Here is a 54,415-nt window from a genome sequence, read left to right on the forward strand (position 1 = left end):
CAGTTGGCGATATGCGGCATCGGCAAGTTCCTTGCGGCCGTAGCCGACGTTCACGCACCAGAGGCCGGCCATCCCGTCGATGACCTTGTTGCCGTCCGAGTCCCACAGATAGACGCCGTCGGCCTTCACGATCACGCGGCTGCCCGCGCGATTGAGCGCACCCATGTCCGAGAAGGGATGGATGTGGTGCGCGGCGTCGAGCGCGCGGTATTCGGCGGTCGAGCGTGCCTGCGTCGTGCGCGGTGCGGTGGCCGGCGCGGCCGGCTGGATCCAGGCAGATTCGTTGCGGTACGTCATGTTTCCTCCGTGATTCCGTATTCGGTCGTGTGCACGCTCAGACGTGCAGCAGCAGATGGCGGCGTTCCCACGAACTGATCACGCGGAAGAACGCTTCGTATTCGGTTTCCTTCAGCGCGAAATACGCCTTCAGGAACTTGTGGCCGAGAATCTCGCCGAGCGGCTCGCACGCGGCCATCAGCGTGAGCCCTTCCTCGAGGTTGCGCGGCAGCTGGTACGGCAGCTCGTAGCCGTCGCTGACGAGTGGTTCGGTCGGCTCGAGACGCTGCGTCATGCCGAGATAGCCGGCCGCGAGCGTCGCCGCGAGCGCGAGGTACGGGTTGCAGTCGACGCCCGGAATCCGGTTCTCGATGCGGCGCGCGGCCGGGCCCGAGTGCGGGATGCGGAAGCCGACCGTGCGGTTGTCGTAGCCCCACTGCACGTTGATCGGCGCGGCCATGAAGCGCGACAGCCGGCGATACGAGTTGATGTACGGCGCGAAGATCGGCATCAGGGCGGGCGTGTACTTCTGCAGCCCCGCGAGGTAGTTGTAGAACAGCGAGGTCGCGCCGCCCGTTTCCGGCGACGTGAACAGGTTGCGGCCCGTTTCCTCGTCGACGATGCTCTGGTGCACGTGCATCGCCGAGCCCGGCTCGTTTTCCATCGGCTTGGCCATGAAGGTCGAGTACATGTTGTGGCGCAACGCGGCCTCGCGCACCGTGCGCTTGAACAGGAACACCTGGTCGGCCAGCGACAGCGCGTCGCCGTGCATGAAGTTGATCTCCATCTGCGCGGCGCCGACTTCGTGGATCAGCGTGTCGATGTCGAGGTTCTGCGCTTCGCAGTACTCGTAGATGTCCTCGAACAGCGGGTCGAACTCGTTGACCGCCTCGATCGAATACGACTGGCGGCCCGTCTCGGGGCGGCCCGTGCGGCCGACCGGCGGACGCAGCGGCAGGTCCGGGTCCTTGTTCATGTCGACCAGGTAGAACTCGAGCTCCGGTGCGACGACCGGCTTCCAGCCCTTCGCCTTGTAGAGATCGAGCACGCGGCGCAGCACGTAGCGCGGCGAGATCTCGACCGGCGAGCCGTCGAAGTGCACGCAGTCGTGGATCACCTGCGCGGTCGGATCGACGGCCCACGGGATCAGGCGAATGGTCGACGTGTCGGGCACGCACACCATGTCGGGATCGGTCACGCCGGTCAGCGAGCCGTCTTCCGGATAGTCGCCGGTGACGGTCTGCACCATCACGGCCTGCGGCAGCCGCATCGATTCGCCGGACGTGAACTTGTTGCGCGGCGTGATCTTGCCGCGCGCGATGCCGGCCATGTCGGGAATGATCGCTTCGATCTCGGTGATCCGGTGCTGCTTCAGAAAGTCTTCGATGTCTTGCATGTCTGTTCTCGTTATGTGGGTCGGCGCGCTCAGGCGAGCGCGGCGGCGGCCGTGGCACGTGTGCGGGCGTCGCGGCGCGCGCGGCAGGCGTCGCCGAAGGCGCGAAAGATCGCGCTCGACAGCGGGTCATGCGCATGCCGCCATTCCGGGTGCCACTGCACGGCGAGGGCGAAGGCCGGGGCATCGACGACGCTGACGGCCTCGACCAGGCCGTCCGGCGCGACGGCTTCGACGGCGAGGCCGGAACCGAGCTGCGCGATGCCCTGCTTGTGCAGCGAGTTCACGTGCACGTCGTCGCGGCCGCCGGCGAGCGTGTGCAGCACGCCGCCGGGCGTCAGGCGCACGGCGTGCGCGGGGCCGTATTGCGTGTCCATCGGCGCGTCGTCGTCCTCGCGGTGATCGGCGAGGCCCGGCACGTCGTGCACGCGCTGATGCAGCGTGCCGCCGCAAACGACGTTCAGCTCCTGGAAGCCGCGGCACACGGCCAGCACGGGCACGCCCGCGACGATCGCCGCGCGCAGCAGCGGCAGCGTCGTCGCGTCGCGTGCGGGATCGTGCTTCGTGCCGGGCGCGCTCGGTTCGCCGCCATACAGGTGCGGCTCGACGTTCGAATAGCTGCCGGTAAACAACAGGCCGTCGACCGTGGCGAGCACGTCGTCGACCGACTGGCGATCGCCGAGCGCGGGCAGCACCATCGCGAGCGCGTGTGCGCCGTCGACGATCGCAGCGACGTACTTGTCGCCGACCGTGTGCGACGCATGTGCGCCGATCTGCGTGAAGTCGGCGGTGATGCCGACGAGGGGTTTCCTTTCCATGACGTCAATCAGTTGTCCGTAGGGCCGAGGCGTGCACGACGCGGGAAAACCGCAAAATGCAGGCGCGACACGACCCCGCAGCCTCGCGAAACGCGCAAGGCCGCTGGTGAATGGGCGCAACGGGTTCGCATGGCGATCCGCGCTGCGCGCGACGGTCAGGCCATCGTTCGTTTCGTTGTGCCGTGCGACGCGGCAATGAATGCGCGAACGCGTTCCGTCACCGCGCAGACGACGCGGCTGACGAACAGGCAGTTGAAACGAACGACGAGAAAAGGAGGAGAGGCGCTATGGCAGCAGCGACGCGACTTCGTCGGTATCGACGGCCACGAACGCGCGTGCGGAAACGGCGTTGTGACGGCGAACGGAACGACGGGACAGGATGGTGTAGATCGACAGATGCAGCAGGCGAGGACTATGCCAGCCGCAACTGCCATCGGAAGCGGGAGCAGCGCTGCGCAAACTTCGCACATCGCCTCGATCCCACCTCACCAGAGGGCCACGGACTCTCACGATTACACTCGACTGGTTTGTTGAAAGTATTGAACACCTGATCGTTTCGGCGCGCGAGGCGTTTAAAATAATCAAGGTGCCCGGCCGGCGTCATTTACATTGATGGGCATCAATTTTTACGTCGCAATAACGTTTTTCGGTGCCGATGAATGGCCAATGACGCTGACCTGAGAGCCAGCATATACGAGCCAAAAACGGCGTCAAATGTTTTTTGACGGTCTCGTGTCAGGGCTTTCCCGAGGCACTGCGAACAAAATATTCGTAAATGGAATGACGCGCGAGGTGTTCATTATTTCGAACGCCTTTCAGGGTTTTCCCCGCTGATGTGCGGCATAAAGTGATTAGAATATTCAACGGCTGCTCAATGCTGTCCAACGCGTCGTTTCACTTTTTCACCGCACTTCTATCGTGTCCGAAACCGAATCGATGTCCACCGAAGTCGCCGAGCGCCTGCGTTTCGTGCGCAACAAGCATGGCCTGTCGCAGCGCGAACTCGCGAAGCGGGCCGGCGTGACCAACGGCACGATCTCGCTGATCGAACAGGGGCGCGTGAGCCCGTCGGTCGGCTCGCTGAAGAAACTGCTCGAATGCATCCCGATGAGTCTCGCGGAGTTCTTCACGTTCGAGTTGGTCGAATCGCGCTCGGTCGTGTCGCGACGTGACGAGATGCCGAACCTCGGCAACGACGCGCTCGCGTTTCACCTCGTCGGCGCGGGCGTGAAGGACCGCAACATGTGCATCATGCGCGAGGTCTACCAGCCGCTCGCCGATACGGGGCCCGAGATGCTCGTGCACGCGGGGCACGAGGGTGGCGTGGTCGTGTCGGGCCGGCTCGAGCTCACCGTCGACGGCGCGACCTGGCTGCTCGACCCCGGAGACGGCTACTACTTCGAAAGCCGTTTGCCGCACCGTTTTCGCAATCCCAGCGCGGAACAGCTCTGCGAGGTCGTGTCGGCCAATTCGCCGGCCACCTTCTGACCGCGCATCACCGCATTCGCCACCGCCGGCAGCGTTGCCGTTGCACGGCGCGCCGCAGCGCGAATGCCACAACCGTTGAGGCATCCTGAATGAACAAGTTGACTTTGGCTGACTGGCAGGACAAGGCGGCGTCGCTCGAGATCGAGGGGCGCGCATTCATCGACGGCGCGTCGCGCGACGCGCACGGCGGCAAGACGTTCGACTGCGTGAGCCCGATCGACGGCCGCGTGCTCGCGAAGGTGGCCGATTGCGGCGAGGCCGACGTGAACGCCGCCGTCGCGGCCGCCCGCCGCGCGTTCGACGCCGGCGTGTGGGCCGGACTGAACCCGCGCGCGCGCAAGGCCGTGCTGCTGCGCTGGGCCGCACTGATGCGCGAGCATCTCGACGAGCTTTCGCTGCTCGAGACGCTCGACGCCGGCAAGCCGATCGGCGACACGACGACGGTCGACGTGCCGGGCGCCGCGTATTGCGTCGAGTGGTTCGCCGAAGCGATCGACAAGGTCGGCGGCGAAGTCGCGCCGGCCGACCATCATCTCGTCGGTCTCGTCACGCGCGAGCCGGTCGGCGTGGTCGCGGCCGTCGTGCCGTGGAACTTCCCGATCCTGATGGCTGCATGGAAGTTCGGCCCGGCGCTCGCGGCCGGCAACAGCGTCGTGCTGAAACCGTCGGAGAAATCGCCGCTGACCGCGATCCGCGTCGCGCAGCTCGCGTACGAGGCCGGCATCCCGGCCGGCGTGTTCAACGTCGTGCCGGGCGCGGGCGAACCGGGCAAGCTGCTCGCGCTGCATCGCGACGTCGACTGCATCGCGTTCACCGGCTCCACGGCAGTCGGCAAGCTGATCATGCAGTACGCCGCGCAGTCGAACCTGAAGCGCGCATGGCTCGAACTCGGCGGCAAGTCGCCGAACATCGTGCTGCCCGATTGCCCGGATCTCGACCGCGCCGCGCAGGCCGCGGCCGGCGCGATCTTCTACAACATGGGCGAGATGTGCACGGCCGGCTCGCGCCTGCTCGTGCATCGCGACATCAAGGACGCGTTCATCGAGAAGCTGGTCGCGGCCGCGCGTGCGTACGTGCCGGGCAACCCGCTCGATCCGTCGGTATCGATGGGCGCGATCGTCGACGGCATCCAGCTCGAGCGCGTGCTCGGCTACATCGACGCCGGGCGCAAGGAAGGCACGCTCGTCACGGGCGGTGCGCGCGTGAAGGCGGAGACGGGCGGCTTCTACGTCGAGCCGACGGTGTTCGAGGTGAAGCCCGATGCGAAGATCGCGCGCGAGGAGATCTTCGGTCCCGTGCTGTCGGTGATCGTGTTCGACGATGTCGACGAGGCGGTGCGGATCGCGAACGATACCGAGTACGGGCTGGCGGCGGCGGTGTGGACGTCGGACCTGACGACCGCGCACGACGTGTCGCGCCGGCTGCGGGCGGGCACCGTGTGGGTGAACTGCTACGACGAAGGCGGCGACATGAACTTCCCGTTCGGCGGCTACAAGCAGTCGGGCAACGGCCGCGACAAGTCGCTGCATGCGCTCGAGAAGTACACCGAACTGAAGTCGACGCTGATCCGGCTGCGCTGACGCGGCCGGTGTGCGGGCGCGGTGCCGACGGGCGCCGCGCCCGTGCTGCGCATGCGCGCGTCAAGCCGTGCGCAGCGCCGGGTGAAAGCCCGCGGCTTCGATGATCGACTGCACGCGTTCGGCGCCTTGCGCCGATTCGACCTTGACCGTCTTCGCGGCCACGTCGATGTCGAGCTTCGCAGCGGGGTCGACTGCCGTCACGGCACGCGTGATGGCGTTGGCGCAGCCGCCGCAGGTCATGTCCTGGACTTCGAATTCCATCGTGTTCTCCTGGGTTGGGTGGCGATTCACAAACGTCGCCAGCATGAAGCTTGCCATGGTGGGAAGGTCAAGCGATTCGTCGCGTTCGGCATCGTGGAAGCTGTTTGTAAAGCTGAAGTCAGACGAATCGTGATGCGCCGATGTACGTCAGTCGGAATTTTTCCCGATTGACGGTCGCGCATTGTCGGCGAAATCTGGCGGAGCCTTGCACGACAAGGTGCGTGTCGCGTCGACGACGCCCGATGCCCATGCCGTCAGTAAGGGTACTTCGAGAGGGAAATGCGAATCGATCTTACTATCGGTTCCCCCTCGATATTTCATTTCGTTACCCATATGAATCGCTTCGCTTTCGGTTTCGCACTGGCCCTGCTGGGCGCATCGTCATCGTCCGCCTTCGCTGCCGACGACGTCGTCAACCTGACCCTGAAGGACCACAAGTTCTCGCCCGACGGCGTGACGATTCCGGCCGGCAAGAAGGTGAAGTTCGTCGTGAAGAATCTCGACGCGACGCCTGCGGAATTCGAAAGCGACGATTTCAAGGCAGAGAAGGTCGTGCCGGCCGGCAAGTCGGTCGAGATCCTCGTCGGGCCGCTGAAGGCCGGCACCTACGAGTTCCACGACGAGTATCACGAAGCGCAGTCGAAGACGCACCTGACCGTCAAGTAAGCGGATATCGCCATGCTGTCTACTGCCCTGATCGTCTTTCGTGAAGTGCTCGAGGCCGCGCTGGTGGTCTCGATCGTGATGGCCGCCACGAAGGGCGTGCCGCGGCGCGGCTGGTGGGTCGGCGGCGGGCTCGTCGGCGGCGTGATCGGCGCCGGCCTGATCGCCGCGTTCGCCGACGTGATCTCGCAGTGGGCATCCGGCATGGGGCAGGAAGTCTTCAACGCGGGCGTGATGTTCGTCGCGACGCTGATGCTCGCGTGGCATTGCATCTGGATGAGCCGCCACGGCCGCGAGATGGCGCTGCACATGGGCGAGGTCGGGCGGGCCGTCGCGGCCGGCAGCCGGCCGCTCACGGGGCTCGCGATCGTGGTCGGCGTCGCGGTATTGCGCGAAGGCTCCGAGGCCGTGCTGTTCCTGTACGGCATAGCAGCGGGCGATCCGGGACAGACGCCGCAGATGATCGTCGGCGGGCTGCTCGGCGTGCTGGGCGGCGCCGGGCTCGGCTATGCGATGTATGCGGGCCTGCTGCAGATTCCGCTCAAGCGTCTGTTTTCCGTCACCAATGCGCTGATCGTGCTGCTCGCGGCGGGGATGGCGAGCCAGTGCGTCGGCTTCCTGCTTGCCGCGGGCCTCGTGCCGTCGTGGGGCGACGCGGTCTGGGATACCTCGTGGCTGCTCAAGGAAACGAGCATCGTCGGCAAGGCGCTGCATACGTTGATCGGCTATACCGCGCGTCCGGCGGGGATCCAGATCGCCGCGTACGTGGCCACGCTGGTTGCGATCGTCGTGCTTGCGCGGCTCGTCGGCCGGCCCCGGACGGTCGTGCCGCCGCCGCGGCCCGTCGCCTGAGCGGGCTGGGCCGAATGCAAAAAGGGGCGTCGTGGACGCCCCTTGTTACTTGCGTTGACGGTTCGCGCGCCGCCGCGCGGGCCCTTCAGCGATGGCTGTCGATCCACGCGCGGGCCCATTCGAGCCCCGCTTCGCGCGCTTCGTCCTCGGTATCGAACACGCCGAGCACGCCCGACGCTTCGACGAGCCGGTTGTTCTGCGTGATCGTGCCGCTCGCCGCGAAGCGCTCGGGCTGCAGGATTTCGTCCTGCTGCAGGATCGAATGGCCCCAGATCTGGTAGCCGTGATAGGTCTGCGCTTCCATTATCGCGTCACCTCCGCGGAACGGCGGCTCGCGCCGACGCGCAGCACGTTGCCGTCCGGCGTGTATTGCCGCGGGATATCGGAGTAGCCGAGTGCGTGCGGCGTGTCGGGCACGGTCGGCTGCATCACGGTGAGCCGGCCCGGCGCGGGCTGCGCGACGGGGCGCGGCGCGGCGGGCGCATCGACCGTCGCGGCGGTCGGTCGATGCGGCGCGGTTTTCACGGCTTGTGCGACGCGGCGCTTGTGCGGCTTGACGGCGACCTTCGGCTGCACGCTCGCGTGCTTTTCCGCGGTCTTGTTGCCGGCATGCGCGTCGGCGGCCGCGCGCGGGGTCGGCGTACGTGCCGCCGGCACGCGCGCCTCGGGCGGGTTCCAGACTTCGACGTAGTGCTCGGTCGCCCAGCCCGTCGACGCGAAGCTCAGCGCCAGCAATCCGCATCCAAACAGTCTTACCATGGTCTCTCCGTCATCTTGCTTGCGGCTTGCGTCGTGTTGCGGTGCCCGGGGCGGCGGCCGCTCATCGGCGTTCGGGGAACGCGGTTCAGGAAAATACCTCGAGCCCGTGCTTCTCGACGATCTGCAGCATGCGCGCGGCGATGCCGCTCGGCCGCTTGTCGCCCTGTTCCCATTGGCGGATCGTCGACGTCGTCGTGTTCAGGTAGAGCGCGAACACGCTCTGGCTGACGTTGACCGACTTGCGGATGCGGGCAATTTCTTCCGGATCGAACTTCGGCGCCGCTTCGATGCATAGTGCGTCGTATTCGCGCATCGTCTTCTTGTCGATCAGCCGTGCGCGATAGAGGCCCGACGCGGCGCTGTGGACCGCCTCCGTCGCGTCGCTCTTGAATCGGCTCTTAGCCATTGCAAATCTCCACCCACTCGTTCAGTGCGACCAGTGTCGCGATGTCGACGTCGGTGCGCCGACCGACGTCCGCAGCGAGCTTTTTGAAGGCGCGCAGTTCGCGAGCATCGATGTCGTCACGGTCGCGCTTCGCGAACAGGAACACGAACACCCACGTATGCCCGAGCTTGCCCAGCACGATGCCGCGCTGCCGATTTTCGTCCAGGCGCTTTTTCCAGACGTTGCCGCCGAGATCGACGCCCTGGCCCCGCGCCAGCTCGCGCACCGCGCGGCACAGTTCGCCATCGGCGATTCCCGCTTTTCCTGCTGCCTTGTGAAACCACTTCGTCTTGAATACGCGTCGTACGGAAGCAGACATGTCGAGCCAGTCGAGTTAGCACAGGATTATATACCACTACGTGGTACATATTTCGACCTGGCCGAATGGCCTGCTTCCCGCCGATACGCAGCCCGGACGGGCCGGCGTTACTCCACCGTCACCGACTTCGCGAGGTTGCGCGGCTTGTCGACGTCGGTGCCGCGCGCGCACGCGGTGTGATACGCGAGCAGCTGCAGCGGCACGACGTGCAGGATCGGCGACAGCTGGCCGTAGTGTTCCGGCATCCGGATCACGTGCAGGCCGTCGTCATTGACGATCTGCGTGTCGGCATCCGCGAACACGTACAGCTCGCCGCCGCGCGCGCGCACTTCCTGCATGTTCGACTTCAGCTTCTCGAGCAGCGTGTCGTTCGGCGCGACCGTGACGACCGGCATCGCTTCCGTGACGAGCGCGAGCGGGCCGTGCTTCAGTTCGCCGGCCGGATAGGCCTCCGCGTGGATGTACGAGATTTCCTTCAGCTTCAGCGCGCCTTCGAGCGCGATCGGGTAGTGCAGCCCGCGGCCGAGGAACAGCGCGTTTTCCTTGCGCGCGAATTCCTCCGACCACGCGATGATCTGCGGCTCGAGCGCGAGCACGCTGTTCAGCGCGGCCGGCAGGTGGCGCAGCTCCTTCAGGAATTGCGCTTCCTGCGCGGCGTCGACGTGCCCGCGCAGCTTGCCGAGCGTCGCGGCCAGCACGAACAGCGCGACGAGCTGGGTCGTGAACGCCTTGGTCGACGCGACGCCGATCTCGGTGCCCGCGTGCGTCAGGAACTGCATCTCGGTGAGGCGCACCATCGCGCTCGTCGCGACGTTGCACACGGCGAGCGTGTGCGTGTGGCCGAGCGACTGCGCGTGCTTGAGCGCGGCGAGCGTGTCGGCCGTCTCGCCCGACTGCGAGATCACCAGCACCAGCTGGCGCGGGTTCGGCACCGACTCGCGGTAGCGGTATTCGCTCGCGATCTCGACCTGGGTCGGAATCTTCGCGATCGATTCGAGCCAGTACTTCGCGGTGAGGCCCGAGTAGTAGCTCGTGCCGCACGCGAGGATCAGCAGGCTGTCGATGTCCGCGAACGCGGCGGGGGCCGCGTCGCCGAACAGCGTTGCGTCGAACGCTTCGGTTTGCGGCACCGTGTCGCTGATCGCGCGCGGCTGCTCGAAGATTTCCTTCTGCATGAAGTGGCGATACGGGCCCAGCTCGACCGCGCCGCCGTATGCGCTGACCACGCGGATCTCGCGCTGCGCGAGCGCGCCGTGGCGGTCGACGATCTTCACGCCGTCTAGCGACAGCTCGCACACGTCGCCTTCCTCGAGGAACGTGAAATGGTCGGTGCTGCCGGCCAGCGCCAGTGCGTCGGAGGCGAGAAAGTTCTCGCCGTCGCCGTGGCCGACGACGAGCGGCGAACCCTGGCGCGCGCCGACGACGATGTGCGGCTGGTCCTTGTGGGTCACCGCGATCGCATACGCGCCATGCAGCTGCTGCACGGCTTCGCGCACGGCCTCGAACAGGTCGCCGCGATACAGGCTGTGCACGAGGTGCGCGATCACTTCGGTGTCGGTCTGCGACACGAATTCGTAGCCCTTCGCGCGCAGCGCGTCGCGCAGCGTCTCGAAGTTCTCGATGATGCCGTTGTGCACCAGCGCGAGCGCGTTCGACGAGAAGATCGGGTGTGCGTTGTGCGTGACGGGCGCGCCGTGCGTCGCCCAGCGCGTGTGCGCGACGCCGGTCGTGCCTGCGAGGTGCGATTCCTGCACCTGCGCGTCGAGATCGGCGACGCGCGCGACGCTGCGTGCGCGCTTCGGCGCGTCCGGCTCGAGCACGGCGACGCCGCACGAGTCGTAGCCACGGTATTCGAGGCGCCGCAATCCTTCGATCAGCACCGGAACGATATTACGCTGCGCAACTGCGCCGACAATGCCGCACATGAAAATCTACCCTCTCAATGTGGATACGGGCGCCGCGCGGCGCCCGCATGATGTTAATTTTTCTTCTTGACCGGTCGGACGTAGCCGCTTTTCGCGGTCTGCGTCTTCTCGTTCAATGCGAGGACGCCCTCGGCGACGTCCTTCCAGATCGTCGTGCCGGCCGCGATCGTCACGCCGCGGCCGACCCGCACCGGCGCGACGAGCTGCGTGTCCGAGCCGACGAACACGTCGTCCTCGATCACGGTGCGGAACTTGTTCGCGCCGTCGTAGTTGCAGGTGATCGTGCCGGCGCCGATGTTCACGCGCGCGCCGATGTCGGCGTCGCCGATGTAGGTCAGGTGGTTCGCCTTCGAACCGTGGCCGATCACCGCGTTCTTCACCTCGACGAAGTTGCCGACGTGCGCTTCGTCCGCGAGCTGCGCGCCCGGGCGCAGCCGCGCGTACGGGCCGATCACGGTGTGCGCGCCGAGTTCGGCGCCGTCGATGTGCGTGAACGCGTCGATGCGCGTGCCCGTGCCGATCGACGCGTTGCGGATCACGCAGTTCGCGCCGATCGTCACGTTGTCGGCGAGCGTCACGTTGCCTTCGAACACGCAGTTCACGTCGATCGACACGTCGCGGCCGCACCGGAGCGTGCCGCGCACGTCGAGGCGCGCCGGATCGGCGAGCGTGACGCCGTCGACGAGCAGCGCATCGGCGACGTTGCGCTGATGGATGCGCTCGAGTTCCGCGAGCTGCGCCTTGCTGTTCACGCCGAGCGTTTCCCAGTCCTCGTCGGGCTGCGCCGTGACGATCTCGAAGCCGGCCTCGATCGCGAGTTCGACGACGTCGGTTAGGTAGTACTCGCCCTGCGCGTTCTCGTTCTTCAGCGCGCCGAGCCACATCGACAGCTGGGCCGTCGGCGTGACGATGATGCCGGTGTTGATCTCGGCGATCTTCAGTTGCTCGGGCGACGCATCCTTCTGCTCGACGATGCGCGTGACGAAGCCGGACGCGTCGCGCACGATGCGGCCGTAGCCGGTCGGATCGTCGAGCGTGACCGTCAGAATCCCGTAGCGGCCCTCGCGCGCGGCGTCGACCAGACGCCGCAGCGTCGACGCGCGGGTGAGCGGCACGTCGCCGTACAGCACCAGCGTCGGTTGCGCGGGATCGAGCAGCGGCAGCGCCTGGCGCACCGCGTGGCCGGTGCCGAGCTGCTCGGCCTGTACCGCGAACTGGACGTCGGGCGCGGCGACGGCGGCCTGGACCTGCTCGGCGCCATGACCGACGACGACGACGAGCCGCGACGGCTGCAGCGTGCGCGCGGTGGCGATGACGTGGGAGAGGAGCGGCCTGCCGGCCAGGGGATGGAGCACTTTCGGCAGCGCGGAACGCATGCGCTTGCCGGTGCCTGCCGCCAAAATCACGATATTCATGGCGCCAGCTTGTCAGAGGAGTTCGAAGCCGTCCATTTTAGCATGCGGCCCCTGGCGTTCCGGGCCTGTCGCGACGGGGCGACAGTGCCGGAACGGGGGCTTGCGCCCCCGCGCCGGCGTATGTTCGGACCCTGCTTACAGGTCGTCGAACTGGACGATCGAGATCGGTTTCGCGGCACCCGGCACGGCGGTGTCTTCTCCGGACGCGCACGGCTCCTCGTCGAACGCGATGTCGCCCTGCGGATCGGCTTCTCCGGTCGCGCGCAGCGATGCGAACGGGAACTGGGTCGTATCCATCAGGTGCGACGGCACGACGTTCGCGAGCGCGCTGAACATGTTGTCGACGCGGCCCGGGAAGCGCTTGTCCCATTCGCGGATCAGCGCCTTCATTTCCGCGCGCTTCAGGTTCGGCTGGCTGCCGCACAGGTTGCACGGGATGATCGGGAATTCGCGCAGCTCCGCGTATTTCTCGAGATCGGTTTCCTTCACGTACGCGAGCGGGCGGATCACGACGTTCCGGCCGTCGTCCGACTGCAGCTTCGGCGGCATCCCCTTCAGCTTGCCGCCGTAGAACATGTTGAGCAGCAAGGTTTGCAGGATGTCGTCACGGTGGTGGCCGAGCGCGATCTTGGTCGCGCCGAGCTCGCCCGCCACGCGGTACAGGATCCCGCGGCGCAGCCGCGAGCACAGCGAGCAGGTCGTCTTGCCTTCGGGCACGAGCCGCTTGACGATGCTGTAGGTGTCCTGGTTCTCGATGTGGAACGGCACGCCGACCTGCGTCAGGTACTCGGGCAGCACGTGCTCGGGGAAGCCCGGCTGCTTCTGGTCGAGGTTGACCGCGACGATGTCGAAGTCGATCGGCGCGCGTTCGCGCAGGCGCAGCAGCACGTCGAGCATCGCGTAGCTGTCCTTGCCGCCCGACAGGCACACCATCACCTTGTCGCCCTGCTCGATCATGTTGTAGTCGCCGATCGCCTGGCCGACCTGGCGCACGATCCGCTTGAACAGCTTGTTGTTCTCGTACGCTTCCTTCTGCTCGCGGCGCGTCAGCGCGCGGCGGCCGGTGTCGGCGGCGGTGGCTTCGATGGCGGCGCCATCGGCCGCCGTGTCATTCATGTGGGGGGCGTTCATGCGCGCTCCTCGTCCTTGATGCGAAAGACTTCGACGCCGACGGCGTCGCAGTCCGGATAGGCGTCCGGTTTCTCGGTACAGACGCGTACCGCGCGCACGCTGTCGTGCGCCAGCAGGTTCGCGGCGATCGCGTCGCACAGCGTTTCCTGCAGGTGGATGTGGCCGCGCGCCAGGCACTGCGCGACGCTCTGCTTCATCAGGTCGTAGTCGACGACTTCATGCAGCCGGTCGTCGACGGGGGTGGACAGCGCGAGCGGCACGAACAGGTCGATGTTGATGACGACGCGCTGCTCGCCGCGCTTCTCGTGTTCGAAGGCCCCGATGTTGATATGCACCTCGTAGTCGCGCAGGTAGAGCCTGCGGCAGTCCGCGAGGCGGGGGTGCAGGAGAGCGGAAAACATGGTCGTCCCAGTCAAATTGGCGTGCACGCACGCAAAGCGGCGCGGGCGGCGGCGTTCAGGCCGCGCGCTCCGCGCAGTTCAGTCATTCGGGCCGGCGGCGGGCGGCACCAGGTGCTCGCCGCCGTCGACGGTCAGCGTCGCGCCCGTGACGCCGGGCGCGCTCGCGAGATAGCAGGCCGCCGCCGCGATGTCGTTCGCGTGCGGCGCGTGGCCGCGCACGAGCGCCGCGACGCGCACCTTCGGCGCGAGCGCCAGCGCGAGCGCCGAGGTCGCGCGGTTCAGCGCGGCCTGCATCAGCGCGTGCGACAGCTGCGCCGGCGCCGGGTGAAACAGGGCCTGATCCAGCACGTGGATCGCGCAGGCGCGCAGCGATTCGTCGTCGCGCGCGGCATCGGGCGTCGCGTCGGCGAGCGCGCGGGCCAGCGCGAGCGGCGCCGTCACGTTGCGCGCGAGCGCGCCGGCGAGCGACGCGCCGTCCACGGTATGCGCGTCGTCGGTGCCGGCGCAAGCGCTCACGAACACCGCACAGGCGGGCCGGCCGAGCGCCGCGCCGCATGCGGCGACGAGCGCGGCCGCATCGGCTTCCAGGGCCAGATCGGCGTCGAGCACGGCCGCGCGGCGGCCCAGTGCGGCGACTTCGGCGACCAGCGCGTCGCCAGCCGCGCGCGGCGCGCCGGGGCTGCGCTGCAGCGCGACGTCCCAGCCGCGCCGCGCGAATCCGGTCGCGAGCGCACGGCCGAGCGAGGCGGCGTCGGCCGCGCTGCCCAGCGCGCCCGCGACGAGCGCGATGCGCGGGGGCGACGTATCGGCTGAAACGGTCATTTACAATGCCGGGATGAACCCGAAAGCTCACGAACCCGCTAGTTTACCTGCTCCCGGCCCTGACGCGCTCGCGCAGTCCGAAACCCTCGCCGCGCAACTGCGCGACGAGATCGCGGCGGCCGGCGGCTGGCTGCCGTTCGACCGCTTCATGGAGCGCGCGCTGTACGCGCCCGGCCTCGGCTATTACAGCGGCGGCGCGCGCAAGTTCGGGCGCCGCGCCGACGACGGTAGCGACTTCGTCACGGCCCCCGAGCTGTCGCCGCTGTTCGCGCAGACGCTCGCGAATCCCGTCGCCGACGCGCTCGCGGCGAGCGGCACGCGCCGCGTGATGGAATTCGGCGCGGGCACCGGCAAGCTCGCGGCCGGGCTGCTCGCGGCGCTCGATGCGCTCGGCGTCGAGCTCGACGAATACCTGATCGTCGACCTGTCCGGCGAACTGCGCGAACGGCAGCGCGACACGATCGCGGCGGCTGCGCCGGCGCTTGCGGGGACAGTACGCTGGCTCGACGCGCTGCCCGAGCGCTTCGACGGCGTCGTGGTCGGCAACGAGGTGCTCGACGCGATGCCGGTGCGCCTGTTCGCGAAGGCGGGCGGCGCGTGGCGCGAGCGCGGCGTCGCGCTCGACGCGCGGCACGCGTTCGTGTTCGACGACCGGCCCGTGGGCGCGGCCGGCCTGCCGCCGGTGCTCGCGACGCTCGACGTCGACGACGGCTACGTGACCGAAACACATGAAGCCGCGCTGGCGTTCACGCGCACCGTGTGCACGATGCTCGGGCGCGGCGCGGTGCTGCTGGTCGACTACGGCTTCCCCGCGCACGAGTACTACCACCCGCAGCGCGACCGCGGCACGCTGATGTGCCACTACCGCCACCACGCGCACGACGACGCATTCCTTTACCCGGGCCTGCAGGACATCACCGCGCACGTCGAATTCACCGGCATCTACGACGCGGGCGTCGCGACCGGCGCGGACCTGCTCGGCTACACGTCGCAGGCGCGTTTTCTGTTGAACGCGGGCATCACCGACGCGCTCGCCGCGATCGATCCGTCCGACATCCACCAGTTCCTGCCGGCCGCGAACGCGGTGCAGAAGCTGATCTCGGAAGCCGAGATGGGCGAGCTGTTCAAGGTGATCGCGTTCTCGCGCGGCATCGACGGCACGCTCGACGCGTTCGCGCGCGGCGACCGCTCGCACGCGCTCTGAAGGGAGCACGGGATGCTGCGCTGGCTGATGGCGTCGTTCGTCGCGGTGATGATCCTGACGCGCTGCTGGCCGTGGCTCGGCAAGTTCGGCATCGGGCGGATGCCGGGCGACGTCACGCTGACGCTCGGCGGGAGGCGTTATCCGTTCCCGTTCATGTCGACGCTGGTGCTGACGATGCTGGTGTCGGTGGTGGCGCGGCTGCTCTGAGTCGCGCCGGATGCGGCGGCGCGTCGCGGTCCGGCCGCGGCGCGCGCGTGAAGGTTCGGCGCGCGACGGATCGCGCATGACGATTCGCGCGTCAAAGCTCGATTTCGCCGAGGATCCGGTGCGCGAGCGCCTTCGCCTCGTCGAACGCCTCTTCCTCGCTCGGACTCGTCGTGTGGACGTCGTAGCGCACGTTCTCCGTCTCGTCGCCGTCGTCCCGGGCGAGGATCACGTAGCCCTGGAACTGTCCGTTGGCGGCGTGCTGCGTATGCGCCTTGGCCGTGTAGATGCCCTTCGTGAACGTGTTCGTGTCCATCGTGCCTCTCCCGCAATAGGACACTTCATCGTAGCACTGCGGCGCAGCATGTACAGCGCCGCATATCGGCGACCGATCAGCGCGCCGTCATCATCCCGTCACCCTTCGAGCAGCGCGACGACCTCGTCGAGCGTCGGCGCGTGCGCGCCCGTGTGCCGGCATGCGGCGGCGCCCGCCGCGAGCGCGAACGCGAGATGCTCGCGCCACGACCGCTGCGGGGCGGCCATCAGGCTGAACAGCATGCCGCCGATCGACGCGTCGCCGGCGCCGACGGTGTCGACCACCTCGACGCGCGGCGGGCTGGCCTCGAGCACGTCGCCGTCCGCGTACAGCGTCGCCGCCTGCGCGCCGCGCGTGACGAGCACGGCCGCGCGCGGATTCAGCGCGCGCACCGCCGCGACCGCGTCGGGGCCGTCGCCGCCGAACAGATGGCGCAGGTCCTCGTCGGAGACCTTGATCAGGTCGGCGAGCGCGGCCATCTTCTCCAGCGTCGGCCGGTACGCGGCCGTCATCAGGTTGCGGTAGTTCGGATCGAAGCTGATCTTCACGCCGCGCGCGTGCAGGTCGGCCGCGAGTGCGACGAGCGTGCCCGCGAGCGGCTCGCGCACCAGGCTGATGCAGCCGAAGTGCGCCCATTTCACGTGGCCGGCCCAGCCGGCCGGCAGCCGCGCCGGGTCGAACGCGAGGTCCGCGCTCGCTTCGCCGATGAAGAAGTACGCGGGCGGCCGCGTCTCGTGGACGATCGCCAGCAGCGGCGCACGCGGGACCCGCTGCAGGAAGCGCAGGTCGAGCCCGGCGGCCTCGCTGGTGCGCCACAGCACGTCGGAGAAGCAGTCCTCGCCGATCGCGCCCGCGAGCGCGCTCGGCAGGCCGAGCCGCGCGACCGCGCGCGCGACGTTCCAGCCGGCGCCGCCCGGCACCGAGGTCCACTGCGCGTCGCCTGCGCGCACCATGTCGGTCAGGATGTCGCCCGCCGACACGAAGGCCGGAAAGGTGCCGCCGCTCATTGCGTCGGCTCGCTGCGCGCCGCGCGCGCGAGGGTCGCGAGCACGTCGTAGCACGCGCCCATCGTGTGATAGTCGGTCTTGCCGGCCGGGCTTTTCTCGTCGCTGTACTTGCGGTTGTCGCAGGTGAGGATCCGGTACCACGCGCCGTAGCGGTGATCGACGAAATGCGCCCAGCTGTAGCGCCAGATCTCGTCGTACCAATCCCAGAAACGCTCGCTGCCGGTGCGCGCGCCGAGCATCGCGGCCGCCGCGAAGGTCTCCGCCTGCACCCAGAAATACTTGTTGTGGTCGCAGATCGTGAAGTCGGGCCCGAAGCCGTAGCAGAGGCCGCCGTGATCGGCGTCCCACGCGTGCGTGAGCGCCGCGTCGAACAGCTCGGCCGCGCGCGGCACGAGCCAGTCGAGCGGGCGGTGCCGCTCCAGGATCAGCAGCAGCTTCGCCCATTCGGTCTGGTGCCCGGGCTGGAAGCCCCACGGACGGAAGATGTTCGAGCTGTCTTCCTTGTTGTAGTCCCAGTCGACCGACCAGTCCGCGTGGTAGTGCTCCCACACGAGGCCGCCCGACAGCGCGGCCTGGCGCTGCGTGATGTGGGTCGCGAGCTTTTCCGCGCGGTCGAGATAGGTGAGGTGGCCGGTCGCCTCGTATGCCGCGAGCAACGCTTCCGTCATGTGCATGTTCGCGTTCTGGCCGCGGTACGACGACACGATCCAGTTCGGCGTCGCGTCGTCCGCGTAGAGGCCGGCGGCCGCATCCCAGAAGCGGTGTTCGGCGAGCTCGTAGGTCGACGCGATCAGCGCGCGCGCTTCGTCGATGCCGGCCATCGTCGCGTGCGCGGCGGCCAGCAGCACGAACGCGAGCCCGTAGCAATGGCGCGTGCCGTCGAGCGTCGCGTGCTTCGTGCCGTCGCGCCAGTCGAGCTCCCAGTCGTAGCCTTGCAGCGCCTCGTCCCAGTGCGCGTCGCGCAGGAAGCGCAGCCCGTGGCGCGCGTAGTCGAGATGGCGCGGATCGCCGAAATGCCGGTACGCCATCGCGTAGTTGAAGACGAACCGGCAGCTGCTGACCAGATGCCGCGACGTGCGGTTGTAGACGCTGCCGTCGTCGCGGAAATAGTGGTGGAAGCCGCCCGTCGGGTCGAACGCGTTCGTCGCGTAGAACCGCAGCGTGTCCTCGATGTGCGACAGCAGGAACGACGGATCGCGGAAGCTCGCGACGAACGGTGCCGCTTGCGCGTGGTTGGCCGGCGTGGCCGTGCGGGATTGGGCCGGGGGCATGTTCATGATTCGGTGACCGTGGCGGTATCGAGCGCCGGTGAGCCGGCGGGCTGGCTGCTGGCCCGTACGATCAGCTCGACGGGCAGGGAGATCTCGGTGCGCTCGGGGGCTTCCGCGAGCAGCAGTTCGACGCCGCGGCGGCCGAGCGCTTCCTTGTCGACGGCGAGCGTCGTAAGCGGCGGGTTCGCGTGCGCGGCGGCCGGGATGTCGTCGAAGCCGACGATCGCGATGTCTTCCGGAATCCGCACGCCGCGCGCGAGGCACACGCGCTGCGCGGCCAGCGCGGCGGCGTCGTTGTACGCGAACACGGCGTCCGGGCGCGGGCCCGGCGCGTCGAGCAGCTGCTGCATCGCCCGCGCGGCGCCGGTGTCGGGGTCGAGCCCGGCGTCGATCGTCACTTCGTACGCGGGATCGAACAGCCGCCCGGCCTCGAAGAACGCGCGCCGGTAGCCGATCGCGCGCTGCGCGATGCTGTAGTGCGCGGCCGAGCCGCCGATGAACGCGATCCGCGAGCGGCCGATCGCGAGCAGGTGACGCATCGCGAGCGCCGCGCCCGTCGCGTTGTCGATGTTCACCGAGCGCAGGCCGGGCGCCCACAGGTCGATCAGCACGAGCGGCCGGCCGGTCGCGGCGAGCGCCTCGATCGTCTCGGGCTCGATGAAGCCGGCCACCGCGATCGCGTCGGGCGCGTGCGGGCGCATCTGGCGCAGCACGTCGTCGTTCGGGCCGACCGTGAGCAGCGTCGGCACAATGCCGCGCTCGCGGCACGCGTCCTCGACGCCGTGCAGCACGTGCGAGAAGAACGGGCTGGCGGGAAAGCGGTTGTGCTGGCGGTGCAGCAGGAAGGTGAGCCGGCGGATGCGCGGCCGCAACTGGGCCGGGTCGTAGCCGAGCCGCTGCGCGATCTCGACGATGCGCGCTCGCGTGGCTTCGGACAGGCCCGGCTGGTTTTTCAGCGCGCGGGAGACGGTGCCGATCGAGACCTCTGCCGCCCGCGCTACGTCGCGAATGGTGGTGCCCATCGTTCGGGATCCGGTTTGTTTAGGGTGACGGCGATTGTATAGTAAACGCGGCGCCTAATTCGGGCCGGATAACCGGGGAATACCCGGAAATAGCGGGTTTTTGCGAGCTAATCTGCGAAAACGCCGTTACTAAAAATACTAAACAAAACGCGGAAAAGGCAAGGTGATCACGCGGAATGTGGCGGTGCCGGCAGGTGGAGCGTCGGGCACGTTCCGCTGCCCGGCGTGAACGGGGCGGGCGGGGCGATCGGCCGGCGCTTGCCGGGGCGCGGCCCGGCCGGCGCGGCACCGGCAACGTCGCTCGGGCGGGTTGGCGACCTGCCTGCGACCGGCAACCGCCCGCCACTCAGCCTGCCGCCGCGTGCGGCGGCTCGCCGCGATCGCGCAGCGCCGCGCGGCCCGCGTCCAGATCGACGACCGCGAGCCCGCCCGGCTGCTGTTTCGCGCGCCGCTTCGCGAGCGCCGCGACCGATGCGATCTCGTCGCTGCCGTAGCGTATCGCGCCGTTCGCGCCGGCCGGCACGCCGACCACACCGATCGCCATCGTCACGAAGCCGAAGAACGCGGGGTTGCCGTAGCGGTCCTCGCCGCGCAGCCCGCCCGCCAGCCGGTCGGCCTGCGTATAGAAGCGCTGCGCGCCGTCGTTGAAGCGCGCGATCGCGTCGGCCGCGCGCGCGCGCCAGTCGTCGCGCTGGAACAGCACGAGGAAATCGTCGCCGCCGACGTGTCCGAGAAAGTCGCGTTGCGGATCGCACACGCCGGCCAGCACCGTCGCCGCGAACTTCAGCACTTCGTCGCCTTGCCAGTAGCCGTACTGGTCGTTGAACGGCTTGAACTGGTTCAGGTCGACGTAGCACGCGTGGAAGCCGGCGTCGCGCGCCAGCAGGCGCTCGATATGCGCGCTGATCGGGATGTTGCCGGGCAGGAACGTCAGCGGATTCGCGTAGCGCGCGGCCTCGATGCGCATTTCGGTCACCGCGCGCACGAGGCTTTCGCCGGTGCCGAGCCCGACGTAGCGGCCGTGTTCGGTGATCACGAAGCCGTCCGCGAGGTAGCGCTGGTCGTGGCTCGCGAGCAGCATCGCGAGCTGCTCGACCGACGTCGCGTTGTCGATCATCAGCGGCGCGTCGTTCGCGAACTGCAGGCACGGCTTCTTCCCGAACACCTCGCGGTGGTACGGCAGCGCGAAGCGGTCGATGAAGCCGCGCCGGTTCACGAGCGCGACCGGCCGGTCGCGTTCGACGAGTGCGACCGCGTGCAGCGCGGGCATCCGGTTGAACAGGTCGAGCACGTCGTTGCTGGTCGCGTCGCGCGGCAGCGCCGGCGCGGCGACCAGCATCTTCGCCGCGATCGTGCCGGCCGGCCGCACGGCGCGGGTCGCACCGGGAAACACCGCGATGTGCGGGGCGCGGATCGCGTCGCGCGCGGCCGGCGCGACGACCGGCGAGGGTTGCGCGTCCGGCCGCCCGAGCAGGAAGCCCTGCACGCAGCCGATGCCCATGTCGCGCACGACGAGCAGGTCGCACTCGTTCTCGATCCCTTCCGCGATCAGTTGCGCGCCGCTTGCCTGTGCGAAGTGCTGCATCGCCCTGACCGCCTCGAACTTGAGCGGATCGCGCGCGATGTCGTGGATGAAGAAGCGGTCGATCTTCACGACATCCGGGTGCAGGCGCAGCCACAGGTTCATGCTCGCGCTCGCGGTGCCGTAGTCGTCGAGCGCGAACTGGATGCCGGCGTCGCGCAGCGAGGCGACCGCCGGCCCGATGCGTGCGACGTCCGGCAGCGCGGTCTGCTCGGTCAGCTCGATCACGATGCGCTCGGCGCCGATCCGCGCACGCACGAGCAGTTGCCGCGCGTGCTCGCGTTCGCGCGCGAGTTGCAGGATCGTGCCCGCGCTGAAGTTGAGGAACAGCTTGCCGTCGCAGCCGAGCGCCGCGAATGCGTCGAGGCAGGTGCGCGCGGCCGCCTGTTCGAGCGCGACGGTCGTGCCGTCGCGGGCGGCCTGCGCGAACAGTGCGGCCGGCGGCTCGAGGTCGGTGCCGCGCGGGCCGCGGATCAGGCCTTCGTAACCGACGACCGTGCCCGACCCGAGATCGACGATCGGCTGGAACACGGCCGCGAGCAAGCGTTCCGCGATCAGGCGTGTGGTGGGGGCGGCGGGCGAGTCGGGATGGGGCGCGGGCATGGACGAAGGCGGCCGAGACGACGGGACGCCCGACTTTAACGGCAGTGCGCGCGGAGAATTGAATGAAGATTTCGTGACGCGATGCGCGTCGATGGTGCATGCGTCGCGGCGGGCTGCGCGGCGGGGAGGCGGGAAGTGGGAAGCGGGAAGCGGGAAGCGGGAAGCGGGAAGCGGAAGGCGGAAGGCGGAAGGCGGAAGGCGGAAGGCGGAAGGCGGAAGGCGGAAGGCGGAAGGCGGAAGGCGGAAGGCGGAAGGCGGAAGGCGGAAGGCGGAAGGCGGAAGGCGGAAGGCGGGAAGCGGAAGGCGGGAGCCGGGAGGCGAGAGGCGAGAGACAGGGACAAAAGGAACAAGACGAGCACCCCAGCGCGGCCAGTCATGCCGGCCGCGCAGCCTCCCGCGTCAGCGCTTGCCCGCGCTCAGCGCACCGCGCCCGCGTGCGGCACCGGCCGCACCCGCGTCGCCGTCGCGCTCGCCGCTCGTGTCGCGCGCGCCCCAGCGTTGCGCGAGCGCCGCGCAGGCCATCAGCTGGATCTGGTGGAACAGCATCAGCGGCAGCACGATCGCGCCGACCGCCTGCGCGGAGAAGATCACCTTCGCCATCGGCACGCCGGCCGCGAGGCTCTTCTTCGACCCGCAGAAGATGATCGTGATCTGGTCGGCCCGGTTGAAGCCGAGCCGCTTGCTGACGAACGCGGTCAGCCCCAGCGCGATCACGAGCAGCACGACGTTGACGACCAGCAGGCCGCCGAGCGCGCGCGCCGGAATCTGGTGCCACAGCCCCTGGTTCACGGCCTCGCTGAACGCGACGTAGACGACGAGCAGGATCGAGCCCTGGTCGACGAAGCGCAGCACGCCGCGGTTGCGTTCGATCCAGCCGCCGATCACGGGCCGCAGCAGCTGGCCGGCGATGAACGGCACGAGCAGCTGCATCACGATGCTGCCGATGGTGCTCCACGGCGACGCGGCCGCGGCCGACTGCGACGTGATCATCAGCCCGACGAGCGCCGGCGTCACGAAGATCCCGAGCAGGCTCGACGCCGATGCCGCGCACACGGCGGCCGGCACGTTGCCCTTCGCGATCGACGTGAACGCGATCGACGACTGGACGGTCGACGGCAGCGTGCACAGGAACAGCACGCCGGCATACAGCGTCGGCGTGACAAGCGGCTGCAGCACGGGCTTCAGCGCGAGGCCGAGCAGCGGGAACAGCGCGAACGTGCTGAGCAGCACGACCGCATGCAGCCGCCAGTGGGTCGCGCCCGCGACGACGGCTTCGCGCGACAGCTTCGCGCCGTGCAGGAAGAACAGCAGGCCGACCGCGACGTTGGTCGCCCAATTGAACGCATGGGCGGCCGGGCCGCGGCACGGCAGCAGGCTCGCGAGCACGACGGTGCCGACGAGCGCGAGCGTGAAGTTGTCGGGAAGAAAACGGGGACGGGCCATCGGGGAACTCGATTCGGAAACCGCGGGCGCACATGTCGCGCGCGCGAAGCCGGTATTGTCCCGGTTGGTCATTCAATAAACAAATTCATTGTACGAATCCATTGATGAATCGATTGCATGATGCGGCTGCGCAACACGGCACGCCCGCGGCGGCCCGGCGACGCGCGAAGCGGCAGAAGAATGTTCTGTCGCGATCCCACCCTGAAGTGAAAAAACCTAGCAGTAACATGGTGTTACACCGATGCCCGCGACATAACACTTTTTGGCTCGACACCGTTTGGGACCGCTCATAAATTACTGCTGAAAGGCTTGCGTCGGCCGGAAACAGCCGGCGGCGAGCGGCAACAGGCACTAAATGATGACGGAACGGGTGAAACTGAAGGTCGGACGATGGGTGGCAGGCGTGCTCGGCGCGCTGCTGATGCCGCTCGCGCTCGCGCAACCGCCGCATGGCGGTCAGGCGTTCGGCGGCGGTCATGGCTTCGGTCACGGTTTCGGTGGCGGCGACATGCGCATGTACGGCCAGCCGGCCGGCAACGCGCAGGTATGGCGCCGGGCGCTGCCGCCGGGCGGCGCGCGCGCCGGCGGCGTGAGCGGCTATGGTTCCCGCTGGGGCCTGCGTCCGACGCCGTCTTACGGTCATTACGCCGCGCAGAGCCCGTATCGTCCGATCAGCGCCGAGTCCCGCCAGATGCCGCGCCCGCCGGGCGGCGGCAACGTTCCGTTGCGGGCCGGCTCGATCCGCGCCGACGTCGCGCGCTACAACGAAGAGCGTGGCGGCCGTCCGATGCCGCCGCCCCGCGCGCAGGAAGAGCCTTCCCACTCGCCGTTTTTCTCCCCGTTCTACCGAAACTGAGCGCCCCGCGCGTTCGCCGAGCGCGCCTCGCGCGTTCGTTCCCCCGCCGGCTGTGATGCGAATTCGCCACAGTCGCGCATAGATTTCCGCTGATTTTCCCGTCGCATTGCGCTATCTTTCGCGCCCGGCACGCGCGCCCCTCGCGGCCGTCCCGTCGCGTGCCCGCACCGCGCGGGGCCGCTGCGGCGCGCCTGGCCATGTGCCGATTCCGCGAAGTTAATGCTGCCGCTATACCCGCAATAAGTGTGCGCAATTTTGACGGGACGCAGGTTCCGTAAAGATGGCTGCGCCCCATACGACGCAAGCAATCGGCTCCAAACAACAACGCTCGCGCCACTTATCGACATTCGACAAAACCCTGGAGATCCCATGAAAGCATTCGCTCGCCGTGCGTCGCGCACGTCCGTCAAGCTGATCGCCGCGGCCGCCTGCGTGGCCGCAACCGCACCCGTTCACGCGCAGTCGAGCGTCTCGCTCTACGGTCAGGTCGACGAATGGGTCGGCGCCACCAAGTTTCCGGGCGGCGATCGCGCATGGAACGTGTCGGGCGGCGGGATGTCGACGTCCTACTGGGGCCTGCACGGCGCCGAGGATCTCGGCGACGGCTACAAGGCGATCTTCACGCTGGAGAGCTTCTTCCGTGCGCAGAACGGCCAGTTCGGCCGCTTCCAGGGCGACACGTTCTTCGCGCGCAACGCATACGTCGGCGTCAGCTCGCCGTACGGCACGGTGACGGCGGGCCGCCTGACGACGCACCTGTTCCTGTCGACGATCCTGTTCAACCCGTTCTACGATTCGTACACCTTCTCGCCGATGGTGTACCACGTGTTCCTGGGCCTCGGCACGTTCCCGACCTATCCGAGCGACCAGGGCGCGGTCGGCGATTCGGGCTGGAACAACGCGCTGTCCTACACGTCGCCTTCGTTCGGGGGCCTGAATTTCGCGGCGATGTACGCGCTCGGCAACACGGCCGGCGACAACCGCTCGAAGAAGTGGAGCGCGCAGTTCAACTACGCGAACGGCCCGTTCGCGGCGACCGCCGTCTACCAGTACGTAAACTTCAACAACGGCCCGCAGGACCTGAGCTCGCTCGTGACCGGCATGAAGAGCCAGGGCATCGGGCTGGTCGGCGCGACCTACGACCTGAAGTACGTGAAGCTGTTCGGCCAGTACATGTATACGAAGAACGACCAGGTCGCCGGCAGCTGGCACGTGAACACCGCGCAGGGCGGCGTGTCGGTGCCGCTCGGCGTCGGCAACGCGATGGCGTCGTACGCGTACTCGCGCGACGGCGGCGGCCTCGACCAGACGCGCCAGACCTGGGCCGTCGGCTACGACTATCCGTTGTCCAAGCGCACCGACGTCTACGCTGCGTACATGAACGACCACATCAGCGGCCTGTCGAGCGGCAATACGTTCGGCGCAGGCATCCGCGCGAAGTTCTGACGATTCGTCGGTTCGGACGCGCACGCAACGCGCGTCGCATGTGCCGGCATTGCGCCCCGAAAAAACGGCGCCGCTTTTCGCGGCGCCGTTTTGCCTTTGTTGACCTTTTTGTTTCCTCGCCTTTGTTACCCTATCTCGTAATTGCATAATTCCCAGGAATTGCGAGCTAGTTCGATGGATACCCTCGTCAGCATGAATGTGTTTCGCTACGTCGTCGAAGTGGGCAGCTTCGTCGGCGCGGCCGAGCGCATGCAGATGTCGGCCGCGATGGCGAGCAAGCACGTGATGCATCTCGAGCAGCAGCTCGGCGCGCGGCTGCTGCATCGCACGACACGACGTGTCGCGCCGACCGAGGCGGGACGCGAATACTATGAGCGCCTCGTGCAGGCGCTGTCGGAACTCGACGAAGCCGGACAGGCGGTCGGCGCCGCGAGCGTGGTGCCGCAGGGCCGCCTGCGCGTGACGTCGCTGTCCGCGTTCGGATTGCGGCACGTGATGCAGGCCGTCACCGATTATGCGGGTCGGTTCCCGGACGTGACCGTCGACGTGACGCTGTCCGATCGCGTGGTCGACCTGATCGAGGAAGGCTACGACGTCGCGGTGCGCGCGGCGCCGAACGGGCTGAAATCGTCGTCGCTGGTCGCGCGGCAGATCGCGACCGCGCACATCCTGCTGGTCGCGTCGCCCGAGTATCTCGACAAGCACGGCACGCCACAGACGATCGCCGATCTCGCGCACCACAACTACCTGCGTCGCGATTCGAATTCGACGATGCTCGATTCGCTGGTGATCGACGCGGCCGCCGCGTCGCGCGTGAACCTGAACGGCAACCTGATCGTGAACCATCTCGAGGGGCTGCGCGCGGCCGTGCTCGCGGGCGCGGGCATCGCGCTGCTCGGCACCGAGGTGGTCGGCGACGACATCGAATCCGGCCGGCTCGTGCCGGTGCTGCTCGACGCCGTGCCGCCGCACGAGGCGCCGATCTATGCGGTGTACGCGAGCCGTCGCCACGTGTCCGCGAAGGTGCGCTCGTTCGTCGACTTCCTCGCGGCACGATTCGAAGGGCAGTCGCTGTGCCCGTCGATCGAGTCGCGCCTGCGCGTGCTGCCGATCACGCGGATCAAGCGCGCGGGCTGACCGGCGCCGGCCGCCCGCGTGGCGGACATGAAAAAAGCGCGAGCCGTTGCGGTTCGCGCTTTTTTGTTTGGTCCGACGTCGTGCGCGCCGGTGGCGCAACCCGCCGCCCGCGTCAGCGCGCGATGCCGAGTCGTGCCTTCGCGTCGTCGTACTCGCGCTTCAGGCGCTCAACGAGCGCGCCGACGCTCGGCAGGTCGTCCATCAGGCCGACGCCCTGGCCGGCACCCCAGATGTCCTTCCACGCCTTCGCCTTGTCGCCGCCGAAATTCATCTTCGACTTGTCCGATTCCGGCAGTGCGTCCGGATCGAGGCCGGCCTTCTCGATGCTCTCGCGGATGTAGTTGCCGTGCACGCCGGTGAAGAGGTTCGTGTAGACGATGTCGGACGATTTCGCGTTGAGGATCGCGTGCTTGTAGTCCTCGACCGCGTGCGCTTCCTGCGTCGCGATGAAGCGCGTGCCCATGTACGCGAAGTCGGCGCCCATCGCCTGCGCGGCGAGGATCGAGCCGCCGTTGGCGATCGCGCCGGACAGCACGATCGGGCCGTCGAACATCTTGCGCACTTCGCCCACGAGCGCGAACGGCGACGTCGTGCCCGCGTGGCCGCCGGCGCCGGCCGCGACGAGGATCAGCCCGTCGACGCCCGCTTCGAGCGCCTTCTGCGCGTGGCGCAGGTTGATCACGTCGTGCAGCACGATGCCACCGTAGCTGTGCACCGCGTCGACGATCTCGCGCGCCGGCGCGCGCAGGCTCGTGATGAAGATCGGCACCTTGTGCTCGACGCACACGCGCACGTCGTGCTCGAGCCGGACGTTCGACTGGTGGACGATCTGGTTGACCGCGATCGGGCCGATCACCGCGTCCGGGTGCTTCGCCTTGTGGTCGGCGAGTTCGGACTGGATCTGCGTGAGCCATTCGTCGAGCAGTTCGGCCGGACGGGCGTTGAGCGCGGGAAATGATCCGACGATACCCGCCTTGCATTGCGCGAGCACGAGTTCGGGGTAGCTGACGATGAACATCGGCGACGCGATGACGGGCAGCGTCAGGTTCTGCAGGACGGCGGGCAATGCCATGTTGATGTCTCCAGTCTCGAGGGGCGGCCGGGCCCGGCGCGGGCGCGCCGACGCCGGCATGCATGCTTGGCGGTCGACCGGTGCTTCGAGTGTAGCGGTACCGCCGCGCGTTCATATTAATACGAACGGTCGTGCGATTCTACGCGAGCTTAACAAACCGCGCGGCGTGGCGACAATCGAGTGAGTGTTCTCTTTCTACGTATTCGGGCATCTGGCGCGCGCAGCAGCCGGCCGGGCGCTCCTACAATATCCGCCATAACAAACCAACGAGAAACAAACCATGTCGTTTGAGGCGTTTGCTCCGTTTCGCGTGACGGTGCAGGACACCGACATCTTCGGTGTCAAAGGAGGCGCGGGGCCGCCGCTTCTGCTGCTGCACGGCCACCCGCAGACCCACATGATCTGGCATCGCGTCGCCGCGACGCTGGCGAATCACTTCACGGTGATCGCGACCGACCTGCGCGGCTACGGCACGTCGGGCAAGCCGCCGAGCGACGCGCGGCATGCGCCGTATTCGAAACGCGCGATGGCGGCCGACCAGGTCGCCGTGATGCGCCATTTCGGTTTCGAGCAATTCCATGTGTGCGCGCACGATCGCGGCGCGCGCGTCGCGCACCGGCTCGCGCTCGATCATCCGGCGGCCGTCGAGCGGATGATGCTGCTCGACATCGCGCCGACGCTCGCGATGTACGAGCAGACCGACCGCGCGTTCGCGACCGCGTATTTCCACTGGTTCTTCCTGATCCAGCCGGCGCCGCTGCCCGAAACGCTGATCGAAGGCCGCACCGATGCGTACATCGAGCGCGTGATGGGCAACCGCTCGGCCGGGCTCGCGCCGTTCGCGCCGGAGGCGCTCGCCGCGTATCGCGCCGCGCTCGCGCAGCCGGGCGCCGTGCACGCGATGTGCGAGGACTACCGCGCGTCGGCGACGATCGATCTCGAACACGATCGCGCGGATCTCGAGCGCGGCAACAAGGTCGCGTGCCCGCTGCGCGTGCTGTGGGGCGAGCACGGGATCGTCGGCCGCTGCTTCGATCCGCTCGACGAATGGCGGCGCGTCGCGCGCGACGTCAGCGGCCGCGCGCTCGATTGCGGGCACTACATTCCGGAAGAGGCGCCCGTCGCGCTGATCGACGAGCTGCTCGCGTTCTTCGAAGCGCGCGACGCGGCCGCGTGAGCGGTGCCGGCCGCGGCCGGTCGCGCGGCGCTTGCTGCGCGTCGACGGTCAGCGTTCGAGGATCAGCGGCGCGCGGCGTCGTCTTCGACCAGCGGCGGCAGGCGGCGCGGCACGGGCGTCGATTTCACGATCGCCGTGCTCGTTTCCGCGCGCTCCGTCACCTTCGACAGGATGTCGTCGAGGTGCTCGATCGTGCGCAGGTAGAGCCGGCAGATGAAGCAGTCCTCGCCGGTTACCTTGTCGCATTCGACGAATTCCGGAATCCGCCGCAACACCTCCTCGACCAGATGCAGCTGCCCCGGCAGCGGCTTCACGCGGACGATCGCCTGCAGCGTGTAGCCGAGCGCGCGCGGGTCGAGCTCGACGGTGAAGCCCGCGATCACGCCCTGCGCTTCGAGCCGCCGCACGCGGTCGGCGGTCGCGGGCGCCGACAGCCCGATCTGTCGCGCCAGCTCGCTGGTGGCGATGCGCGCATCCTCGGCGAGCGCCGCGAGGATCGCGCGGTCGGTCGCGTCCAGCGACGCGACGGCGGGCGGGGAAAGGCGTTTCGACATGATCGCTTTGCTTTCGAAGGTGAATCGGTCGTTTCGCTTCAGTTTAGCCGTGGATGCACGGAAAGCAAGTTTCTAGAATCGAAGTCATCTTCTCTCGCCAAACGGAGTCCATGATGGCCTCGAACGAAATCCGCCGCGGTGCCGCCGAGATGGTCGTCGCGATGCTGATGTCCGGCACGATCGGCTGGCTCGTGATGTCGTCGCAGCAACCGCTCACCAATGTCGTGTTCTTCCGCTGCCTGTTCGGCGCCGCGACGCTCGCGATCGTCTGCGCGGCGCTCGGCTTGCTGCGCCGCGCGCTGTTCTCGCCGCGCATGCTCGCGCTCGCGACGCTCGGCAGCGTCGCGATCGTCGCGAACTGGCTGCTGCTGTTCGCCGCGTATTCGCGCGCGTCGATCTCGATGGCGACCGCCGTCTACAACACGCAGCCGTTCATGCTCGTCGCGCTCGGCGCGCTCGTGTTCCGCGAACGGATCAGCGCGTCGACGATCGCGTGGCTCGCGCTCGCCTTCATCGGGCTCGTCTGCGTGGTGCGGGTCGAGCCGGCCGTGCTCGCGGTGCCCGGCGAATATCTCGAAGGCGTCGCGCTGTCGCTCGGCGCGGCGTTCCTGTACGCGGTGTCGTCGATCGTCACGAAGCACCTGAAAGGCACGCCGCCGCACCTGCTCGCGCTGCTGCAGGCCGGCCTCGGCATCGTGCTGCTCGCGCCGTTCGCGCACTTCGACACGCTGCCGGCGACGGCCGCGCAGTGGCTCGATCTCGTCGTGCTCGGCGTCGTCAACACCGGCCTGATGTACGTGCTGCTGTACGGCGCGATCCAGAAGCTGCCGGTCGCGATGACGGGCGCGCTGTCGTTCGTCTATCCGGTCGTCGCGATCATCGTCGATCGCATCGCGTTCGGGCAGACTCTCGCGTGGACGCAGGTGCTCGGCGCGTTGCTGATCCTGCTCGCGGCGGCCGGCGTGAACCTCGGCTGGCGCATCGTGCCGGCGCGTCGCGCGGCGGTCGGTAACTGAAACGGTTGTGCGATTCGGCTTGCCGCTACGGCTTGCCGCCAGGCCCGTCGGCGTCGCCTCCGGGCACGCGGATTGCGCGCCAGACAGGCCGTAAGGAGTTGTAGGGAAACACCCGATGCGACGCTGCGGCGTCGCTCGTATGATGCGGCTGTGACGTTGATCACGTTCACAGGATTCCGATCTCATGCCGTTCGCCAAGCAGGCCGAACGGCATTTTTTTATGCGCCGCTCCGCGCGAGCAGGCGCCGCCGCGCATCGAGCCGCGCGAGCAGCACGCGTCTCGCGTCGTCGTCCGACGCGCGCCATCCCTTGATCTCGTCACGCGTGCGCAGGCAGCCCGCGCACCAGTCGGTGCGCGGATCGATCCTGCAGACGTCGGTGCACGGCGAGGCGACCGTGCCGACCGGTACCGGCACGTCGCTCATGCGTCGTTACGCAATGCGACGTCGGCGACCGGCGCACCCGTCAGCGCGACGAGTTCCTGCGGCGACAGGTTGAACACCGCGTGCGGATGGCCGGCGGCGGCCCACAGGCTGTCGAGCTCGAGCAAGTCGGCGTCGATCAGCGTGACCGGTTCGACGAGATGGCCGATCGGGCACACGCCGCCGATCGCGTAGCCGGTATGGTCGCGCACGAACTTCGCATCGGCGCGGCCGACCGCGCCGACCTGGGCGGCGACCTTCTTCTCGTCGACGCGATTCACGCCGCTCGCGACGACGAGCACCGGCAGGCCGTCGGATTCGCGGCGAAACAGGATCGACTTCGCGATCTGCGCGACCGAGCAGCCGAGGCCGGCCGCGGCTTCGGCGGAGGTCTTGCCGGTTTCGGCGAGCATCACGATCCCTTTCGCATGCCCGCGTTCGCGCAGCAGCAGCGCGACGCGTCGCGCGGAATCGGGGAGAGAGTCGAATGAAGCGGGTGTCGTCATGGGGAGTCCGGTGAGTGTCGGGGTCACGCGCAGCTCGGCGCGTCGGCCGCGCTCTGCGCCTTGGCGAGCAGCGCGCGACCGGCGCGCGACACGTTCGCGCGGCCGATCGCGTTCGAGATGAAGTCGCCGGCGGCGACCACCTGCGCGAGATCGATGCCGGTGTCGATGCCGAGGCCCTGCATCAGGTACAGCACGTCCTCGGTCGCGACGTTGCCGGTCGCGCCCTTCGCGTACGGGCAGCCGCCGAGGCCGGCGACCGACGCGTGGAAGATCTCGATCCCTTCGAACAGCGCCGCGTAGATGTTCGCGAGCGCCTGGCCATAGGTGTCGTGGAAGTGGCCCGACAGCCGTTCGCGCGGGAACACGCGCGTGACGGCCGACAGCACTTCGCGCGTGCGCTTCGGCGTGCCGACGCCGATGGTGTCGGCGATGTCGATCTCGTCGCAGCCGAGCGCGGCGAAGCGTTCGACGACGTCGACGACCGACGCGACCGGCACCTCGCCCTGGTACGGGCAGCCGAGCGTGCACGACACGCTGCCGCGCAGCCGCAGGCCGGCATCCTTCGCGGCCTTCGCGACCGGCTCGAAGCGCGCGATGCTCACCGCGATGCTGCAGTTGATGTTGCGCTGCGAGAATGCCTCGCTCGCCGCGCCGAAGATCACCACTTCGTCGGCGCGTGCGGCGAGCGCGTTCTCGAAGCCTTTCAGGTTCGGCGTGAGCACCGAATACACGGTGCCCGGGCGGCGCTCGATGCCGGCCATCACGTCGGCGCCGTCGGCCATCTGCGGCACCCATTTCGGCGACACGAACGATGCGGCCTCGATATTGCGGAAGCCGGCGCGCGACAGCCGGTCGACGAGCGCGATCTTCACGTCGGTCGGTACGAAGGTCTTTTCGTTCTGCAGCCCGTCGCGCGGGCCGACTTCGACGATCTTGACGGCGGTGGGGAACGTCATGGTTGTCTCCGGTCTCGTATAGGTGGAATTCAGTAGCCGCGCGCGTAGTCGACGATGCCGCCGACGCGCTCGCCGCGCTCGAGCGCGCGGATCTTGCCGGCGATCTGCTCGACGGCTTCGTCGCGCAGCGTCTCGGCCGAGCTGTGCGGCGTGATCGTGATGCGCGGCGCGTGCCAGAACGGGTGGTCGACCGGCAGCGGCTCGTGCTGGAACACGTCGAGCGTCGCGGCGGCGACCTGGCCGCTCGCGAGCGCGTCGAGCAGGTCGGCTTCGACGAGATGCGCGCCGCGTGCGACGTTCACCAGGTATGCGCCCGGCGCCAGCTTCGCGAAGGTCCGCGCCGACAGGATCCCGTCGGTATCGTGCGTGCTCGGCAGCAGGTTGACGAGCACCTTCGCGCCGTCGACGCACGCGTCGAACGCGTCGTCGCCCGCGAAGGTCGCGACGCCGTCGAGCCGTTTCGGGCTGCGGCTGTAGCCGCGCACCGGCAGGCCGAGCGCGGCGAGCGCCTGCGCGACCTGCGCGCCGAGCACGCCGAGGCCGAGCACCGCGACGGTGAAGCTCGCGCGCGGATGCGGCTCCAGCACCTGCCAGCGGCGCTCGCGCTGCAACGCGTCGTATTCGTCGAAGCGGCGCAGGTAGCGCAGCACCGCGTGCGTCACGTATTCGATCATCTGCCGCGCCATGCCCGAATCCTCGAGGCGCACCAGCGGCACGTCGCGCGGCAGCGTGCCGGGATGCGCGCGATCGAGCGCGAGCAGCGCATCGACGCCCGCGCCGAGGTTGAAGATCGCGCGCAGGCCGTCGCGCGGCGCGAACAGCTCGCGCGGCGCGCGCCACACGAGCGCGTAGTCGGCGGCGGCCGTGTCGCCCGGCTGCCACGCGCGCAGCTCGGCCTCGGGCAGCGCCTGCGCGATCGCGTCGCGCCAGGCGCCGGCTTCCTGGTGCGGCGAGTAGAACAGGATCTTCATGCGCTTACTTCGCGAACAGCTGGCCGATGTCGGCGAACGCCTTGAACTCGAGCGCGTTGCCGCACGGATCGAGGAAGAACATCGTCGCCTGCTCGCCGACCTCGCCCTTGAAGCGGATATGCGGCTCGATCACGAAGCGCGTATGCGCGGCCTTCAGTTTGTCGGCGAGCGCATGCCATTCGTCCATCGACAGCACGACGCCGAAATGGCGCACGGGCACGTCGTCGCCGTCGACCGGGTTCACCGCGCTTTTGCCGGTTTCGTCCGGCGCGAGGTGCGCGACGAGCTGATGGCCGAAGAAGTCGAAGTCGACCCAGTGCTCGGAGCTGCGGCCCTCGGGGCAGCCGAGCAGGCCGCCGTAGAACGCGCGCGCGCCGGCGAGGCTCGACACGGGGAAGGCGAGATGGAACGGGCGCAGCGCGCCGGCGGGCGTAGCGGACATCGGGCGTCTCCTGTCGATCGGAACCGGCGCGGGGCGCCCCGGTTCGATCCGATGCAAGGCAAGCGGGAAGCCCACATTCTACGGTTTCGCGGCGCATTGCGCCGCCGCGAGGCTGCCGGCCCGCACCGCGGGGCCCGCGCCGGCGGTCGCCCGGCTACCGTCCCGCGCAAAAGCAAAGCACAAAATATTGGTTCGGCCGCCGCGCACGCCACGCCACAATCGAACCTCGTCTCCAAGCAAAGCAAGCGAGGGCAATCATGCGCGCATGCAGCAAATCGGCGTGGCCGCCGCGGCTCGTGACCGTTCCGGGCCTGCACGGCAGCGAAGGCGCCCACTGGCAGACCTGGCTGGAGCGGCAGTTCCCGCGTTCGCTGCGGGTCGAGCAGGCCGACTGGGACGCCCCCGATCTCGCGCGCTGGGCGCAGTCCGTGCGCGTGCTGCTCGAACGCGAGCGCGGCCCGTTCGTGCTGGCCGCGCACAGCTTCGGCTGCCTCGCGGCCGCGCATGCGCTCGCGCAATGGCCGCAGGCGGCCGACGTCGCGGGCGTGCTGCTCGTCGCGCCCGCCAGTCCGAAGAAATTCACGTTCGCCGGGCCGTTCGACGCGCGCCGGCTCGCGGTGCCGTCGATCGTGATCGGCAGCGAAACCGACCCGTGGATGCCGCTCGCCGATGCGCGCACGCTCGCGCAGCGGCTCGGCAGCGCATTCGTGAACCTCGGCGACGCGGGCCACATCAACACCGCGGCCGGCTTCGGGCCGTGGCCGCGCGCGAAGTATTTCATCGACACGCTGGTGCATTGCGCGGCGCCGCTGCGCTTTCGCGACGCGGACGACGGCTTCGACGTCGCACCCGTCGAGCGCGCGCTCGCGCACGCGATCTGAGATTCGACGGCACGCGCCGCGCGGCCGACGCCGCGCACCGTCGTGCCGCCGCGCTTACGACGCGGAGACCGGGCGCACCGCGGCCGGATCCGAGTAGCTCGACCGGCCGTTCTCGACGTGGCCCGCGAAGCGGCGCGAGAACGTGCCGTTCACGCCGTCGCTCACCGTCACGTCATACCAGTGGTGGCTCGACGCGAGCGCCCATTGCTCGACGCGTTCGTCGCCGCCGTGCAGGGTCACCTGGCGCGCGGGCGTGCCGTACGCGTTGTCGGTCAGCGTCAGCGTCACGTGACCGCTGCCGTGGTTGCGCAGCTTCAGGTACAGGTTGCCGTTCGCGATGTCGTAGCCGGCTTTCACCTCCGGCTGCGCCTGGTTGCGGCGGCGCGCCGTCGCGGCCGACACGTTGCCCGCGAACATCCGCACGAAGCCGTTCGGCCCGTACACCGAGAACGCATACGCGCCGTTCGTCTCCGTCAGGTCGAAGTCCGCGTGCAGCACGCGGCGCGCGCCGACCGTGTAGCGCCACGGGCCGTCGGTGCGGTTGGTCGCGTACACCTGGAAGTGCGCGCCCTGGTTGCCGCGATTCGCGAACTCGATGCGCAGCGTGTTGCCGCCGTAGAGGCTCGCGTTCACGTGCAGTTCGTACGGCAGCGCGCGCGCCGGGCGCACGCCCGGTTCCTGCGGGTCGATCGGCGACGGCGTCGCGGGCACGCTCGGCGCGGGTTGCGACGTGCATTGCTGGTCGGCGATCGAGCGGTACTGGCTCGTATCGGGCAGCGTCGGGAACGTCGCGTCGGACGAGCGGAAGTCGAACGCGGCGGTGAGGTCGCCGCAGACGGTCCGGCGCCACGGCGTGATGTTCGGCTCGTCGACGCCGAAGCGCTCGCCGATGAAGCGGATCACCGACGTGTGGTCGAATACCTGCGAGCACACGAAGCCGCCCTTCGACCACGGCGACACGACCGTCATCGGCACGCGCGGCCCGAGGCCGTACGGCAGCCCGTCGGCCGTGTAGCTGCCGCCGCGGCCGGGATTCACGACCGTATGCAGCTCGCCGTCGGTGGTCACGGTCGATGCGCCCTGCGCGGCCGAGGTCGGCGGCTGCGGCGGCACGACGTGATCGAAGAAGCCGTCGTTTTCGTCGTACATGATAAACAGCACCGTCTTCGCCCACACGTCGGGGTTCGACGTCAGCGCGTCGAGGATCTGCGACGTGTAGTTCGCGCCGTACGCGGGCGTGTATTTCGGATGCTCGGAGAACACGGCGGGCGGCAGCAGCCACGACACCTGCGGCAGCCGGTCGTTGATCACGTCGTCCTTCAGGTTGTCGAGCGTGCGCACCGTCTGCGCGCGCTGGTACAGCGACGAGCCCGGCTTCGCGTTGATGAAGTTCGTGAAGTTCTGCAGGATGTTCGTGCCGTAGTTGCCGTTGTACGGGTCGGCCCACGTGAGCCCCTGCTGGTAGATCTGCCACGACACGCCGTGCGCCTCGAGCCGTTCGGGGAAGGTCGTCCACGACAGCAGCTGGTACGCGGGCGGCAGGTCGCCGTCGACGTAGTCGGCGTTGTCGAGCAGCGGGCCGCCGAACTTGCCGGTCGGGTCGACCGTGCCCGTCATCAGGTACGAACGGTTCGGGTGGGTCGGCCCCGGCAGCGAGCAGAAGTAGTTGTCGCACACGGTGAACGCATCGGCGAGCGCGTAATGGAACGGGATGTCCTCGCGCACGTGATAGCCCATCGTCATGTCGGTCTTGTTCGCGGGCCACTGGTCGTAGCGGCCGCCGTCGATCGCCGCATGGGTCTTCGCCCACGAGTGGTCGAGTGCGCCCAGGCACTGCGCGCTGGTCGTCTTCGTGTCGAGCCGGAACGGCAGCACGGGCTTCGCCGGGTCTTCCTTCGACGGCTGGTACCACACCGGCTTGCCGTTCGGCAGCGGAATCGGGAAGCGGTCGTTGTAGCCGCGCACGCCGCGCAGGTGTCCGAAGTAATGGTCGAACGAGCGGTTCTCCTGCATGAACACGACGATGTGCTGGACATCGCGGATCGTGCCGGTGCCGCGCGCGGCCGGAATCGCGAGCGCGCGGCGGATCGATTCGGGGAACGCGTTGAGCGCGACGGCCGCGCCCGCCGACTGTGCGACGGTATGCAGGAAACGGCGGCGGCTGGATGACGTCATGTTATTTCACCTCGGTTCTGCGATCGGGGACTGGGGACACCAACAGGAACGGCGGGATCAGTGCGGCGACGACGCGGCGATGGCGGATGCGCCCGCGTTCGTCGCGGGCTTCGCGTCGTCGTCATCGTCGGGCGGGTAGTGGACGACGGGCGGCGCGAGCGGCGCGGCATCGGACGCGGCGGTGCTCGCACCGGCAGCGCTGTTGAACGCGCTCGCGGCGCCGGACGATGCGCCGGCCTGTTGCGAGGCGTCGGTTGCGTGCGCGTCGTGCGGCGCGTCGTCGCTGCAGGCGGCGGCGAAGGCGGCGGCACATAGAACGACGACGAGGGCAACACGACGCATCACTTCTCTCCTGGCAGGCGGATCGGGAAACGTTTTCGAGTATGCCCGTGCGATGCGACGATTCGGTGAATCGTTTGCGACCGGCGCGTGATCGCGAACGGCTTTCGTGATGCTGACCATACGCTTTCACGGCGGCGGAGCCGGGTCGCCCCGCCGAATTTTCATGGCGGATGTAGTGGCCGCGCGCATTTACACGCGCGTGCAACGCGACGAACCATGCACGCGATGCGACGTGTCGTGCACGGCGGTGCGGACGCCTTTGGCCAGCGTCGGTCGATGTGTCGCCCGCGCCACTGCCGAATGCGTGTTTTTTACCGCATCGACAGCCGGCGGTCAGCCACGCGCCAGCGTAGCGGCACGCACGTGACAGAAGCGGTAACCGATACCTGCGTGCGGTCCGTTCGCAACGCGTGAACGCAATCTGCCCGGCGCAGGCGAAGACCCGTGTCGGCTTGCGGCACCGGAATTGCTCGCAGCGCCGATGCACGCGCCGTCCCGCGCGGCCAACCGGGCACGGGCGGCGTATCCGCATCCATCAACCAGGGAGCGAGCAGAAGCCATGTCCAGCGATCGACCCATCCCCCCGTCCACCGGACCCGCGAGCGATGCTGCCCCGTCGCCGCTCGCGGCCGGCCATGCGGCGTCGCCGCCGTTGCCGCACGATACGCCGTCCAGCGCCGCACGGCGCCGCTTTCTGCAATCGGCGGCGGCGGCCGCGACCGTCGGCGCCGCATCGCACGTTCATCCGCAGCAGCCGCACACGACATCCACGCCTGCGGCGACGCATCGCGATACGGTCCCGGCGCGGCCCGTGCGGCTCGACATCAACGGGCGCGAATACACGCTGCAGCTCGAACCGCGCGTCACGCTGCTCGACGCGCTGCGCGAATACGCGGGCCTCACCGGCACCAAGAAAGGCTGCGACCGCGGGCAATGCGGCGCGTGCACGGTGCTCGTCGACGGGCGGCGCATCAACGCGTGCCTGACGCTCGCGGTGATGCACGAAGGCGAGCGGATCACGACCGTCGAGGGGCTCGCGCGCGGCGGCGTGCTGAGCCCGATGCAGCGTGCGTTCGTCGATCACGATGCATTCCAGTGCGGCTACTGCACGCCCGGCCAGCTGTGTTCCGCGACCGCGCTGCTCGACGAGTTTTCGGCGGGCGCGGCGAGCGCCGTCACCGACGACGTGCGACGCCGGCCCGCACAATTGTCGGACAACGAGATCCGCGAGCGCATGAGCGGCAATCTGTGCCGCTGCGGTGCGTACCCGAACATCGTCGCCGCCGTGCGCGCCGCGCACGCGGCGAACGGCTAGCGCGGGAGGACCCGGCCATGGAAGCGATCTCCTACGAACGGGCAACCGACGTCGCGGGCGCCGTGCGGGCGGCGCAGCGGCCGGGCGCGGCCTTCATCGGCGGCGGCACGAACCTGCTGGACCTGATGAAGGGCGGCGTCGCGCGGCCCGTCACGCTCATCGACATCACGCGCATCGCGGGCCTCGATACGGTCGACGCGTTGCCGGATGGCGGACTGCGTATCGGTGCGCTCGTGCGCAACAGCGATGCGGCCGCTCATCCGCGTATCCGCGCGGACTATCCGCTGCTGTCGCAGGCGCTGCTCGCCGGCGCGTCCGCGCAATTGCGCAACATGGCGACCGTCGGCGGCAACCTGATGCAGCGCACGCGCTGCCCGTATTTCTACGATCCCGCGTTCGCGCAATGCAACAAGCGCGAGCCGGGCAGCGGCTGCGCGGCGATCGGCGGGCACAACCGGATGCACGCGATTCTCGGCGCCAGCCAGCAGTGCGTCGCGGTGAACCCGTCGGACATGAGCGTCGCGCTCGCGGCGCTCGACGCGGTCGTACAGGTGAGCGGCCCACGCGGCGCGCGGCAGATTCCGTTCGCGTCGTTTCACCGGTTGCCCGGCGATCGGCCCGACCTCGACACGACGCTCGAACCGGGCGAACTGATTACGTCGGTGGATCTGCCGCCGCCGCGCTTTGCGGACCATGCGCACTATCTGAAGGTGCGCGACCGCGCGAGTTACGCGTTCGCGCTGGTCGCGGTGGCCGCCGCGTTGCGGCTGGACGGTGCGCAGGTGACGGAGGCGCGCATCGCGCTCGGCGGCGTGGCGCACAAGCCGCTGCGTGCGACGGCCGCGGAACGGCATCTCGTCGGCCGCGCGCCGACCGATGCGGCGCTGCGCGAGGCGGCTGCGCTCGCGTTGCGCGACGCGCGGCCGCTCGACGGCAATCGATTCAAGGTCGCGCTCGCGCAGCGCGCGATCGTCCGTGCGGTGCATGCGGCCGCTGGCACGACGGGAGATGCGGCATGAACACGGTGACTGGACAGCCGCTCGACCGTGTCGACGGCGTACTCAAAGTGACGGGCGGCGCGCGCTATGCGGCCGAATTCGCCGATACGCGCCTCGCGCACGCGGTGCTCGTGACGAGCACGATCGCAGCGGGGCGCATCGAATCGATTGACGCGGCACGCGCACGCGCGATGCCCGGCGTGCTGCTCGTGATGACGCACGAGAACGCGATGCGGTTGCCCAACGGCGGCCGCACGCCGCTGTCGCCGCCGGCCGGGCGCCGGCTCACGCTGTTGCAGGACGACACGGTGCGCTACAGCAACGAACCTGTCGCGGTCGTCGTCGCCGAAACGCTCGAGCAGGCGACCGACGCCGCGAATGCCGTGCAGGTGCGCTATCGCGCGAGCGATGCCACGCTCGATTTCGTGCGCGCGAAGCGCGGCGCGCGCGTGCCGCCGAAGCAGCAGGGGCGCGCGATGGACACGCAGCGCGGCGACCTCGATGCGGGCCTGCGCGAGGGCGCGGTGCGCATCGACGCCACCTACACGACGCCGATGCAGCATCACAACCCGCTCGAGCCGCACGCGACGATGGCGCACTGGGACGGCCCGACGCTCACGCTGCACGACGCGACGCAGGGCGTGTCGGGCGCCAGCACGGCGGTGGCCGCGGTGTTCGGCATCGCGCCGGAGCAGGTGCGCGTGATCTCGCCGTTCCTCGGCGGCGGCTTCGGCTGCAAGGGATCGTCGTGGTCGCACGTGTCGTTGTGCGCGATGGCCGCGCGCCTGGTGGGCCGCCCGGTGCGCCTTGCGCTGACGCGGCCGCAGATGTTCGGCCCGGTCGGCGGCCGCCCGTTCACCGAGCAGCGCGTCGTGCTGGCCGCGCGCGCCGACGGCACGCTGACCGCGCTGCGCCACGACTCGATCGTCACCACGTCGACGTTCGAGGACTGGACGGAGATGTGCGGGATGCCGTCGCGGATCATGTATGCAGTGCCGAACCACGCGACCACGCACCGGATCGTGTCGCTGAACGTCGGCACGCCGACGTTCATGCGCGCGCCCGGCGAGGCGTCCGGTTCGTTCGCGCTGGAATCGGCGATGGACGAGCTCGCGTGGCGGCTCGGCATGGATCCGGTCGCGCTGCGGCTCGCGAATTACGCGGAGGTCGACCCGGAGGATGGCAAGCCGTGGTCGAGCAACAAGCTGCGCGAGTGCTACCAGGCCGGCGCGCAACGCTTCGGCTGGTCGCGGCGCACCGGCGGGCCGCGCACGATGCGCGACGGCGACACGCTGGTCGGTCTCGGGATGGCCGCCGCGACGTATCCGGCGAATCGCAGTGAGGCGTCTGCGCGTGCGCGCATCCTGCCGGACGGCACGGCCGAAGTCGCGTCGGGCACGCAGGACATCGGCACCGGCACCTACACGGTCATGACCCAAGTCGCCGCCGACGCGCTCGGCTTCGCGCCGCAGAACGTGCGCTTCGTGCTCGGCGATTCGAGCCTGCCGCGCGCGCCGGTGTCGGGCGGTTCGCAATCGGCGGCGAGCGTCGCGCCGGCCGTGCGCGACGCCGCGCTGCGGGCGCGCGCGATGCTGATCGCGCTGGCGATCGCCGATTCGGGCTCGCCGCTGCACGGCGTCGCGGCGGACGACGTGACGGTCGACGACGGCTGGCTCGTGCATCGCGGCGAGCCGTCGCGGCGCGATCCGGCCGCCGCGGTGATCGCGCGCGCGGGCGGACGGCCGCTCGAAGCGCAGGCGACCGCGAAGCCGGGCGACGAGAAGTCGCGCTATGCATCTCATTCGTTCGGCGCGGTGTTCGCCGAAGTACACGTCGATGCCGAACTCGGCACGATCCGGGTGCCGCGCATCGTCGGCGTGTACAGCGTCGGCAGCCTGCTGAATGCGAAGACCGCACGCAGCCAGCTGATCGGCGGGATGGTGTGGGGGCTCGGCACCGCGCTCGAGGAAGGCTCGTTCCTCGACGTGCGGCATGGCCGCTTCACGAATGCGAACCTCGCCGAATATCACGTACCCGTGAACGCGGATATCGGCGATCTCGACGTGAGCTTCGTCGACGAACGCGACACGCATTTCAACCCGCTCGGCATCCGCGGCATCGGCGAAATAGGGATCACGGGCGTGCCGGCGGCGATCGCGAATGCGATCTATCACGCGACGGGCGTGCGCGTGCGCGATCTGCCGATCACGCTCGACAAGGTGGCGATGCCGACGCGCGCGTGAGCGTCAGCCGCAGCGTCAGCGGCGCGGCGTTCTGCGCCGCGCTTCGCTGCGCAGCCAGTCGAGCCACGTGCGGATCGCCGCTTCCTGCGGATGGCCGGGGCGCCATACGACGTAGTGCGCATACACGTCGGTCACGCGCACCGTCGATACGCGCACGAGCGTGCCGTCCGCGAGCTCGGGCTCGATCAGCGAGCGGCGCGCGAGTGCGACGCCACGCCCTTTCAGCGTCGCGTCGATCAGCGCATTCGCATCGGCGAAACGCGGCGCGCGAGCGGATTCGGTGAGGTCGAGCCGCGCAGCCTGGAGCCACGGTTCCCATGGCTGCGCGGGATGGCGCAGCAACGTCGCGCGCACGAGATCGGCCGGCACGCGCGGCGCAATGCCGTCGCGATTGCGGTACGCGGGGCTCGCGACCGGGAAGATCGTCTCGTTCATCAGCTTTTCGGCGACGACGCCCGGCCAGCTGCCGGGCCCGTAGCGCAGCGCGACGTCGATGCGGTCGCGCTTGCGCAGCGGCGCGAGCGCCACGTCCGGGTGCAGCGCGATCGCGATGTGCGGATGCGCGGCCGTGAAGCGCGGCAGGCGTGGTGCGAGCCAGCGCTCAGCGACACTCGGCAGCACGCTGACGTTCAGCGTCACGTCGCAGGTACGCGGGCGGCTGCGTACGGCGAGCGCCGGCTCGAACGCGCGTTCGAGCACGCTCAGGCCCTGGCGCACCTGTAGCGCGAGCGCATGCGCGGCATGCGTTGGCGTTGCGCCGTTGCGTTCGCGCGTGAAGAGCGGGTAGCCGAGCTGCGCCTCGAGCGCGCGGATGTGCTGGCTGACGGCGCCTTGCGTGAGCGCAAGCGCATCGGCCGCGCGCGTAAAGCTCTGCAGCCGCACGGCGGCTTCGAACGCACGCAGCGTCTGGAGCGGGGGGAGGTGGATGCGTCGCATGCGGGTATTAGTAACACTAATGTTCAGGCGCGACAATTCTTCGTTTGCCGCGCATCGGGATGCGTTCCTACACTCGGTTCCGTCTTCCACAGCGCCGTCGGGCCACACACCATGAACGCATATCGTCTCTATCTTTCGCCGGGCGCCTGCTCGCTCGCCGCTCATATCGCGCTGGAGGAAACCGGCGCGCCGTTCGACGTCGAGATCGTCTCGGTGCAGAAGCAGCAGAACCTCGCAGCGCCCTATCTGGCGATCAACGCGAAGGCGCGTGTGCCCGTGCTCGCGATTCCGGGCGAGCCGAGCGTGCTGACCGAAACGCCTGCGATCCTCACGTATCTCGCGCACCGCTATCCGGATGCGCAATTGCTGCCGCTCGGCGAACCGCTGCGCGAGGCGCGGTGTCATGAATGGCTCGCCTGGCTGGTCGGCTGGGTGCACGGCGTCGGCTACGGCGCGTTGTGGCGGCCGGGCCGCTTCATCGGCGATCCGGCGCTGCACGGCGCGGTCAGCGCACACGGGCGCGGCACGATCGAAGCCGCGAACGCCTCGATCGAGGCCGCGCTCGCCGATGGCCGAACGTGGGCTGAACCGGGTGCGCATTCGATCGTCGATCCGTTCCTGTTGGTGCTGTATCGCTGGGGTGTCGCGATCGGACTCGACATGACGCAGCATGCGGCGTGGACAGCCCACGCGCAGCGCGAGGCCGAGCGGCCGGCCGCGCGGCGCGCGCTGGCACGCGAGGCGGCCTGACGGATGCGCGGGCGCCGTGGGGCGTGCTGCGCCGCCCGCGTGTGACGAACGGCTGCCATTTCACGGTGCCGCGCATCGGTGGCGTGTACAGCGTCGGCGGCCTCCTGAACGCGAAGACCGCACGCAGCCAGCTGTCGCACGCTCCGTGCGAATGATCGAGACGCCACACTGCGCCATGCTGGCCTGCGCCATGCCCGCGTCGTTCGACGATTCATTCGGATCCCGAAGTTCGTACGTGTCCAATTGCCACGTCGACTCCATTTCTATTGAATGAGAACCATTCTCGTTAATGGGGTGGAGTGAACATGAGTCGTTGCATTCTGTCGAGCGCGACGCCGCCGCGTCGCGCGACCGCGTCCGTTGCGTTCGCGATGGTGACCTGTGCCGCCGCGCCTGCGTGCGCGGAAGAGGACGAGCCGCGCCACGCGCCGCACCTGAGCCCGATCTTCGTCCACGGCAATCGCGACGCCGGTACGCGCGTCGACCGGTCGGGTTCCGCGAAATATGCGACGCCGCTGCTCGACGTGCCGCAGACGATCACCGTCGTGCCGCGCGCGGTGCTCGACGAACAGCAGGCGCTGAGCCTGCGCGACGCGCTGTCGAACGTCGCGGGCATCACGTTCAACGCGGGAGAAGGCGGCGGCGGGTCGGGCGACATGTTCAATATCCGCGGCTTCGGCGCGAACGCGAATATGCAGCTCGACGGGTTGCGCGACAGTCCGCAGAACAATCGCAGCGACCTGTTCAACATCGAGGCGGTCGAGGTGATCAAGGGGCCGAACTCGGTATTCGGCGGGGCGGGCACGACGGGCGGCTCGGTGAACCTGATCAGCAAGACGCCGAAAGCCGGCGCGCTCACGGAGGCCGGCACGATGCTCGGTACGTCCGGCTACCGCCGCGTGACGCTCGATGCGAACCGGCCGGTGCTCGGCACCGAAGGCCGGGCCGCGTTCCGCCTGAACGCGATGGCGCATGTGAACGACGTGCCGGGCCGCAACGACATCCGCAAGCGCCGCTGGGGCGTCGCGCCGTCGCTCGCATTTGGACTCGGCACGCCGACGCGCGTCACGCTCGGCTATTTTCATCAGTACGACAACAACCTGCCCGACTACGGGCTGCCTGCGCACAACGGCCAGGTGCTGGCCGGCATGTCGCGCGACCGCTATTTCGGCTGGCGCAATCTGGATCGCGAACGGATCGCCGCGGATGCCTTCACCGTGAAGGCCGAGCACGACGTGTCGTCCGGCCTGAAGGTGCAGAACCTGAGCCGCTACGCGCACCTGAATCGCGATACGGTGATTTCGGGAGCGCGCGTGAGCCTCGAAGGGCTGCCGCCCGGGCGTTACAAGCCGGCCGGGCCGCAAGGCTACGGCCGCGACGCGTCGACCGCGATGTGGGCGAACCAGACGAACGTGACGAGCACGTTCACGACGTTCGGCGTCGGGCACACGCTCGTCACGGGCTTCGAGATCTCGCGCGAAACGTACGGCCGCACGACCTATTCGTACGGGCTCAACCGGTTCTACCCGGCCGACGGCTTTGCGCTCGCGGCGCCGCCCGGCGTGTGGCGCGGCCCGGCGCAGCGCGAGGACAGTGCCCGCCAGGACACCGCGCTGGTCGTGAAGGCGCTGTACGCGTTCGACACGATCTCGGTCGGCCGCTACTGGGACATCGACGTCGGGCTGCGGCACGACTGGATCGACGGCTGGGCGAAAGGGGCCGCGGCCGGCAAGCCCGCCGAGCGCGCGGACAGTTCCGACCGTCACCTGAGCACGCGCGCGGGGCTCGTGTTCAAGCCGACCGACAACGGTCGCGTGTATTTCGCGTATGGCACGTCGTTCAACCCGTCCGCCGAATTTCTCGTGACCTCCGGCTCCGGCGTGAGCGCGGCGACCGGTGCGCTCGCGCCCGAGAAGAACGAGAGTTTGGAGCTCGGCGCGAAATGGGAAGGGCTCGCGGGCGTCGCGCTGAACGGCGCGCTGTTCCAGACCGAAAAGAACAACGCACGCGAACGCATGGCCGACGGCAGCTACGCGCTCGTGGGCCGGCAGCGCGTTCGCGGCATCGAGCTCGGGGCCGCGGGCAAGGTGACGCCGCAGTGGGACGTGTTTGCCAACTACACGTATCTCGCGAGCGTCACGCTCGGTTCACCGGCCACGCCGCGCCGCGACGGACAGGCGCTCGGCAACACGCCGCGGCACGCGTTCAACCTGTGGACGACCTATCGGTTGCCGGCCGGCTGGACGGTCGGCTACGGTTCGCACTTCGTCGGCCGGCGCAACGTGACGTCGCAAGGCGACGGCAAGCTCGGCGCGTACTGGGTGCACAACCTGATGGCGTCGTACGACGTGAGCCGCAGGCTGCGCTTCCAGCTGAACGTCGACAACCTGTTCGATCGCGCCTATGTCGAACGCGTGCGGCAGGTGGCGGGAAACGCATCGCAATCGTCGGCCGTCGAGTTCGGCGACGGCCGCTCGGCGATGCTGTCTGCCGTGTACAAGTTCTGAATGCCGCGCCATGCGGTCGGCAGGACGGGCGTCGCCGCTGGCGCCCGCTTGCTGGCTAGCGGGCAAACAACGGGTACGTTGCCGCCGCGATCAGCGCGGTCGCGAGCCACACCACGCTCCACGAGCTGACGGCGAGCAGCGGCGGAATCGCGAGCGGCGTCGCGAACAGCCCGAGATAGACGACCGTGTTCGCCATCCCGAGGGCGGTGCCTGCGTGGTTCGCGCCCGCGAGCGTCGCGAGTTCGGTGTACGCGACGCCGTGCCAGGCCGACACGCAGATGCCGGCGAACACGAGGATCGCGACGATCGCGGCGAGCGGCACGTGCGGGCTGCCGGCGGTCGCGGCCGCGAGCAGCGCGAACGATCCGGACGCGACGCAGACCGACCCGCGCAGGTACGCACGCCGGTTGCCGTGCCGGTCGGTATGGCGGCCGCTCCACACGCGCATCACCATCGCGCCCAACTGCAGCGCGACCATCGCCGCGCTGATGCCGGCGAGGCCGAGCCGGCCGAAATCGTGCAGGAACACGGTCGCGAACGTGAGTACCGCGAACTGCGGCGCACACAGCGCACCGATGCCGAGCACGATGCGCCAGACGCGGCCGCTCGCGAGCGGACTGCGCGCGGGCGCGGCCGGCGATTGGTGCCCGACGGCGCGGTTCGCAGCGGCGGGCGCGGTGGCCGCCGTGTCGGGCGGTTCGTGCAGCCAGCGCCACGTGAGCGCGGCCGATCCGGCACACAGCAGCATCAGCGCGCCGTACACCGCGGCAAAGCCCGCATGCGACGCGAGCGACGGCAGCAGCGCCGCGCCGACGCCGCCACCGAGCGGCACGGCCGTCTGGCGGATGCTCATCGCGAGCCCGCGTTCGCGCTCGCCGAACCAGCGCATCACCGCGCGTCCGCTCGAGCCGTTCACGCTGCCGCCGAGCAGGCCGACGCAGCCCATCGCCGCGACGACGCGCATGAGCGGCGGCACCGCGTGCGCGGCCGGGACGATCGTGGCCACCATCAGCGCCAGCATCGCGGCGGTCGCGACGAGGCCGGTGAGCAGTACGCGGCGATCGCCGATGCGGTCGGCGGCGATCCCCCACGGCAGTTCGGACAGTGCGACGCCGAAGCCGAGCGCGCCGAGCACGAGGCCCAGCGCGCCGTTGTCGAGGTGATAGGCCGAGCGCATCCACACGGCGGTGGTCGGAATGCCCGCCGCGGCGGCGGAAAAGCTCATGTTCGCGGCGACGCCGGCCGCGAGCACGCGCCAGCGATGGGCCGGGCCGCGCGCGTCGCGCGCTGGCAAGGACGGGGACGGGGATGCTAGGCAGGAGGTATCCATGGCGATAGGGCCCGTGTGGAAATTGACATCGCCAGTGTGGCGACCTACATTCATCCTGAAAATCGGAAAGTTTTTGATGAATCGTTCGATAAAACGGGATGATTGAGATGTCCGGACAAGACCCTGCCCACGGCGAGGCGTCGCTCGTGGCACCCGACGCCACGCTGGCCCGGCCGAACTTCGACGTCGCGGCGTTGCGCAGCCTGGTCGCGGGTGTGGATCTCGGCAGCTTCGCGAAGGCCGCCGATCGCGTCGCGCGTTCGTCGTCGGCGGTGAGCGCGCAGATCCGCAAGCTCGAGGAACAGGCCGGCACGCCGCTGTTCGTGAAGGCCGGCCGCGGGCTCGCGCTGACCGACGCCGGCGACGCGATGCTGCGCTATGCGCGGCGGATGATCGAGCTGAACGACGAAGCGGCCGCGGCCGTGCGCGGCGTGAATCTCGACGGCTGGGTGCGGGTCGGCCTTCAGGAGGACTTCGGCGAAGCGATCCTGCCCGACGTGCTCGGGCGTTTCGCGCGTGCGCATCCGAAGGTGAGGATCGAGGCGCGCGTCGCGCGCAATGCCGAGTTGCTCGAGCGGCTCGACGCGAACCAGCTCGATCTCGCGCTCGTGTGGGGCGACCCGGCGTCGGCGGCGCTGGTGTCGCGCGCGGGCATCGACAGCGACGCGATCGCGCAGGTGCCGATGCAGTGGATCGCGGCGGGCGGCGCGAGCGGTTTCGGCGTGCCGGACGCCGACGGACCGGCGGATGCGGTCGACGACGGCGCCGCGCGTCTGCGTGCGATGCGCGCATCGGGCGAGCCGTTGCCGCTCGTCGTGTTCGACCGGCCGTGCCGCTTCTTCGGCGCGGCGACCGATGCGCTCGACCGCGCGGGCGTGCCGTGGCGCGTCGCGTTCACGACGCCGAGCCTGGCCGGGCTGTGGGCGGCGGCGGCGGCCGGCCTCGGGCTGACCGTGCGCTCGCACTACGGGCTGCCCGCGTCGGTGCGTGTGCTCGACGCGGTGTCGTCTGGGCTGCCGGCACTGCCGGGCCTGCCGCTGATGCTGCTGCGGCGGACGTCGTCGGCGACGCCGACCGTCGAGCGGCTCGCGCGGATCGTCACGCAGGCGGTGCGGGACGCGACGCGAGGGGACGCGGGGGCGCTGGCGGCGTGATGGCGATCGACACGCCTGCGCCCGGCTGGGCGTTCGGCCTATTGGTGGGACGGGGCGAATGTCGTGACAATGGTGGATCACTCAACGGAGGCCATCATGCAAGTTGCCACTGTCCCGGAAGCAGCGCTCGATCTTCAGCGGCTTCTCGATGCCGCGATCGCCGGCGAACGCGTCGTGATCATGCAGGACGGCAAGCAGTCGGTCCGGCTCGTGCCGCTCAAGCCGATTCATCCATTCGGCGCCCTCGAGGGCGAGATCTGGATTGCGGACGATTTCGATGCACCGCTTTCCGCCGAGGAGCTCGCGGCGTTCGAAGGTGAGTAATGCGGCTGCTGTTCGACACGCACATCTTTCTCTGGGCGGTGGCGAATGATCCGAAGTTGAGCGCTCGGGCGCGCAAGCTGATCGTCGCAGCCGACGAAGTGTTCATCAGCAGCGCGAGCATCTGGGAAGTCGCGATCAAGGCCGGGAAAGGGAAGCTGGACGTCGATGTGGATCGGTTGGTCGACAAACTGAACGCGAGCCAATATCGCGAACTGCCGGTTCGGGCCGCACATGGTGCGGCCGTACGTCATCTTCCCCATTACCATGGCGACCCATTCGACCGCTTGCTGGTCGCACAGGCCTGGTCCGAACCGATGCTGCTCATCACCGCCGACGGCCATCTTGCGCAGTATGGCGCGTCGCGGATTCTGACGGTCTGAAACAGTTTCGGGAGCGAAATCCTACGCTGCCGCGACCGTCTGCGCCGACGCCTCCAGCGCCGCGCACAGCTTGCCGAGCCTCTCCCGCAACCCCGCGCTCGCCGGCACGAACGGCAACCGCAGCCCGTCCTCGCACCACCCCTGTGCAGCCAGCACCGCCTTCACCGGCGCCGGATTCGGCTCCGCGAACAGCGCCGCGACGAGCGGCTGCAGCGCGACCGACAGCCGTCGCGCGTCGGCGAGCCGGCCGTCGCGCAGCAGCGCGTGGATGCGCACGTGCCATTCGGGCAGCACGTGCGCGCTGCTGGCGATCGCGCCATGCGCGCCGGCACACAGCGCGGCGAAGTTCTGGTTGTCGTCGCCGGAGAGGATCGCGAGCGGCGTCTCGTGCACGAGCCGGCTCATCCGGTCGAGCGTCCCGCCGCATTCCTTGATGCCCGCGACGCGCGGATCGCGCGCGAGCGCCTGCAGCGTCTCCAGTTCGACGTCAACGCCGGTGCGATACGGGATGTTGTAGACGAGGACCGGCAGGTCTGCCGCCTCGACGATCGCCTCGACGTGGCGGCGGATCCCGTCCTGCGTCGGCCGAACGTAGACGGGCGGCGTGACGAGCAGCCCGTCGGGCCGCAGCGCCGCGAGTTCGCGTGCGCGGGCGGCCGCGAAGTGCGTCGCGCTCGCGGTGAGCCCGACGACGATCGGCAGGTCGGGCACCGCATCGCGCAGCGTCGCGAACACGGCGTCCTGTTCGTGCGCGTCGAGCAGCACGCCTTCACCGGTCGTCGCGCCCGCGACGAACCCGGCGACGCCCGCCGCCGCATAGTGACGCGCGAGCCGCGCGAGCGCGCCGTGGTCGACCTCGCCGTCGTGGAACGGCGTGACGAGCGGCAGCCAGATACCTTCGAAACGTGTGTGCATGCAAAGCCTCATGGTGGAAACGGAGTGGGAAGGAACCGTTCCGCCGGCGGGGTGCCGGAGCGAGGCGTGCGAGCAAGGAGAAAGAAACGACCTGCGGGCATCCCGTCCGGCATTCGCCTGACGGGACGCGACGCCCCCGTCAGTCGAGGTGTCGTTTTTTCAGTTTCAGCCCGGCCGCGCGCGCGCCTGCCGCGATGGCGGCAAGGATCGACGGCGAACGCGGGGCAACGGACATGGATGAACCGTGAAAGGGGCTGAACGGCGATCTTAACACCGGATCCGGCGCGTACGCGAGCGACGCGCCCCTGCTTAGCAGAATTCGAGATTTGCTTTCCACGACAGATTGGAAAGTGCGTCGCGCCCGGCCGTTAGAATGCCCGCTTACGTTTCGATGACAGCGCGTACGCGTGCCGTCACGCATATCCACCACCACTGGAAACGGGGCATATCACGATGGCAAGCACCAAGGGGATCGGCCGCTGGCTGCACACGGGCGCCGCGGCCGCGCTGGTCGTGGCGGCCACGGCCGCGCATGCGGACACGTCGATCCTGAACGTGTCGTACGACGTGACGCGCGAGCTGTACAAGGACATCAACACGAGCTTCGCCGCCGCCTACAAGCAGCAGACGGGTGAAACGGTGACGATCAAGCAGTCGCACGGCGCGTCGAGCGCGCAGGCGCTGTCGGTGTTGCAGGGGCTGCAGGCCGACATCGTGACGATGAACCAGCCGAACGACATCGACCTGCTCGCCGAGCGCGGCCAGCTGCTGCCGAAGGACTGGCGCGCGCGCTTCCCCGACGGCAGCTCGCCGTACTCGACGACGATGGTGTTCCTCGTGCGCAAGGGCAATCCGAAGGCGATCAAGGACTGGAGCGATCTCGCGAAGCCGGGCGTGCAGGTGATCATCGCGAACCCGAAGACGTCGGGCAACGGTCGTTACGCGTACCTCGCCGCGTGGGGCTACCAGAAGCAGAAGGGCGCGACCGACCAGCAGGCGCTCGACTTCGAGAAGGCGATCTTCCGCAACGTGCCGGTGCTGGACTCCGGCGGCCGCGGCGCGACGACGACCTTCACGCAGCGCGGCATCGGCGACGTGCTCGTCACGTTCGAGAACGAAGTCGCGCTGATGGACACCGGTGCGTCGGGAGCGGAATTCGACGCCGTGTACCCGTCGGCGAGCATCCTCGCGGAGCCGCCCGTCGCCGTCGTCGACAAGGTCGTCGACAAGAAGGGCACGCGCAAGGTCGCGCAGGCGTATCTCGACTACCTGTACACGCCGCAGGCGCAGGAGATCATCGCGCAGCACCATCTGCGCCCGCGCGACGCGACCGTGCTGAAGAAGCATGCGGCCGAGTTCAAGCCGCTGAAGACGTTCAGCGTCGAGCAGGTTTTCGGCAGCTGGGCGAATGCGCAGAAGACCCACTTCGCCGACGGCGGCACGTTCGACCGCGTGATCGTCGACCGCAAGTAAGTTCGGCGGCAGGCGGCAGGCCGCAAGCCGCAAGCCGCAAGCCGCAAGCCGCAAGCCGCAAGCCGCAAGCCGCAAGCCCCAGGCCGCGCCGCGAGCACGCCGAACGACCGCGAAGCCGGCCGCCGATGCGGCCGGCTTTTTTTCGCGCCGCACGCGCGAGCCCGCTCCGCATCGCTGCGCATTCCCGGCCGCCGCCCGCGCGTGCTACGCTCATCGCCTCCTTGCTCCAGGCCCTTGCGCGATGAACGTCGATTCGTCCTCCCCAGCCACCCGCGGCCGCGGCCGCAAGATCTGGTCGGGCACCCGCCCCGTGATCGCGTACGGGATGCCGCCGCTCGGCTGGCGCGACCTCTATCACCGCGCGCTGACGGTGAGCTGGCCCGTATTCTTCCTGTCGCTCGCGGTGCTGTTCCTGCTGCTCAACGGCGGCTTCGCGACGCTCTACCTGCTCGGCCACGCGCCGATCGCGAACCAGTCGCCGGCCGGGTTCGCCGGCGCGTTCTTCTTCAGCGTCGAGACACTCGCGACGGTCGGTTATGGCGACATGCATCCGCAGACCGTCTACGCGCACGTCGTCTCGACCTTCGAGATCTTCATCGGGATGTCGGGCATCGCGCTCGCGACCGGTCTCGTGTTCGCGCGCTTCTCGCGGCCGCAGGCGAAGATCCTGTTCGCGCGTTACGCGATCGTGCGTCCGCTGAACGGGCGGATGACGCTGATGGTGCGCGCCGCGAATGCGCGCCAGAACGTGATCGCCGAAGCGCAGGCGAAACTGCGGCTGATGCGCGTCGAAGGCACGCACGAGGGTTATATGCTGCGCAAGATCCATGACCTGCCGCTCGTGCGCAACGAGCATCCGATCTTCCTGCTCGGCTGGAACCTGATGCACGTGATCGACGAAACGAGCCCGCTGTTCGGCGAGACGGCCGAGTCGCTCGCCGCGCGCGACGCGTCGCTGCTGATCACGATCGAGGGCTCCGACGAGACGACCGCGCAAGTCATGCAGGCGCGCTACTCATGGACGCATGCGGAGATCCGCTGGCGTCATCGCTATGTCGACCTGATGCACGACGAAGGCGGCATCACGCACATCGACTACACGCATTTTCACGAAGTCGTGCCGGTCGACACCGATACGGACGAGCGCGGTTCGCCGGGCGTGGTGGTCGAGGCCGGCACGGCCGCGCAGACGCCCGGGCCGGCTGCATGACGGCCGTGAACGGCGCGAACTGGCGCCGGCCTTCGGGCGCGGCCGCCGCGACGGAAGGCCGTGCCGTTCCCGCGTCACGCATGCAGCAGGCGCGCCGCTTCGCGCTGTTCGACCGCGACCGCGCGGCGATGGCCGTCGCGATCCTCGGCGCGCGCGACGTAGTCGCCGAGCACGCCTTCGTGCGGCAGCAGGTGCGCGTCGAACGCGATCTTCAGCGTGCTGGCGAGCAGCAGGTCGGCCGCGGTGAAGTGATCGCCGACGAGCCAGCGGCTGTGGGCGAGCGTTTGTGCGAGTGCACGCTGCACGCGCGTGATGTTGCCCCAGCCGAAGGCGACCGGATTGCCCGACGCGCCGGTGAATTTCTCGGCCATCGCCGGCTCGAGGCAGGTGGGCGTGAAGAACATCCACTGCAGGAAGCGGCCGCGCAGCGGATCGTCCGGTGCAATGCCGAGCCCGGCGCCCGGACAGCGATCGGCGAGATAGAGCAGCACGGCGCCGGATTCGGCGAACGGTTCGCTGCCGTCGTCGAGCGCGGGCAGCTTGGCCATCGGATTGACCTGGACGAACGCGTCGCTGCCCTGTTCGTGCGATCGCAAGTCGATCGGCACGAGCTCGTAGACGGCGCCGATTTCCTCCAGCATCCACAGCGCCCGGAATGCCCGGGTCTTCGGCCAGTAGTAGAGCTTCATCGCGCCTCCGCGTATGGGTGTGCGTGTCGGGTCGGTGGATGCTCAAGCGTACCCGAGCGGGAGAGGTTCGGACAGGGGCGGACGGCGAGAATGGCGGAGCCTGGCGCGGGCGCGGGGCGTGCGTGTCCGGGCGGATGCGGGCGGGTAGGGAATTTCCCGCAAAGCCTTGTATGGCGGAAGTTCATGAATTAACTAGTCATGAAACGACTAGTTTGAGATTGACGTATGCGTGCTCGGCTGAAGCGATCACGACCGTGCTGTTCCACGGCTTTGCAGCAGCGTCGTCGGCTGCCCGCACGAGCCCGGACGATGGCCGTCGGCGGGGCGCGAAACGTGGAAACCGGGTGACCCTGCGCGGGTCGACCGAATGACTGAATTCAAGGCGATGCGATCGTATTCGGCGAGTCAGGCGCTGCGTGATGCGCGGCGTGCCGGTTCGAGCGCGCACGGAGAATGGCAACGAATGGCGAACGACGATCGCACCACGATCATTCCCCGGCGCATGCCGGAATCGGCCGCGATGCGCGCCGAGCTCGGGCGGACGATGGCGATCACCGCGCGGCTCAATCGTCTGACGTTCGACGATGCGGACGACGTCCGGACATTGTTCGGAGAACTGATCGGAAGGGCGATGGACGACGGTTTTCTGCTGATCCCGCCGTTTTATGCGACGGGCGGCGCCGATACGCGGATCGGCCGCAACGTGTTCATCAACCAGAACTGCACGTTCTATGACCTCGGCGGCCTCGACATCGGCGACGACGTGATGATCGGGCCGAACGTCAGTCTCATCACGTCGGGCCATCCGGTCGAGCCGTCCCGCCGGCGCGACGCCGTCGTCGCCCGGCCGATCGTGATCGGGAGCAACGTGTGGATCGGCGCGGGTGCGACGATCATCGGCGGCGTGACGGTCGGCGAGAACTCGGTTGTCGGCGCGGGTGCCGTCGTGACGCGTGACGTCCCGCCGAATACGCTGGTTGGCGGAAACCCGGCGCGGATCATCCGTTCGATTGCCGAATGACGGCGCTTGCGGGCGCC

General features: G+C 68.9%; 57 protein-coding genes. 23 read left to right on the plus strand and 34 right to left on the minus strand.

From position 1 onward, the window contains the following. The 4 genes from U4012_RS18195 to U4012_RS18210 all read right to left on the minus strand — a co-directional run. A partial coding sequence (locus tag U4012_RS18195) for an aminotransferase class III-fold pyridoxal phosphate-dependent enzyme (protein WP_321800533.1) occupies positions 1–297 on the minus strand: 297 nt, incomplete at its 3' end. A gap of 37 nt (positions 298–334) precedes the next feature. Continuing rightward, the gene (locus tag U4012_RS18200) at positions 335–1,672 is read right to left on the minus strand and encodes a glutamine synthetase family protein (protein WP_044849097.1); all 1,338 of its coding nucleotides are present in this window, start codon (positions 1,670–1,672) and stop codon (positions 335–337) included. A gap of 29 nt (positions 1,673–1,701) precedes the next feature. Next, a complete protein-coding gene (locus U4012_RS18205; RefSeq protein ID WP_321800535.1) occupies positions 1,702–2,487 on the minus strand; it encodes a gamma-glutamyl-gamma-aminobutyrate hydrolase family protein in 786 nt (261 codons plus the stop codon). 285 nt (positions 2,488–2,772) lie between these two features. Next, positions 2,773–2,955, minus strand: coding sequence for a hypothetical protein (locus U4012_RS18210; RefSeq protein ID WP_006402789.1), 183 nt, complete (start codon positions 2,953–2,955; stop codon positions 2,773–2,775). Between the two features lie 468 nt (positions 2,956–3,423). Between U4012_RS18210 and U4012_RS18215 the strand changes: the two genes are divergently transcribed. Both U4012_RS18215 and U4012_RS18220 read left to right on the plus strand, forming a co-directional pair. Then, positions 3,424–3,975 (plus strand): cupin domain-containing protein, encoded by a 552-nt coding sequence (locus U4012_RS18215; RefSeq protein ID WP_044849101.1) that lies wholly within the window; start codon positions 3,424–3,426, stop codon positions 3,973–3,975. Positions 3,976–4,064: 89 nt separating this feature from the next. Further along, positions 4,065–5,555, plus strand: coding sequence for an aldehyde dehydrogenase (locus U4012_RS18220; RefSeq protein WP_044849095.1), 1,491 nt, complete (start codon positions 4,065–4,067; stop codon positions 5,553–5,555). A gap of 60 nt (positions 5,556–5,615) precedes the next feature. On the opposite strand, the gene U4012_RS18225 is transcribed toward U4012_RS18220, so the two are convergent. Then, on the minus strand, positions 5,616–5,816 hold the full coding sequence (locus U4012_RS18225) for a heavy-metal-associated domain-containing protein (RefSeq protein ID WP_321800770.1): 201 nt from the start codon (positions 5,814–5,816) through the stop codon (positions 5,616–5,618). A 333-nt stretch (positions 5,817–6,149) separates the two neighbouring features. Between U4012_RS18225 and U4012_RS18230 the strand changes: the two genes are divergently transcribed. Both U4012_RS18230 and U4012_RS18235 read left to right on the plus strand, forming a co-directional pair. Further along, positions 6,150–6,482 (plus strand): cupredoxin domain-containing protein, encoded by a 333-nt coding sequence (locus U4012_RS18230; protein ID WP_321800537.1) that lies wholly within the window; start codon positions 6,150–6,152, stop codon positions 6,480–6,482. A 12-nt stretch (positions 6,483–6,494) separates the two neighbouring features. Beyond that, positions 6,495–7,331 carry an FTR1 family iron permease gene (locus U4012_RS18235; RefSeq protein ID WP_321800539.1) on the plus strand — a complete coding sequence of 279 codons (837 nt, stop codon included), beginning with the start codon at positions 6,495–6,497 and terminating at the stop codon, positions 7,329–7,331. 85 nt (positions 7,332–7,416) lie between these two features. Here the strand turns inward: U4012_RS18235 and U4012_RS18240 are convergent, their stop codons facing one another. From U4012_RS18240 to U4012_RS18280, 9 genes are all read right to left on the minus strand, one after another. Next, a complete protein-coding gene (locus U4012_RS18240) occupies positions 7,417–7,635 on the minus strand; it encodes a hypothetical protein (protein WP_040142345.1) in 219 nt (72 codons plus the stop codon). Beyond that, positions 7,635–8,090, minus strand: a complete 456-nt coding sequence (locus tag U4012_RS18245) for a hypothetical protein (protein WP_044849092.1) — start codon at positions 8,088–8,090, stop codon at positions 7,635–7,637. Before U4012_RS18245 ends, U4012_RS18240 begins: the two co-directional genes overlap by 1 nt. Positions 8,091–8,175: 85 nt before the next feature. After that, positions 8,176–8,496, minus strand: a complete 321-nt coding sequence (locus U4012_RS18250; RefSeq protein WP_321800544.1) for a DNA-binding transcriptional regulator — start codon at positions 8,494–8,496, stop codon at positions 8,176–8,178. Next, positions 8,489–8,854: a type II toxin-antitoxin system RelE/ParE family toxin gene (locus U4012_RS18255; RefSeq protein WP_321800546.1), complete on the minus strand. Its 366-nt coding sequence runs from the start codon at positions 8,852–8,854 to the stop codon at positions 8,489–8,491. The genes U4012_RS18250 and U4012_RS18255 overlap by 8 nt, the downstream gene beginning before the upstream one ends. Before the next feature lie 107 nt (positions 8,855–8,961). Further along, complete coding sequence (gene glmS, locus U4012_RS18260) at positions 8,962–10,779, minus strand: glutamine--fructose-6-phosphate transaminase (isomerizing) (protein ID WP_321800548.1); 1,818 nt, start codon at positions 10,777–10,779, stop codon at positions 8,962–8,964. A 53-nt stretch (positions 10,780–10,832) separates the two neighbouring features. Beyond that, a complete protein-coding gene (glmU, locus tag U4012_RS18265; RefSeq protein WP_321800550.1) occupies positions 10,833–12,194 on the minus strand; it encodes a bifunctional UDP-N-acetylglucosamine diphosphorylase/glucosamine-1-phosphate N-acetyltransferase GlmU in 1,362 nt (453 codons plus the stop codon). Between the two features lie 135 nt (positions 12,195–12,329). Then, positions 12,330–13,325, minus strand: a complete 996-nt coding sequence (ttcA, locus tag U4012_RS18270) for a tRNA 2-thiocytidine(32) synthetase TtcA (protein WP_321800552.1) — start codon at positions 13,323–13,325, stop codon at positions 12,330–12,332. Beyond that, positions 13,322–13,726 carry a dihydroneopterin aldolase gene (locus U4012_RS18275; RefSeq protein ID WP_124486622.1) on the minus strand — a complete coding sequence of 135 codons (405 nt, stop codon included), beginning with the start codon at positions 13,724–13,726 and terminating at the stop codon, positions 13,322–13,324. The genes ttcA and U4012_RS18275 overlap by 4 nt, the downstream gene beginning before the upstream one ends. A gap of 78 nt (positions 13,727–13,804) precedes the next feature. Next, positions 13,805–14,548, minus strand: a complete 744-nt coding sequence (locus U4012_RS18280; protein WP_321800555.1) for an SDR family oxidoreductase — start codon at positions 14,546–14,548, stop codon at positions 13,805–13,807. Between the two features lie 13 nt (positions 14,549–14,561). Here U4012_RS18280 and U4012_RS18285 point away from each other — a divergent pair, with 13 nt between their 5' ends. Next, entirely contained in the window at positions 14,562–15,752 is a 1,191-nt protein-coding gene (locus tag U4012_RS18285; protein ID WP_321800556.1) for a class I SAM-dependent methyltransferase, read from the plus strand. A gap of 12 nt (positions 15,753–15,764) precedes the next feature. After that, positions 15,765–15,959 carry a DUF2905 domain-containing protein gene (locus U4012_RS18290; RefSeq protein ID WP_044849083.1) on the plus strand — a complete coding sequence of 65 codons (195 nt, stop codon included), beginning with the start codon at positions 15,765–15,767 and terminating at the stop codon, positions 15,957–15,959. Between the two features lie 91 nt (positions 15,960–16,050). On the opposite strand, the gene U4012_RS18295 is transcribed toward U4012_RS18290, so the two are convergent. The 6 genes from U4012_RS18295 to U4012_RS18320 all read right to left on the minus strand — a co-directional run bounded on the left by U4012_RS18295 (position 16,051) and on the right by U4012_RS18320 (position 23,200). Further along, a complete protein-coding gene (locus tag U4012_RS18295; protein WP_044849082.1) occupies positions 16,051–16,272 on the minus strand; it encodes a hypothetical protein in 222 nt (73 codons plus the stop codon). A 98-nt stretch (positions 16,273–16,370) separates the two neighbouring features. Continuing rightward, positions 16,371–17,279, minus strand: coding sequence for a carbohydrate kinase (locus tag U4012_RS18300; protein WP_321800559.1), 909 nt, complete (start codon positions 17,277–17,279; stop codon positions 16,371–16,373). Then, positions 17,276–18,556: an AGE family epimerase/isomerase gene (locus U4012_RS18305; protein WP_321800561.1), complete on the minus strand. Its 1,281-nt coding sequence runs from the start codon at positions 18,554–18,556 to the stop codon at positions 17,276–17,278. Before U4012_RS18305 ends, U4012_RS18300 begins: the two co-directional genes overlap by 4 nt. Then, positions 18,553–19,572, minus strand: coding sequence for a LacI family DNA-binding transcriptional regulator (locus tag U4012_RS18310; RefSeq protein WP_044846144.1), 1,020 nt, complete (start codon positions 19,570–19,572; stop codon positions 18,553–18,555). Before U4012_RS18310 ends, U4012_RS18305 begins: the two co-directional genes overlap by 4 nt. Positions 19,573–19,918: 346 nt before the next feature. After that, complete coding sequence (locus tag U4012_RS18315; protein WP_321800564.1) at positions 19,919–21,757, minus strand: phosphodiesterase; 1,839 nt, start codon at positions 21,755–21,757, stop codon at positions 19,919–19,921. 399 nt (positions 21,758–22,156) lie between these two features. Beyond that, positions 22,157–23,200: a bile acid:sodium symporter family protein gene (locus U4012_RS18320; protein ID WP_321800566.1), complete on the minus strand. Its 1,044-nt coding sequence runs from the start codon at positions 23,198–23,200 to the stop codon at positions 22,157–22,159. Positions 23,201–23,558: 358 nt separating this feature from the next. Here U4012_RS18320 and U4012_RS18325 point away from each other — a divergent pair, with 358 nt between their 5' ends. The 3 genes from U4012_RS18325 to U4012_RS18335 all read left to right on the plus strand — a co-directional run bounded on the left by U4012_RS18325 (position 23,559) and on the right by U4012_RS18335 (position 26,639). Beyond that, on the plus strand, positions 23,559–24,056 hold the full coding sequence (locus U4012_RS18325) for a hypothetical protein (RefSeq protein WP_044846200.1): 498 nt from the start codon (positions 23,559–23,561) through the stop codon (positions 24,054–24,056). A gap of 369 nt (positions 24,057–24,425) precedes the next feature. Beyond that, entirely contained in the window at positions 24,426–25,502 is a 1,077-nt protein-coding gene (locus U4012_RS18330; protein ID WP_044846147.1) for a porin, read from the plus strand. 174 nt (positions 25,503–25,676) lie between these two features. Further along, entirely contained in the window at positions 25,677–26,639 is a 963-nt protein-coding gene (locus tag U4012_RS18335) for a LysR family transcriptional regulator (protein WP_044846148.1), read from the plus strand. Positions 26,640–26,751: 112 nt separating this feature from the next. Here the strand turns inward: U4012_RS18335 and U4012_RS18340 are convergent, their stop codons facing one another. Further along, the gene (locus tag U4012_RS18340; protein WP_044846149.1) at positions 26,752–27,711 is read right to left on the minus strand and encodes an NAD(P)H-dependent flavin oxidoreductase; all 960 of its coding nucleotides are present in this window, start codon (positions 27,709–27,711) and stop codon (positions 26,752–26,754) included. Positions 27,712–27,991: 280 nt separating this feature from the next. Between U4012_RS18340 and U4012_RS18345 the strand changes: the two genes are divergently transcribed. Further along, a complete protein-coding gene (locus U4012_RS18345; RefSeq protein ID WP_044846150.1) occupies positions 27,992–28,888 on the plus strand; it encodes an alpha/beta fold hydrolase in 897 nt (298 codons plus the stop codon). Between the two features lie 62 nt (positions 28,889–28,950). Here the strand turns inward: U4012_RS18345 and U4012_RS18350 are convergent, their stop codons facing one another. After that, positions 28,951–29,442 carry an Lrp/AsnC family transcriptional regulator gene (locus U4012_RS18350; protein ID WP_034177375.1) on the minus strand — a complete coding sequence of 164 codons (492 nt, stop codon included), beginning with the start codon at positions 29,440–29,442 and terminating at the stop codon, positions 28,951–28,953. A 113-nt stretch (positions 29,443–29,555) separates the two neighbouring features. Here U4012_RS18350 and U4012_RS18355 point away from each other — a divergent pair, with 113 nt between their 5' ends. Next, entirely contained in the window at positions 29,556–30,458 is a 903-nt protein-coding gene (locus U4012_RS18355) for a DMT family transporter (RefSeq protein WP_044846201.1), read from the plus strand. A 218-nt stretch (positions 30,459–30,676) separates the two neighbouring features. Here U4012_RS18355 and U4012_RS18360 read toward each other — a convergent pair whose 3' ends face one another. The 5 genes from U4012_RS18360 to U4012_RS18380 are packed head-to-tail and all read right to left on the minus strand — an operon-like array spanning position 30,677 to position 33,755. Next, a complete protein-coding gene (locus U4012_RS18360; protein WP_124571769.1) occupies positions 30,677–30,883 on the minus strand; it encodes a DUF1289 domain-containing protein in 207 nt (68 codons plus the stop codon). Continuing rightward, entirely contained in the window at positions 30,880–31,386 is a 507-nt protein-coding gene (locus U4012_RS18365) for a YbaK/EbsC family protein (RefSeq protein ID WP_044846152.1), read from the minus strand. The genes U4012_RS18360 and U4012_RS18365 overlap by 4 nt, the downstream gene beginning before the upstream one ends. Positions 31,387–31,409: 23 nt before the next feature. Beyond that, positions 31,410–32,342, minus strand: coding sequence for a hydroxymethylglutaryl-CoA lyase (locus tag U4012_RS18370; RefSeq protein ID WP_321800574.1), 933 nt, complete (start codon positions 32,340–32,342; stop codon positions 31,410–31,412). 29 nt (positions 32,343–32,371) lie between these two features. Then, positions 32,372–33,313, minus strand: coding sequence for a 2-hydroxyacid dehydrogenase (locus U4012_RS18375; RefSeq protein WP_124666486.1), 942 nt, complete (start codon positions 33,311–33,313; stop codon positions 32,372–32,374). A gap of 4 nt (positions 33,314–33,317) precedes the next feature. After that, a complete protein-coding gene (locus U4012_RS18380) occupies positions 33,318–33,755 on the minus strand; it encodes a VOC family protein (protein WP_044846155.1) in 438 nt (145 codons plus the stop codon). 257 nt (positions 33,756–34,012) lie between these two features. Here U4012_RS18380 and U4012_RS18385 point away from each other — a divergent pair, with 257 nt between their 5' ends. Then, positions 34,013–34,636: an RBBP9/YdeN family alpha/beta hydrolase gene (locus tag U4012_RS18385; RefSeq protein WP_044846156.1), complete on the plus strand. Its 624-nt coding sequence runs from the start codon at positions 34,013–34,015 to the stop codon at positions 34,634–34,636. A gap of 54 nt (positions 34,637–34,690) precedes the next feature. Here the strand turns inward: U4012_RS18385 and U4012_RS18390 are convergent, their stop codons facing one another. Both U4012_RS18390 and U4012_RS18395 read right to left on the minus strand, forming a co-directional pair. Further along, positions 34,691–36,811 carry a phosphocholine-specific phospholipase C gene (locus tag U4012_RS18390; RefSeq protein ID WP_321800578.1) on the minus strand — a complete coding sequence of 707 codons (2,121 nt, stop codon included), beginning with the start codon at positions 36,809–36,811 and terminating at the stop codon, positions 34,691–34,693. A gap of 57 nt (positions 36,812–36,868) precedes the next feature. Next, entirely contained in the window at positions 36,869–37,153 is a 285-nt protein-coding gene (locus U4012_RS18395) for a hypothetical protein (protein WP_321800580.1), read from the minus strand. A gap of 559 nt (positions 37,154–37,712) precedes the next feature. On the opposite strand from U4012_RS18395, the gene U4012_RS18400 reads away from it, so the two are divergent. From U4012_RS18400 to U4012_RS18410, 3 genes are read left to right on the plus strand one after another with little or no spacing between them, the layout of a single operon-like run. After that, positions 37,713–38,468, plus strand: a complete 756-nt coding sequence (locus tag U4012_RS18400; RefSeq protein WP_321800582.1) for a (2Fe-2S)-binding protein — start codon at positions 37,713–37,715, stop codon at positions 38,466–38,468. 17 nt (positions 38,469–38,485) lie between these two features. Further along, complete coding sequence (locus U4012_RS18405; RefSeq protein ID WP_124486605.1) at positions 38,486–39,487, plus strand: FAD binding domain-containing protein; 1,002 nt, start codon at positions 38,486–38,488, stop codon at positions 39,485–39,487. Next, positions 39,484–41,709 (plus strand): xanthine dehydrogenase family protein molybdopterin-binding subunit, encoded by a 2,226-nt coding sequence (locus U4012_RS18410; RefSeq protein WP_321800585.1) that lies wholly within the window; start codon positions 39,484–39,486, stop codon positions 41,707–41,709. Before U4012_RS18405 ends, U4012_RS18410 begins: the two co-directional genes overlap by 4 nt. A 15-nt stretch (positions 41,710–41,724) precedes the next feature. Here the strand turns inward: U4012_RS18410 and U4012_RS18415 are convergent, their stop codons facing one another. Next, positions 41,725–42,645 (minus strand): LysR substrate-binding domain-containing protein, encoded by a 921-nt coding sequence (locus tag U4012_RS18415; protein ID WP_321800587.1) that lies wholly within the window; start codon positions 42,643–42,645, stop codon positions 41,725–41,727. 111 nt (positions 42,646–42,756) lie between these two features. Here U4012_RS18415 and U4012_RS18420 point away from each other — a divergent pair, with 111 nt between their 5' ends. Then, a complete protein-coding gene (locus U4012_RS18420; protein ID WP_124571777.1) occupies positions 42,757–43,395 on the plus strand; it encodes a glutathione S-transferase family protein in 639 nt (212 codons plus the stop codon). A gap of 305 nt (positions 43,396–43,700) precedes the next feature. Further along, the gene (locus U4012_RS18425; RefSeq protein WP_321800590.1) at positions 43,701–45,902 is read left to right on the plus strand and encodes a TonB-dependent siderophore receptor; all 2,202 of its coding nucleotides are present in this window, start codon (positions 43,701–43,703) and stop codon (positions 45,900–45,902) included. 55 nt (positions 45,903–45,957) lie between these two features. Here U4012_RS18425 and U4012_RS18430 read toward each other — a convergent pair whose 3' ends face one another. Further along, positions 45,958–47,232, minus strand: coding sequence for an MFS transporter (locus U4012_RS18430; protein ID WP_321800592.1), 1,275 nt, complete (start codon positions 47,230–47,232; stop codon positions 45,958–45,960). Between the two features lie 107 nt (positions 47,233–47,339). On the opposite strand from U4012_RS18430, the gene U4012_RS18435 reads away from it, so the two are divergent. From U4012_RS18435 to U4012_RS18445, 3 genes are all read left to right on the plus strand, one after another. Then, positions 47,340–48,386, plus strand: a complete 1,047-nt coding sequence (locus U4012_RS18435; protein ID WP_321800595.1) for a LysR substrate-binding domain-containing protein — start codon at positions 47,340–47,342, stop codon at positions 48,384–48,386. Positions 48,387–48,455: 69 nt separating this feature from the next. Then, on the plus strand, positions 48,456–48,710 hold the full coding sequence (locus tag U4012_RS18440) for a prevent-host-death protein (RefSeq protein WP_052664711.1): 255 nt from the start codon (positions 48,456–48,458) through the stop codon (positions 48,708–48,710). Next, positions 48,710–49,090 (plus strand): type II toxin-antitoxin system VapC family toxin, encoded by a 381-nt coding sequence (locus tag U4012_RS18445; RefSeq protein ID WP_044846165.1) that lies wholly within the window; start codon positions 48,710–48,712, stop codon positions 49,088–49,090. Before U4012_RS18440 ends, U4012_RS18445 begins: the two co-directional genes overlap by 1 nt. A 21-nt stretch (positions 49,091–49,111) precedes the next feature. On the opposite strand, the gene dapA is transcribed toward U4012_RS18445, so the two are convergent. Beyond that, complete coding sequence (gene dapA / locus U4012_RS18450) at positions 49,112–50,005, minus strand: 4-hydroxy-tetrahydrodipicolinate synthase (protein ID WP_321800598.1); 894 nt, start codon at positions 50,003–50,005, stop codon at positions 49,112–49,114. Between the two features lie 139 nt (positions 50,006–50,144). Beyond that, positions 50,145–50,342, minus strand: a complete 198-nt coding sequence (locus tag U4012_RS18455; protein WP_221622563.1) for a hypothetical protein — start codon at positions 50,340–50,342, stop codon at positions 50,145–50,147. Positions 50,343–50,458: 116 nt separating this feature from the next. On the opposite strand from U4012_RS18455, the gene U4012_RS18460 reads away from it, so the two are divergent. Both U4012_RS18460 and U4012_RS18465 read left to right on the plus strand, forming a co-directional pair. Continuing rightward, positions 50,459–51,478, plus strand: coding sequence for a sulfate ABC transporter substrate-binding protein (locus U4012_RS18460; protein ID WP_321800601.1), 1,020 nt, complete (start codon positions 50,459–50,461; stop codon positions 51,476–51,478). Positions 51,479–51,719: 241 nt separating this feature from the next. Then, positions 51,720–52,688, plus strand: coding sequence for an ion channel (locus U4012_RS18465; RefSeq protein ID WP_124893697.1), 969 nt, complete (start codon positions 51,720–51,722; stop codon positions 52,686–52,688). Positions 52,689–52,762: 74 nt separating this feature from the next. Here U4012_RS18465 and U4012_RS18470 read toward each other — a convergent pair whose 3' ends face one another. Further along, positions 52,763–53,377 (minus strand): glutathione S-transferase family protein, encoded by a 615-nt coding sequence (locus tag U4012_RS18470; RefSeq protein ID WP_044846169.1) that lies wholly within the window; start codon positions 53,375–53,377, stop codon positions 52,763–52,765. Positions 53,378–53,840: 463 nt separating this feature from the next. On the opposite strand from U4012_RS18470, the gene U4012_RS18475 reads away from it, so the two are divergent. Further along, positions 53,841–54,398, plus strand: coding sequence for a sugar O-acetyltransferase (locus U4012_RS18475; RefSeq protein WP_321800607.1), 558 nt, complete (start codon positions 53,841–53,843; stop codon positions 54,396–54,398). Positions 54,399–54,415: the final 17 nt, after the last annotated feature.

Origin of the sequence: Burkholderia sp. BCC1988 (genome assembly GCF_905339895.1) — a bacterium.
Lineage (GTDB): Bacteria > Pseudomonadota > Gammaproteobacteria > Burkholderiales > Burkholderiaceae > Burkholderia.

Coding starts and splice junctions, on each gene's coding strand:
- U4012_RS18400 (WP_321800582.1), top strand. CDS start 37,713: ATGTCCAGCGATCGACCCATCCCCCCGTCCACCGGACCCGCGAGCGAT.
- U4012_RS18320 (WP_321800566.1), bottom strand. CDS start 23,200: ATGGCCCGTCCCCGTTTTCTTCCCGACAACTTCACGCTCGCGCTCGTC.
- U4012_RS18330 (WP_044846147.1), top strand. CDS start 24,426: ATGAAAGCATTCGCTCGCCGTGCGTCGCGCACGTCCGTCAAGCTGATC.
- U4012_RS18475 (WP_321800607.1), top strand. CDS start 53,841: ATGGCGAACGACGATCGCACCACGATCATTCCCCGGCGCATGCCGGAA.
- U4012_RS18470 (WP_044846169.1), bottom strand. CDS start 53,377: ATGAAGCTCTACTACTGGCCGAAGACCCGGGCATTCCGGGCGCTGTGG.
- U4012_RS18230 (WP_321800537.1), top strand. CDS start 6,150: ATGAATCGCTTCGCTTTCGGTTTCGCACTGGCCCTGCTGGGCGCATCG.
- U4012_RS18275 (WP_124486622.1), bottom strand. CDS start 13,726: ATGTTTTCCGCTCTCCTGCACCCCCGCCTCGCGGACTGCCGCAGGCTC.
- U4012_RS18370 (WP_321800574.1), bottom strand. CDS start 32,342: ATGACGTTCCCCACCGCCGTCAAGATCGTCGAAGTCGGCCCGCGCGAC.
- U4012_RS18465 (WP_124893697.1), top strand. CDS start 51,720: ATGAACGTCGATTCGTCCTCCCCAGCCACCCGCGGCCGCGGCCGCAAG.
- U4012_RS18220 (WP_044849095.1), top strand. CDS start 4,065: ATGAACAAGTTGACTTTGGCTGACTGGCAGGACAAGGCGGCGTCGCTC.
- U4012_RS18440 (WP_052664711.1), top strand. CDS start 48,456: ATGGTGGATCACTCAACGGAGGCCATCATGCAAGTTGCCACTGTCCCG.
- U4012_RS18295 (WP_044849082.1), bottom strand. CDS start 16,272: ATGGACACGAACACGTTCACGAAGGGCATCTACACGGCCAAGGCGCAT.
- U4012_RS18255 (WP_321800546.1), bottom strand. CDS start 8,854: ATGTCTGCTTCCGTACGACGCGTATTCAAGACGAAGTGGTTTCACAAG.
- U4012_RS18390 (WP_321800578.1), bottom strand. CDS start 36,811: ATGACGTCATCCAGCCGCCGCCGTTTCCTGCATACCGTCGCACAGTCG.
- glmU (WP_321800550.1), bottom strand. CDS start 12,194: ATGAATATCGTGATTTTGGCGGCAGGCACCGGCAAGCGCATGCGTTCC.
- U4012_RS18365 (WP_044846152.1), bottom strand. CDS start 31,386: ATGACGACACCCGCTTCATTCGACTCTCTCCCCGATTCCGCGCGACGC.
- U4012_RS18245 (WP_044849092.1), bottom strand. CDS start 8,090: ATGGTAAGACTGTTTGGATGCGGATTGCTGGCGCTGAGCTTCGCGTCG.
- U4012_RS18200 (WP_044849097.1), bottom strand. CDS start 1,672: ATGCAAGACATCGAAGACTTTCTGAAGCAGCACCGGATCACCGAGATC.
- U4012_RS18235 (WP_321800539.1), top strand. CDS start 6,495: ATGCTGTCTACTGCCCTGATCGTCTTTCGTGAAGTGCTCGAGGCCGCG.
- U4012_RS18340 (WP_044846149.1), bottom strand. CDS start 27,711: ATGGCATTGCCCGCCGTCCTGCAGAACCTGACGCTGCCCGTCATCGCG.
- U4012_RS18335 (WP_044846148.1), top strand. CDS start 25,677: ATGGATACCCTCGTCAGCATGAATGTGTTTCGCTACGTCGTCGAAGTG.
- U4012_RS18350 (WP_034177375.1), bottom strand. CDS start 29,442: ATGTCGAAACGCCTTTCCCCGCCCGCCGTCGCGTCGCTGGACGCGACC.
- U4012_RS18380 (WP_044846155.1), bottom strand. CDS start 33,755: ATGTCCGCTACGCCCGCCGGCGCGCTGCGCCCGTTCCATCTCGCCTTC.
- U4012_RS18300 (WP_321800559.1), bottom strand. CDS start 17,279: ATGAGCGGCGGCACCTTTCCGGCCTTCGTGTCGGCGGGCGACATCCTG.
- U4012_RS18360 (WP_124571769.1), bottom strand. CDS start 30,883: ATGAGCGACGTGCCGGTACCGGTCGGCACGGTCGCCTCGCCGTGCACC.
- U4012_RS18215 (WP_044849101.1), top strand. CDS start 3,424: ATGTCCACCGAAGTCGCCGAGCGCCTGCGTTTCGTGCGCAACAAGCAT.
- U4012_RS18225 (WP_321800770.1), bottom strand. CDS start 5,816: ATGGAATTCGAAGTCCAGGACATGACCTGCGGCGGCTGCGCCAACGCC.
- U4012_RS18325 (WP_044846200.1), top strand. CDS start 23,559: ATGACGGAACGGGTGAAACTGAAGGTCGGACGATGGGTGGCAGGCGTG.
- U4012_RS18205 (WP_321800535.1), bottom strand. CDS start 2,487: ATGGAAAGGAAACCCCTCGTCGGCATCACCGCCGACTTCACGCAGATC.
- U4012_RS18405 (WP_124486605.1), top strand. CDS start 38,486: ATGGAAGCGATCTCCTACGAACGGGCAACCGACGTCGCGGGCGCCGTG.
- U4012_RS18415 (WP_321800587.1), bottom strand. CDS start 42,645: ATGCGACGCATCCACCTCCCCCCGCTCCAGACGCTGCGTGCGTTCGAA.
- U4012_RS18430 (WP_321800592.1), bottom strand. CDS start 47,232: ATGGATACCTCCTGCCTAGCATCCCCGTCCCCGTCCTTGCCAGCGCGC.
- U4012_RS18345 (WP_044846150.1), top strand. CDS start 27,992: ATGTCGTTTGAGGCGTTTGCTCCGTTTCGCGTGACGGTGCAGGACACC.
- U4012_RS18445 (WP_044846165.1), top strand. CDS start 48,710: ATGCGGCTGCTGTTCGACACGCACATCTTTCTCTGGGCGGTGGCGAAT.
- U4012_RS18315 (WP_321800564.1), bottom strand. CDS start 21,757: ATGCCCGCGCCCCATCCCGACTCGCCCGCCGCCCCCACCACACGCCTG.
- U4012_RS18375 (WP_124666486.1), bottom strand. CDS start 33,313: ATGAAGATCCTGTTCTACTCGCCGCACCAGGAAGCCGGCGCCTGGCGC.
- U4012_RS18410 (WP_321800585.1), top strand. CDS start 39,484: ATGAACACGGTGACTGGACAGCCGCTCGACCGTGTCGACGGCGTACTC.
- U4012_RS18425 (WP_321800590.1), top strand. CDS start 43,701: ATGAGTCGTTGCATTCTGTCGAGCGCGACGCCGCCGCGTCGCGCGACC.
- U4012_RS18420 (WP_124571777.1), top strand. CDS start 42,757: ATGAACGCATATCGTCTCTATCTTTCGCCGGGCGCCTGCTCGCTCGCC.
- U4012_RS18435 (WP_321800595.1), top strand. CDS start 47,340: ATGTCCGGACAAGACCCTGCCCACGGCGAGGCGTCGCTCGTGGCACCC.
- U4012_RS18385 (WP_044846156.1), top strand. CDS start 34,013: ATGCGCGCATGCAGCAAATCGGCGTGGCCGCCGCGGCTCGTGACCGTT.
- ttcA (WP_321800552.1), bottom strand. CDS start 13,325: ATGAACGCCCCCCACATGAATGACACGGCGGCCGATGGCGCCGCCATC.
- dapA (WP_321800598.1), bottom strand. CDS start 50,005: ATGCACACACGTTTCGAAGGTATCTGGCTGCCGCTCGTCACGCCGTTC.
- U4012_RS18395 (WP_321800580.1), bottom strand. CDS start 37,153: ATGCGTCGTGTTGCCCTCGTCGTCGTTCTATGTGCCGCCGCCTTCGCC.
- U4012_RS18290 (WP_044849083.1), top strand. CDS start 15,765: ATGCTGCGCTGGCTGATGGCGTCGTTCGTCGCGGTGATGATCCTGACG.
- U4012_RS18240 (WP_040142345.1), bottom strand. CDS start 7,635: ATGGAAGCGCAGACCTATCACGGCTACCAGATCTGGGGCCATTCGATC.
- U4012_RS18355 (WP_044846201.1), top strand. CDS start 29,556: ATGGCCTCGAACGAAATCCGCCGCGGTGCCGCCGAGATGGTCGTCGCG.
- U4012_RS18305 (WP_321800561.1), bottom strand. CDS start 18,556: ATGAACATGCCCCCGGCCCAATCCCGCACGGCCACGCCGGCCAACCAC.
- U4012_RS18460 (WP_321800601.1), top strand. CDS start 50,459: ATGGCAAGCACCAAGGGGATCGGCCGCTGGCTGCACACGGGCGCCGCG.
- U4012_RS18285 (WP_321800556.1), top strand. CDS start 14,562: ATGAACCCGAAAGCTCACGAACCCGCTAGTTTACCTGCTCCCGGCCCT.
- U4012_RS18280 (WP_321800555.1), bottom strand. CDS start 14,548: ATGACCGTTTCAGCCGATACGTCGCCCCCGCGCATCGCGCTCGTCGCG.
- U4012_RS18250 (WP_321800544.1), bottom strand. CDS start 8,496: ATGGCTAAGAGCCGATTCAAGAGCGACGCGACGGAGGCGGTCCACAGC.
- U4012_RS18310 (WP_044846144.1), bottom strand. CDS start 19,572: ATGGGCACCACCATTCGCGACGTAGCGCGGGCGGCAGAGGTCTCGATC.
- glmS (WP_321800548.1), bottom strand. CDS start 10,779: ATGTGCGGCATTGTCGGCGCAGTTGCGCAGCGTAATATCGTTCCGGTG.